Source organism: Segatella copri (assembly GCF_009494835.1).
In the GTDB taxonomy this organism is placed as follows: domain Bacteria; phylum Bacteroidota; class Bacteroidia; order Bacteroidales; family Bacteroidaceae; genus Prevotella; species Prevotella copri_F.
Genome location: NZ_VZBE01000089.1, coordinates 57,672 through 115,342, shown reverse-complemented (window position 1 = coordinate 115,342; position 57,671 = coordinate 57,672). Strand labels below are relative to the sequence as shown.

Below are 57,671 nucleotides of genomic sequence, written 5' to 3'. Positions count from 1 at the left end.
TTCCAGGGCAGCACGGATATTGGCAAGCCATTCGTCAATACCGCCTTCTCCCTGCTTGATACCCTTGTAGCGCCAGTGAGCAGCAAGTCCGTGCTCTGCAATATCGTCCATGCGTTCGGTTCTGATCTGTACCTCTACCCATTTGTTTTCAGGACCCAGTACGGTGGTATGCAGACTTTCATAACCGTTGCTCTTAGGCACGCTGAGCCAGTCGCGCATACGCTTTGGGTTTGGCTGATACATGTCGGTGATGAGGGCAAAGGTCTGCCAGCACTGCATATACTCTTTCTCTCTTGGTGCATCGAGGATAATACGGATGGCAAAGAGATCGTATACACCCTCGAAGGCGCACTTCTGCTTCTTCATCTTCTGCCAGATGGAGTGGATACTCTTGGTGCGGCCTTTCATGTGATATTTCAGACCGGCAGCATCGAGCTTTTCCTGGATTGGCTGGATGAAGCGGGCAATATAGGCATCGCGCGAAGCCTTGGTGGCGTTCAGTTTGTCCTTTATCATATAGTAGGCATCGTGCTCGAGATACTTCAGACTGAGGTCTTCCAGTTCGCTCTTCAGTTTGTAGAGTCCCAGTTTGTGGGCGAGTGGAGCATAGAGGTAGCTTGCCTCTTCGCTTACTTCATGCTTTGCCTCTTTTTGTTCGGTATCGCGTATCTGTCTCATCACATTCACGCGGTCGGCTATCATGATGAGGATGACGCGCATATCCTCAGAGAATGAGATAAGCAGATTTCTGAAGTTCTCGCTCTCGATGATAGGGTTGCGCTTATATAAATCGTGGATGCGAAGCAGACCACTGATAATGTGGGCTACGCTATCTCCGTATTTCTTCTGTATCTCTTCGATGGTCTGATAGCCATCGATGACGCTGGTCTGCATCAGGATGGCGATGATGCCATCTCGTTTCAGACCTATCTCGTTTACTGCGATTTCTGCGGTTTGCAGGGCAGCGAGTATTGGGTTCATACCGAAGACATTGCGCTTGATCTGATGGTTGATGAAGGCATGCTGTATGTCTTCACGCAGATGCTGCTCATCGCCTGGCTTGAATGTATCGCCCACGGCGGTTCTCAGGCGCTCTAGTATCTGGAGTGTCTGTTCCTTTTCTTCGGATGTGAATTTAAAAGGTGTTTCGTTCATTGTCGTTCCCTCCTGCTGATGATATATTTATTGAGTCATTATAACTCGTCTATCCATTTCTGTCCAGATTTGGTGTAGCTCCAAATGGCTAAGCTCATACCAATAACAGCTCCTATACACATTACTAAAGCAAATCCTTCCATAATACTTATACTATATGTTATAAACTGTCTATCCACTTCTGACCTGATTTTGTGTTGAGCCAGATGGCGAAGCTGGCGCTAATTACGGCACTCAGCCCCATAAATATTGTTATTAACTCCATAATTATTATTTTTTATCGTTATACTTCATCACTCTGTTAGCACTATAGGCAAGGAAGAGTGCTGAGGCAATGCCCAGTACTAAGAAGAGGATATTGTAAATGCCAATAGTTTCGCCGGTAACCAAGGGGGAAAACCCTCCAATTCCGGTTCCACTAATGAATAAGTTTGATACTCCGTACAGATACGTTGATAGCAACGTTCTTCTGTCGTGCTCTTTTGCTAATTTACTAACCATGTTGCAATATTCTATTTTAAATTTGACAAACAATGGCGATTCGGCGTTAAAAAACGCCTACTTCGTTAAATTTTCAATGCAAAGGTACAAAAAAAAGCGGAAATATTTCTGATTATCAGAAAAAACTATTATCTTTGTAGCACATATAGTGTAAATTTAACATAAATATGGTATTATGAATCAGCAAGATCTAAACCAAATCTCTGCGCGCGGTATCTCCGAGCAGCAGATTGAACACCAGTTGGAACAAATCAAGAATGGCTTCCCATTCCTCAAACTCGAGGGTGCGGCTGCCATCGGTAAGGGTATCATGGCTCCTACAGCTCAGGAAGTAGAGAACTACGAGAAGGCGTGGAACGACTACAAGGCTGAGGGTCACAAGATTGTGAAGTTCGTACCTGCTTCAGGTGCGGCTAGCCGCATGTTCAAGAACATGTTTGCATTCCTCGATGCTCCATACGATGTTCCTACTACTGACTTCGAAAAACAATTCTTCGAGAATATCAAGAAGTTTGCTTTCCGCAAGGCACTCTGTGATAAGTGCCATGTAAACAACGAGAAGGGTATCATGTGCCTTGTCAAGAAGGGCGATTACAAGGCTGTCGTGGCTAATCTCCTCAAGCCAGAGGGATTGAACTACGGACAGTTGCCTAAGGGGTTACTCCAGTTCCACGAGTATGAGGATGAGGTTCGCACTCCAATGGAGGAGCACCTGGTTGAGGCTGCGCTCTATGCAAGCAGCAACGGCGAGGCAAACGTTCATTTCACCGTTTCTCACGACCACCTGGAACTCTTCAAGCAGATGGTAGCTGAGAAGGCAGATAAGTATGCACAGCGCTACGGCATCAAGTTTAATATCTCATTCTCAGAGCAGAAGCCTAGCACCGATACCATCGCTGCCAATCCAGACAATACTCCATTCCGTAACGAGGATGGCTCATTGCTGTTCCGTCCGGGCGGTCATGGCGCACTCATCGAGAACCTCAATGAGATTGATGCTGATGTGATATTCATCAAGAATATTGACAATGTGGTTCCTGATCGCCTGAAGGCTGAGACTGTTACCTGGAAGCAGGTGATTGCAGGTGTATTGGTTACTCTGCAGAAGCAGGCTTTCAATTATCTGAAGGTTTTAGATTCTGGTCAGTACAACCATGAGAAGCTGGAGGAGATTATCCGCTTCGTTCAGCGCGACCTCTGCTGCCGCAAGGCTGATATCAAGGAGCTGGAGGATGCCGAACTGGTTATCTATCTGCGTAAGAAGTTGAACCGTCCTATGCGTGTCTGCGGTGTCGTTAAGAACGTAGGCGAGCCTGGTGGTGGTCCATTCCTTACTTATAACCAGGATGGTACCGTAAGCCTTCAGATTTTGGAGAGCTCTCAGATTGACAAGAATAACGAGGAGTATATGAAGATGTTCACCGAGGGTACTCACTTCAATCCGGTTGACCTCGTTTGTGCTACCAAGGATTATCAGGGCAATGCCTTCGATCTACCTAAGTTCGTTGACCCATCTACCGGTTTCATCTCCAGCAAGAGTAAGAATGGTAAGGATTTGAAGGCACTCGAGTTGCCAGGTCTCTGGAATGGTGCGATGAGTGACTGGAATACAGTATTCGTAGAGGTTCCTCTCGGTACATTCAACCCAGTGAAGACCGTGAACGATCTGCTCCGCGACCAGCATCAGGCTGTAGAGGGTGGCATCAAGCACGGGCATCATCACGGAGAGGGCGGTTGCTGTGGTAAGCACTAATTTCCGATTCCGTATATCTCGATGGTAAGATATAAACACAATAAAGGCTCAGTTCCCGATTTTATTCGAGGATTGAGCCTTTATCATTGAGCTATTAATGTGTCTGCTAAAAATTATAAGATGTTCTGAATCAAATAAAATAGCCTTTTGCTTCTGTTCTGCTAAAGGAAAACTATCTGATACAAAGGATAGGAATCCTTAGCAGGAAGTTCTTAGTTGTACCAAATTTCTCCGCCTAATACTGTTGGATACTCTTCAGCTGTTGTTCTTTCTACAGGAGCCGTAATTTCTACGAACTCACCATACTCCTTTACCTTGTTAATGTTCATAATTTGTAGGTTTTGTTGATTTATTAATTTATATTACGGATTGGTATCTAATAAGGATACTGATCTTTTACTTTTTTCTACGTTGCAAAGTTACACAAAAAATGATATGCAACAAGTTTTTTGGCTAAAAATCTGTTGATATTTAACCTTCTTTAAAAGTTTTCTGCATATTTCCTGCAATACTATTCTGTTTTAGTAGAATATTTTTGTTTGTTTTCGCTAAATACCTCATAATGAGCGGGTAAATGACAGCCTTCTAATCTATAGCTTAATCGTATACACTATTAGGAGGCTGTCATTTACTTCCATTGCTTCATTATATGGATGAAGATTTCACCTTATACTATATAGAGATTTCGCCCGCCAGAGATTCGGTCAGTTTTTCTCTTACCTTTTTGTTGTCTGCATATCTTCCCTGCAGATACATCATCTTGGTGACCATAGCCTCTACCGTAGAATCGTATCCGCTTATCACATGAGCAGCTTTCAACTGGAAGCCGGCTCCGTAGCGTTCCATCTCTACACTGCCCGTAAGACATTGGCTGATATTCACGATGTTTACTCCGCGATGGGCAGCCTGATCCAGAAGACGCATGATCCATGGCGTGTGAGGAGCATTGCCTGAACCGAAAGTACGCATCACAATACCACGGAGGTCTGGTGATTCCATCACGTGGCGCACAATGTTATCCTGGATACCCGGGAAGAGACTGAACACGATGACGTTCGGATCGAGCTTCAGATGTGGAACCATTGGCTTTCTGTAATCCGGCGTAAGAATGTGATGGTCGTGATATTGGAAATTGATTCCTACATCGCAGAGGTGAGGGTAGTTGAATGAATCGAAAGCATGAAATCCCTCGGCATTGATCTTGATGGCACGGTTACCGCGAATCAGCTTGCCGTTGAAAAAAATGCATACCTCGGGCACCATCGGGCGTCCTTCGGCATTCTTGGCAGAAGCAATCTCTATGGCTGTCATCAGATTCTCCTTGCCGTCGGTTCGCAATTCACCGATAGGCAGCTGGCTACCCGTCAATATTACAGGCTTGGTCAGATTCTCAAGCATGAAGGACAAGGCAGATGAAGTGTAAGCCATTGTATCGGTGCCATGAAGGATTACGAATCCGTCATAGTTGTTGTAGTTGTTGGATATCATGCTTACGATTTCTGCCCAGCGCATAGGATCCATGTCGCTGGAATCGATAGGTGGGTCGAATTTTCGCACATCGATTTCTGCCTGAATGAGCTTGAATTCGGGCATGGAAGAAACGAGGTGATTGAAATCAAGAGGTTCCAGTACACCTGTCATCGGGTCCTTTCCCATACCGATGGTACCACCGGTATAGATGATGAGAATCTTTGGTTTTGCCATTTTCTATGTTTCTTTACATTTTGTCACGTTATCGGATGCAAAGATAATGAAAATATTTGTTTCTCCAAAACTTATTGGCTAAAAATGTATCTGAATTTTACAAAGTGTTACGAAATGTTGGTAGAAAAGCAGATGAAAACTTCAATATCTCAGCATTTTCGGTCTTAAAAGCCCTTAATATAAAGAGGTATTAGCAAAGTTTAGCAAAATAAATGCATTTTTATTCGCTTGTTACAAAAAGAAATCGTACTTTTGCAGGCGATTTAATAAAAATACTAAGTTGTTATGGTAAAAATCACATTCCCAGACGGATCTGTTCGTGAGTATGAACAGGGCGTAACTGGCTTACAAATCGCCGAGAGCATCTCACCGGCTCTCGCTCGCAACGTTGTATCTTGCGGTGTTAATGGTGAGACAGTAGAGTTGAACCGTCCTATCAATGAGGATGCAAATGTAGAACTCTACAAGTTTGAGGATGAGCAGGGTAAGCACACATTCTGGCATACATCTGCCCACTTGTTGGCTGAGGCTCTTCAGGAGCTTTACCCAGGCATCCAGTTCGGTTTCGGTCCTGCCGTAGAGAGTGGTTTCTTCTACGACGTGATGCCAGCCGAGGGTCAGGTGATTTCAGAGAATGACTTCGCCAAGATTGAGGCTAAGATGATGGAACTTGCCAAGAAGAACGAACCTGTGGTTCGCAAGGAGGTGGCTAAGGCTGATGCTCTCGCTGAGTTCAAGGCTGACGGTCAGACTTACAAGTGCGAGCATATTGAGCAGGACTTGGAGGATGGTACCATCACCACATATACCCAGGGCAATTTCACCGACCTTTGCCGTGGTCCTCATTTGATGAACACTGGCCTTATCAAGGCAGTGAAGATTACTAGTGTGGCTGGTGCTTTCTGGCGCGGTGATTCCAAGCGCGAGCAGATGACCCGTATCTACGGTATCAGCTTCCCTAAGAAGAAGATGCTCGACGAGTACTTGGTAATTCTCGAAGAGGCTAAGAAGCGTGACCACCGTAAGATTGGTAAGGAGATGGAACTCTTCATGTTCTCTGAGCGTGTAGGAAAGGGTCTTCCTATCTGGTTGCCAAAGGGCACTCAGCTCCGTCTCCGCTTGCAGGAGTTGCTCCGTTCTCTCCTGAAGCCTTACAACTATCAGGAGGTTATCTGCCCAGGTATCGGTGGCAAGAGTCTCTATGTAACATCTGGTCACTATGCTCACTATGGCAAGGATGCATTCCAGCCTATCCAGACTCCTGAGGAGGATGAGGAGTATATGCTCAAGCCAATGAACTGTCCTCACCACTGCGAGGTCTACGCTCGTAAGCCTCGTTCTTACAAGGATCTTCCTTTGCGTATCGCTGAGTTCGGTACCGTATTCCGCTATGAGAAGAGCGGTGAGCTCCATGGTTTGACTCGTGTTCGTACATTTACTCAGGATGATGCTCACATCTTCGTTCGTTCAGATCAGGTGAAGTCTGAGTTCGAGAATGTAATCGACGTAATCCTGAAGGTATTCAAGATCTTCGGTTTCGAGAACTACGAGGCACAGATTTCTCTTCACGATCCTAAGGATACAGAGAAATATATCGGTTCTGATGAGATTTGGGAAGAGAGCGAGAATGCTATCCGCGAGGCTTGCAAGGAGAAGGGCCTTGAGACACGCGAGGAGGTTGGCGAGGCTGCCTTCTATGGTCCTAAGCTCGACTTCATGGTAAAGGATGCCATCGGTCGTCGTTGGCAGTTGGGTACCATCCAGGTGGATTACAACTTGCCTGAGCGTTTCAAGTTGGAGTATACAGCCGAGGATAACTCTAAGAAGACTCCTGTGATGATCCACCGTGCACCATTCGGTTCACTGGAGCGATTCACAGCCGTTCTCATCGAGCATACCGCCGGTCACTTCCCATTGTGGTTGACTCCAGACCAGGTTGCTATTCTTCCTATCTCAGAGAAGTTCAACGATTATGCTCAGAAGGTACGTCAGTATCTTGACAAGCAGGGCGTTCGTGCTTTGGTTGATGACCGTAACGAGAAGATTGGCCGCAAGATTCGCGACAACGAGTTGAAGCGTGTTCCTTACATGGTCATCGTTGGTGAGAAGGAGAGTGCCGAGGGCTTGGTATCTATGCGTAAGCAGGGTGGTGGCGAACAGGCTACCATGAGCATGGAAGAGTTCGCTCAGCGCATCAATGCCGAGGTTGCAGAGCAATTGAAGGCAGCTGAGGAGTAATCCCGCAGATTGATATTTTCTAATCTCCCGCAGATTTCACAGATTTACACAGATTTTTTCTGTTGAGGGCTCTGTCCCACAGATTTTTTGTGTTGAGGGTTTAGTCCCACAGATTTCACAGATTTACACAGATTTTTGTGTGTTCTGTTGAATATCTGTAACAACTGTGACGTCTGTGGGAGATTTTTTTTGTTAAGGAGGATTTTAAAATCGTTTGGTTATGACAGAAAATGAGATATCTTATAAGATCATTGGAGCTATTTATAAGGTTTATAATGAATTGGGACCAGGTTTACTTGAGTCGGTTTATGAAGCAGCTCTGTGCTATCAGTTGCGCAAAGATGGACTTAGGGTAGAGAATCAGGTAAAGTTGGATGTCATGTATGATGGTAAGGTTTTGCCTGTAGATTTCCGTCTGGATATTCTTGTAGAAGATAAAGTCATAGTCGAACTGAAGTCTGTGGCAGAAATGAAAGATGTCTTTCATAAGCAATTGCTTACGTATTTGCGTGTGGCGAAGAAGCATCTTGGAATATTGGTCAATTTTTCCACCACAGATATACGAAAATCAATCTTCCGTAAAGTCAATGGATATACTCCCATGGATTGAATGTTTTTCTTAATCCCGCAAATCGATGTCTTTACGTCCCACAGATTGATGTTTTTACGTCCCACAGAATTATAGTTTAAGTCCCACAGATTTCACAGATTTACACAGATTTTGTTCTTTATCATAAAGATCTGTGTAAATCTGTGAAATCTGTGGGACATAAAAACATCAATCTGTGGGACTTAAACAATAATTCTGTGGGAAAAACAAAGAATCTGTGGGGAAAATTAAAAATAACCCACTGAAAATTTGGCGGTTTCACAAAATAATCGTAACTTTGCAGCCGTTTAATCAAAAAGACAAAAAAGAATATATCGAATAGTTAATGAAAAATGACAAAATGAAAAATCAGTACCGCGTAAACGAACAGATTCGTGCACGCGACGTGAGAGTAGTGAGTGATGGTGGAGCAGAAGTGATGCCAGCACGTAAGGCGTTGGAGTTGGCACGTCAGCAAGAGCTTGACTTAGTCGAGATATCTCCTAATGCGCAACCACCAGTTTGCCGTATAGTTGACTATTCTAAATTCCTTTACCAGCAGAAGAAGCATGCAAAGGAAATGAAGCAGAAGCAGGTAAAGGTGGAGACCAAGGAAATCCGTTTCGGACCTCAGACAGATGAGCACGACTATCAGTTCAAGCTCAAGCACGCTATGGAGTTCCTCAACGAGGGTAACAAGGTTCGTGCATACGTTTTCTTCCGTGGTCGCTCTATTCTCTTCAAGGAGCAGGGTGAGGTTCTTCTTCTCCGTTTCGCCAATGATTTGGAAGAGTACGGAAAGGTGGAGCAGATGCCAAAGCTTGAAGGTAAGAAGATGTTCCTCTACATGAGTCCTAAGAAGGCTGGTACTGCAAAGAAGAGCCAGCAGAAGATGGACCGTGAGAAGCGAGAGGCTGAAGCTAAGGCTGCTGCAGATGCAGAGCGCGCTGCTAATGCTGAGAAGAATGGCTTGCTCGCCAATGCTAAAGGCGGCGATGCCCTGAAGAAACTCGCAGAAGGAACAGAGGATTAAGAAAAAAAGATGCGTAACGCCCTGGTATATGCGTTGCCATCGCTATAATAAATAACAATTTAAAATTAAAAGTAAAAATGCCAAAAGTAAAGACTAATTCCGGCGCAAAGAAGAGATTCCGTTTCACCGGTACAGGTAAGATTAAGCGTCATCACGCTTTTCACAGTCACATCTTGACTAAGAAGACAAAGAAGCAGAAGAGAAATCTCCTTGGTGAGACTCTCGTAGACCGTTCAAACTTGAAGCAGGTTCGCGACTTGCTCTGCCTCCGTTAATTATTAACTTTTTAGTCGAACTTTTAAAGAAAAAAAATTATGCCAAGATCAGTAAATCACGTTGCATCAAAAGCAAAAAGAACAAGAATCTTGAAGCTCACTAAGGGTTACTATGGAGCTCGCAAGAATGTATGGACAGTAGCTAAGAACACTTGGGAGAAGGGTCTTACCTACGCTTATCGCGATCGTCGTAACAAGAAGCGCACATTCCGCGCATTGTGGATTCAGCGTATCAACGCTGCTGCTCGCCTCGATGGTATGAGCTACAGCCAGTTGATGGGTGCTCTTCACAAGGCTGGTATCGAGATTAACCGTAAGGTTCTTGCTGACCTCGCTGTAAACAACCCTGAGGCTTTCAAGGCTATCGTTGCAAAGGTGAAGTAAATCCAGCGCTAAATTTTTTATAGTGTTAGTGAGAACACATAGGGAGTTTAGCCTCTAGATTTTGAAAAGATTGAATCCCCAGCTATCATTCATTTGATGGCTGGGGATTTTTGTTTTCTCCACTTCCTGTATTTTGTTTTCTCCAACTTTCATTCTTGCATATCCCATTCTTGCATATTTCATCTCGCATATATAAAAAAACATGCGTCCTGGGGGGCGCATGTCTTTTTATTGCTGTTTTAAAAAACTATTACTTCTTAATCATCTTCTTGGTTTCACCATTGGTATACTTTACGATGTAAACTTGGCCACTTTGCATGTCTGTAACCTGCTGACCAGCCATGTTGTAGATAGCTTTCACACCGTTTGGCAGGGTGAGGGTCTCAACGTTCTTGATGCCAGTGGTGTAATCCTTGAGGGTGATGGTACGGGTTACGCAATTCTTCAGGTCGTTAGAAGTAACGGTGAAGGTTACGTAGGTATCAAAACTATCGGTTGTAATCTTCTTGGTAACGTAGGCACCAGCACCGATAGCCTCCAACTGGAAGTTGTTGATATCCAAATTCTTATTGTAGCCTTCAATCTCCAATTCTCCGGCTTCATCAAACTCGTTTGTGATGTCCTTACCATCCATGGTAACCTTCTTCACATCAGCATTGTAAACCATCTCTACATCGTCTACATACAAAACGTCTGGATTGGTCTCGCTCTTGCTGCCGCCGCTAGGCACAGCGCAGGTTGACATGGTAACCAGGGCTGCCTTAGGCATTTCCTCAGCATTGTCGTATGTAAATGGGATGGTAATCTCCTGCCACTCGTCCTTGCTCTCGATAGAAGAGTTGTTGGCACGGGCGATGATGTTGGCTGCATACTTGTCGTCCTCCGGGTCCTGAACCATGTTGCCGTTGGTCAAGAGGGCACTGATGGTAGCCTTAGGATTCTTGTTGCCGTCGCCAGCCTTGAACTTCACCCAAACCTTCATGGCATCAGGCTTATTGTTGAGCACAGCATAGAATGGATCGCCGTTGGCATCCACATCTGCAGAGCTGAAATCCAGGAATGAGCAGTTGTCCTTGCTTGATGCAGTCATGCTGCCAGCCTTCAGACGACCGGTGGTGATGGTACCGTTGGCAGAAGCTGCAACAATTGAACCCACCTTCACTGGAGTAGAAACAATCTTTACACACTGCTTGTTGTCTTCTGCTGCGTTCTCGCGCACCTCAGAAGATGCATAGGTATGTATAGCTGCTGAAACCATGCTTGCCATGCTGCCCGTAGAGCTCATGAAAGAGTGCCATCCGTTAGGCTCCTGGCTCTTGGCGCTGCTATAGGATGCTTCGTGGAAATTCTCGAAACCGGCGTTTGGCAACTGGCCCATCTCGTTGGTATTCTTGCCCAGCTTTACGCCTACAATCATGTTGCCAGCCAATGGAATATTGAGGCAGGCATTGAAATTGTCGCCCTTCAGTTCACCCTTCAGGAGGATGTTCACGTTGCCGAGACCTGGTCCCATCCATTCTACGTTCTCATCGTCACCCTTGGTAATCTGGATATCCTTTGCTGCATTGAGCATGATGACGTTGCCACACTTGGTAGCCTCTACATCCTTGATAACGATGTTACCAATCTGCATGAAATCGTTCATCTTGAAGTTGAGCAGGCTCATGGTGTATTTGCCGTCTTTCTGCTCATCCACGTTCACCTTGATGTCGCCCACAGGCATGTCCGTTCCCATCATGTTTACCACGAGAGGGCAGGTGTAATCCTTTGCCATCATCTGCATAGAGCAGAGTGCTGCTGCTACTAAAGTAAAAATATTCTTCATAAGTTTTCCTTTCTTTTATTATGATATAATTGATTTTTCTCTCCTATACATTATTATATATAAGATATTCTGGAGCAGATTTCCTATTTCAGCTGATAGCTCAGTCCGATGGTGCCGTAGATGGGATACATCGACTGCTCTATCACGTGGAAGTCTTTCTTGAACACTTCTGATAAGCCCCAGGTTAAGCCCACGTAGACGCCCCAGCGCTTCGAGAAATTCCAGTCGGCACCTACGTCGATGCCAAACTGCCAGTTGCGCATATCGTCCGAGAAGTCGTATTCGCCACGCTCTCCGTCCTCATGTCCCAGTTCTACCTTGGGCCCCGTAGGGTCGCCCTGGCGCAGATAACCGTCGTAGGCGCTGCCCTCAAACTTATGCGAGGTGACGTAGGAGAAGTAAGGACCCAGCTTCAGGCGAAGCTTCTCCGTAACGTCGTAAGTGGCTTGCACTGGGATCGTTGCGAGGTTCTGGTCAACCGTTGTTATAACGTTGCCCGTGAACACGCCATCCAGCTGCTCACCACCTTTCACCATGGTCATGTGGTAGTTCTTTACGCCCGCATCAATCTTCATGCCCTTGCCTTCGAAGTGCAGACCGAACATCAATCCCCACTTGTTGTCCAGGGGATAGTGGGCGTCGATGCCGAGCAGCAGGTTAGGCTGCAGCGTGTAGCTGTGGAGGGTTCGGATGGTGGCAGGCATGCCGATAGGGGCAGTGCCACCCAGGTTGTAGCCGATGCGTGCCTGGTAGGTGAATTTGTGGAGCAGTTCTCCCAGATTCTGTCCCCATGCCTCAGCAGAGCAGAGGCATAGGATTGCGGCTGATATGATGAATGACTTTTTCATTGTCTTGTCTTCTTTTTTCTAAATCTTCTCAATCTCTTCTTAATGAATCTTCTTTGTAAGGATCTTCTCATTGAATCTTCTTTGGCAGAATCATTTATTCCTTTTCGCAGGCGATGCGGAACTGATCCACCCACAATGTACTTCCGATGGCTCCCATGAACGAGGCGCCTTCTACGCTCGATGAGCAGACGATGGCCATGCTGTAGCCCATGTTTCTGAGTTTCTGGGCATCCACCTCCTTCTTATAAACGAAGTCGAGGTCGAAATGGGTCCACTCGGGCGTGTCGTCGATGTCTGGCACCTTGGCGATTGCCACCACCTGAGGGCTGGTCTGCACGTTGTCGCCATAGAGCACGATGCTGTTGCCCTCGGCGTCGTGGTTGTCGTAGAACACGGCATAGATGGTGCCGTAGTCTTTCTTGCCTTCCACCACCTTCTTCTGGCGGTTGGTGAACACATCGCCACGCTTGTATCGGTAGTAGCCGCTGAATTTGGTAGGCTTGAAACTTACGGGCACGCCAAACTGGGTGGCCTTCATAGCATCCTTCAGTGCCTGACTGACGTCGAACTTTCCGATGAAGAGGTTGCCCGCAGCGATAGGCATCTTGGCCATTGCGCCAAACTGGTCGGTATCGCTGGTGGTGAGCTTCACGCAGGCGCCGTCGTAGCCTTCCTCCACAGGCACCGATGGATATTGGTCTGGCTTGGCAGACTTTCGGCTCATGTAGAAGCCCGGATTTCCCGTAGCCCAGTTGTTGGCAAGCGTACCGTCGTCGTTCTTGTCGCTCCAGACATAATATTTATGAACGGGCTTGTTTTCGTTGAGGAAATAGTTTTCGAAGTCGTACTTCATCACTTCGTAAACCACGGGCGGGAAGGTGAATCCCACTCTGTACTGCCGTTTCCAGTTGCCATCCTCGGAAGTAACGGTGTAGGTTACTTGCCCGTTGGTGAAATCCTGCACCGAACCGTTGGCAGGCGATAGGGTAGCGCCTGGTGTAATCTGGAATTTCGGTGCGAAGTGCGATAGGTCGGTTCCCTTTTTTACGAGGAAGCTGATTTCATTTTCCGTAGACATCACGTTCTGCAGGGTATCTGTGGCTTTGAGGAAGCATTCTTCCCAGTTGCCGTTGTTGGGGATGAAGGCCTGCTCAATGTCGCATTCGGCATTGAGGGGTTCGTCCTTGAAGCACGAGGAGAGGGTAGTGATGCAACTCATTGATAGAGCGGCTACTATAAATCTTGACTGTTTCATATCTTGAACTTTCTTTTCCTTTTGTAATCTGGAGAATCGTTTCTCTTTCTTTTCAGATAATTCTTGAGAGAATGATTTCTCTAGCTCATATAAATTATTGCTTTATCGGTTGCAAAGATAAACAGAAAACTTGAAACTACCAAAGGTTTTTGAGTTTTTCGACATGTTTTGATAGAAAAATACCATGAATCAGTGGTTTTAGGATATGAATTAGTCGAGATGAGTTTACAGAAGTAGGCAGATAGTGCCCGATAGTTTATTTTTTTAAATACACATAATAAAAAAGGGAACTGAAATCTCATTACTGAAATTTCAGTCCCCTGAATGTTATTTAGCTAATGAATAGCAAATGCTTGATCTGTTTAAGATTAAGCCTTGCCCTCCATCTGAGCCTTCAACTTAGCGAGTGCATCGATATCACCGAGTGATGTGCTAGCAGCAACGTTGTTGATCATAGCTGTCTCGTTGTTGTTCTTGCGACCGCCGTTTGCACGCTTGTGAGCTGGCTTAGCAACTGGCTCGTTACCCTCCTCGAATGTACGAGAGTGAGAGAGGATGATGCGCTTTGTCTCCTTAACGAACTCGATAACCTTGAAGTCGAGAGTCTCGCCCTTCTTAGCCATTGTGCCGTCCTCCTTAGTGAGGTGCTTAGGAGTAGCGAAACCTTCACCACCCTCAGCGAGAGCTACAACAGCACCCTTGTCCATCAACTCAGTGATAGTACCCTGGTGAACAGAACCTGGAGTGTAGATTGCCTCATACTCATCCCATGGGTTCTTCTCCAACTGCTTGTGGCCGAGGCTCAAGCGACGGTTCTCCTTATCGATTTCGAGAACTACTACGTCGATAGAAGCGCCTACAGAAGTGAACTCAGATGGGTGCTTAACCTTCTTGGTCCAAGAGAGGTCAGAGATGTGGATCAAACCATCAACACCTTCCTCGAGCTCTACGAAGATACCGAAGTTAGTGAAGTTACGAACCTTAGCTGTGTGCTTGCTGCCAACAGGATACTTAGTCTCGATAGCCTCCCATGGATCTTCCTTGAGCTGCTTGATACCAAGGCTCATCTTGCGCTCAGCGCGGTCGAGAGTCAGGATAACTGCCTCTACCTCGTCACCTACCTTCATGAAGTCCTGAGCAGAACGCAAGTGCTGGCTCCAAGACATCTCAGATACGTGGATCAAGCCCTCTACACCTGGAGCAATCTCAACGAATGCACCATAGTCAGCCATAACCACTACCTTACCCTTAACGTGATCACCTACCTTGAGGTTCTCGTCGAGAGCATCCCATGGATGTGGAGTGAGCTGCTTCAAACCGAGAGCGATACGCTTCTTCTCCTCATCGAAGTCGAGGATAACAACGTTGATCTTCTGGTCGAGAGATACAACCTCGTGTGGATCGCTTACGCGGCCCCAAGAGAGGTCTGTGATGTGGATCAAACCGTCAACACCGCCGAGGTCAACGAATACACCGTAAGTAGTGATGTTCTTAACGGTACCCTCGAGGATCTGACCCTTCTCGAGCTTGCCGATAATCTCCTTACGCTGCTGCTCGAGCTCCTGCTCGATGAGAGCCTTGTGAGATACAACGACATTGCGGAACTCCTGGTTGATCTTTACAACCTTGAACTCCATTGTCTTGCCTACGAATACGTCGTAGTCGCGTATAGGGTGAACGTCGATCTGGCTTCCTGGCAAGAAAGCTTCGATACCGAAAACGTCAACGATCATACCGCCCTTAGTGCGGCACTTGATGTAACCCTGGATAACTTCCTCGTTCTCGAGAGCTGCATTAACACGCTCCCAAGACTTGCTGAGGCGAGCCTTCTTGTGAGAGAGTACCAACTGACCCTTTACGTCCTCCTGGTTCTCTACATAAACCTCAACCTTGTCGCCTACCTTGAGGTCTGGGTTGTAACGGAATTCAGAAGCAGGGATAATACCATCGCTCTTGTAACCGATGTTTACGATAACCTCTTTCTTGTCTACAGAGATTACTGTACCCTCTACAACCTGGTGTTCTGTTACCTTGTTAAGAGTTTCGTCATAGGCCTTCTCGAGGTCTGTTTTGCTGACGTTTGCGCTTGTGCCATTCTCAAACTCATCCCAATTGAAGTCGTCCAATGGCTTTACGTTCTTTAAATCTGACATAAAAAATAATTAAAAAATTAAAATTAATAAAGTTTGACTTTATGTGAATTGTATAAATCGGGCGCAAAATTACTCATTTTCTTTGAGTTACAGGCATTTACTCTTGAATTTCTTCTTTTTGTTAGTAATATTTAACTAAAAACACTATTTTTGGTGGGTTCCTTCAGGGAAATACATAATATATATATGCATAACCTTTAAAATGTTCTGGTAACTTCTTCCTCGATATTTCTTCCTGTGATGTTCTTCTCTGTTATCCGTGTTTTCATCTGATTCTATGATGAAAATGAAGAGGGAAGAAAAATAATGGCGAAAGAAAAAAACGGGCGAAATTCTCATTTGTATGAAAATGAGTTAAATTCATTAAAAAAAGACACCGAAATGTTGGCGATAACAAAATAATTGTTACCTTTGCGTTCAAAATGTAATGAATATAATAAAATAAATGATATGACACTAGTCATCCTTGCCATACTGATACTGGCATATATTCTCATTGCAACCGAGAATATTACCAAGGTGAACCGTGCTGCCGTAGCCATCTTTGCTGGAACGGTAGGATGGGTTCTCTATATCTGTTTCGGTATGGACTTTGTGACCAGTGAACACTCTTCTGATTATTCACGCTATCTGAATCTCGGAATGTGGAACGAGATAGAATCCACCAGTACAACGGTGAAGTATTTTATTGCCCGTAACATCTTCCTTCCTTATGTGGGTAGAGCAGCAGAAATCGTACTTTTCCTGCTAGCCACTATGACGATAGTTGAAATTCTCAATAACAACGGATGCTTCGATTTCATACGCCAGTTGTTACGTACCCGAAGCGCTAAGAAAATGCTATGGATTCTCGCTGCCGTGACCTTTGTTATTTCGGCAAATCTCGATAATCTTACTACAACAGTGATGATGCTTACGATGATGCATGGAGTGATTCCAAACCGTCGTCAGCGCATGGTGTATGGAGGTGCCATTCTTCTTTCTGCCAACTGTGGCGGAGCTCTTACCGTTATCGGAAATCCGGAAGGACTGGTGATGTGGAATATGGGTGCTGTAACGGCTACTCATTATTTCCTGTCGCTTCTGCTGCCATGTCTTGCAGCCTGGCTCATTCCGTTGTTGATGATGCAGCGCATGCTGCCTGAAAGAGTAGAGACAGAATGGATTGCTATGCCATACCGCGGGGATGATACCCGTCTCAATGTATGGCAGCGCTTGCTGATGCTCTTTGTGGGCATCGGTGGATTGTGGTTTATCCCTACCTTCCATAATATTACGAAATTAAGTCCTTTCCTCGGTGCGCTCTGCGTATTGGGCGTACTTTGGATTGTGAACGAGATATTCAACCGTAAACTCATGAATATGGATGCGATGGCTGACCGTCGCACTCCTAGAGTGTTCCAATACGGAGTCGTCCAGATGATTCTCTTCGTGATGGGTATCATGCTTGCCATCGGAGTGGTGAAGGAGACTGGCGCTTTTGACGATTTTGCTACTCTTCTCAACTCTGTCGGTATGGATGATAAGCGTCCTGGCGTGCTGTTGCATGGCGTCTTGGCTGGTATCATCAGTACTGTACTTGACAACTTTGCTACAGCCATGAACTTTTTCTCCCTTCATGATCTGGCAAATGTGAATGATCCATCATTCAGCATGCTTACTGATTATCAAACCAATGGTATCTACTGGCAGATGATTGCATATTGCGTAATGGCTGGTGGTAACGTTCTTGGTATCGGTACAATCAGCGGTCTTGCCCTGATGAAGATGGAGCGTATGCACATGGGGTGGTATTTCCGCAATATTGGCTGGAAAGCTTTGATGGGTGGCGTCATCGGACTTGCTATCCTTTGGCTCTCTCATATCCTGGTGGCTGGTGCCGCAAACCTAATTATTTAAATCGATAAACCCAAACAAAGCAAGGGGTATACCCTTGGATACCTACTGTATATGTAGGGGTAATGGATGAAAAACATCATCCTGAGAGGATAATAAACTAACATTAAAAAATATATATAATATAATAAGGTATAGTTATGGCAAAGATTAAGACTATTGGAATTTTAACATCTGGAGGAGATGCTCCAGGTATGAATGCTGCTATCCGTGCGGTTACCCGTTCGGCTATCTACAACGGTTTCACTGTGAAAGGTATCTATCGTGGTTACGATGGTCTCATCAATGATGAAATTAAAACCTTTTCTACAGAGAATGTAAGCGGTATCATCGGTACTGGTGGTACGATGCTGAAGACAGCCCGTTCTAAGGAATTCATGACCGAGGAAGGTCGTCAGAAGGCATTTGAAACGATTCAGAAAGAGGAAATAGATGCGCTTGTCGTGATTGGCGGTAACGGTTCGCTGACAGGTGCGATGAATTTCGCACGTGAGTTTGATATATGCTGCATCGGATTGCCAGGAACAATTGATAATGACCTTTATGGTACAGACAATACGATTGGTTATGATACTACGATGAATACCATCGTAGAATGTGTTGACCGCATCCGTGATACTGCGCAGAGCCACGAGCGTATCTTCTTTATCGAGGTGATGGGCCGTGATGCCGGTTTCCTGGCGCAGAATTCAGCTATCGCCAGTGGAGCAGAGGCAGCTATCATTCCAGAGGATTCTACCGACGTAGACCAGTTGGCTCAATTCATGGAGCGTGGTATCCGTAAGTCTAAGAAGAGTTGTATCGTCATCGTGTCAGAGAGTCCTAAGTGCGGTGCTCTTTATTATGCCGACCGTGTGCGCAAGGAGTTCCCTGAGTTTGATGTACGTGTATCTATCCTGGGTCACTTGCAGCGTGGCGGCCGTCCATCAGCCCGTGACCGTATTCTTGCGAGCCGTACCGGTTGTGGCGCCATCGAGGCTATCATGCAGGGACAGCGCAATGTGATGATTGGTGTACGCAACAACGAGGTGGTATACGTTCCGCTTTCTGAAGCCATCCGCTCTGATAAGCCATTCGACCGTAAACTGATCAAGGTTTTGGACGAGTTGAGTATCTGATTTATAGAGATTGGAGTAAGAAGAAGGGAGTTTGGACTCCTGACTTCTTGCTTTTGCATAGGAAAATGGTTTAAAGGGAACTAAAAATGGTTTAATAAGGTATAAAAGCCGAATAAAACTTTAAATTAATTTGTGGTTTCCATAAATTGTTGTTACTTTTGCAGTCAAGAATAATATAAATATATATAACTTTTAAACTAATAAGCTTATGTCACAAATTAACGGACGTATCTCTCAGATTATCGGTCCTGTTATCGACGTTTACTTCGATACAAAGGGCGAGAATCCAGAGAAGGTGCTTCCTAAAATTTATGAAGCTCTGAAGGTAAAACGTCCAGACGGACGCGAACTTGTCATCGAGGTGCAGCAGCACATCGGTGAGGATACAGTTCGCTGTGTCGCTATGGATAACACCGACGGTTTGCAGCGCGGCTTGGAGGTTATCCCTACAGGTAACCCAATCCAGATGCCAGCCGGAGAGCAGATCAAGGGCCGTATGATGAATGTCATCGGACAGCCTATTGATGGTATGAATGAATTGGACATGAAGGGTGCTTATCCTATCCACCGTGAGGCTCCGAAGTTTGACGAACTTTCTACTCACAAGGAGATGCTTGCTACCGGTATTAAGGTGATTGACCTGCTCGAGCCTTACATGAAGGGTGGTAAGATTGGTCTTTTCGGTGGTGCCGGTGTAGGTAAGACAGTGCTTATCATGGAGTTGATCAACAACATTGCCAAGGGACACAACGGCTACTCTGTATTTGCCGGAGTAGGTGAGCGTACCCGTGAGGGTAACGACTTGATTCGAGACATGCTCGAGTCTGGCGTTATCAAGTATGGCGAGAAGTTCCGTAAAGCGATGGAAGAAGGTAAGTGGGATCTCTCACTTGTCGATCCTGAGGAACTTGCCAAGAGTCAGGCTACCCTGGTATATGGTCAGATGAATGAGCCACCTGGGGCACGTGCTTCTGTAGCTCTCTCTGGTTTGACCGTAGCTGAGGAGTTCCGTGATCACGGAGGTAAGAATGGTGAGGCAGCGGATATCATGTTCTTCATCGATAACATCTTCCGTTTCACCCAGGCTGGTTCTGAGGTATCTGCGCTGTTGGGTCGTATGCCATCAGCCGTAGGTTATCAGCCAACGCTGGCTTCTGAGATGGGTGCCATGCAGGAGCGAATCACTTCTACCAAGAATGGTTCCATCACCTCTGTACAGGCTGTTTATGTGCCTGCCGATGACTTGACCGACCCTGCTCCAGCTACCACCTTTACTCACCTGGATGCTACCACAGAGCTTTCCCGTAAGATTGCATCTCTCGGTATCTATCCTGCCGTAGACCCGCTGGGTTCTACCTCTCGTATCCTCGACCCGCTGATTGTGGGCAAGGCACACTACGATTGTGCACAGCGAGTAAAGCAGTTGTTGCAGCGTTATAACGAGTTGCAGGATATCATCGCCATCCTCGGTATGGATGAGCTCTCTGATGAGGATAAGTTGACCGTGAACCGTGCACGCCGTGTACAGCGTTTCCTGAGTCAGCCATTCACCGTAGCAGAGCAGTTTACCGGTTTGAAGGGTGTGATGGTTCCTATCGAAGAGACTATCAAGGGCTTCAACGCCATCCTCGACGGTGAGGTAGATGACCTGCCAGAGCAGGCATTCCTCAACGTAGGTACTATCGAGGATGCCAAGGAGAAGGCTAAGCAGTTGCTCGCAGCAGCACAGGCGTAATCTTTAAATCCACGGCTTATGTTACAGCTAAAGATAGTATCTCCTGAGAAAGTAGTCTTCCAGGGTGAGGTAGAGAGCGTACTGGTTCCGGGAACCCTCGGCTCGTTCGAGATTCTCAAGGATCACGCGCCTATCATCTCTTCGCTCGAAGTGGGCAAGGTGGAATACACTACCAGGGAAGGCAAGCAGGTAATGAACATCAAGGGCGGATTCGTGGAATGTAAGAAAAACGAAGTAAGCCTTTGCGTAGAAGTTTAGATAAGTGATTAATTTTTAGTGATTAATTATTAGATAATGGAAAAAGACGAAAAGTTGCGCTTGCAGACTATCAGACAGGCGAGTATCAGGTATAAGCAGATTTCTTTGTGGCTTACAGCAGCAGTGGCTCTTGCCGTGCTCTTTGCCTGCAGATTATCTGCTCAATGCGATGATATGATAGCCCAGGTTGTTAACCCGCTGGTAGTGAGTGCGATATTCTCACTCGTTGCAAGTACTGCTTATGGTGAAGCATGGAAGGCTGTTGCAAAGTCATCGCCAGCCAATCTCGCCAAGTTCTATCTGGCGGCACTGGTCTTGAAGCTGATGGCTGGTACATTGGTGTTCCTCATCTATGTGCTGGTATGCGACAAGCAGAACATTCTGGGCTTTACCGCCATCTTCGCCCTTTTCTATGTCGTACTTCTCGTGTTCGACTGCATCTACTTCGCTCGGGTAGAGAAAAAGAACCGTCTTTCATAAGCGGTTCTGAAACAAATAATTAATAAACAAAAGTAAGAATTAAAGAATATGAAACATCTCAAGCAATTCCTCTTGATGGCGATGCTGCTCTTTACGCTGGCACCTCTGCAGGTATCGGCCAAGGAGAACATCAATGTGAAAGAGATATTGTGGGGTCATATCAAGGATTCTTATGAATGGCATATCACCAAGGTGGGAGATCATCCCGTAGTGATTCATCTGCCAATCATCGTTAACACCACTTCGGGCTGGCACGTGTTCTGCAGCAGCGAATTCTCGGAAGAGAAGGATGCCAATGGAGACCGTCCAGGACCTTTCAACCTGGTGATCAAGAACGCTGATGCGCAGGCGAATCCCAACAAGATAGTAGAGAAGGTGGGAGGCCAGGAGGTTCGTCCGCTTGACATCTCCATCACGAAGACCGTTTGCGTGCTCTTCATCGATGCTATCATCCTGTTGCTCTGTGTCCTGATACCAGCCCGCTGGTGCAGGAAGCACAAGGTGGATGACCCTGCACCAAAGGGATTTGTGGGACTGATGCACATGTTCATCATGTCGGTATATACTGATGTAATTGAGGCCACCCTGGGTAAGGAGGCGCCAAAGTACGCACCATGGTTGCTTACTTGCTTCTTCTTTATCTTCGTGGCGAACATCATGGGTATCGTACCATTCCCTCCAGGTGGTGGTAACCTGACGGGTAATATCGCCTGCACCGTATTCTTCGGTGTAACGACATTCCTGATCACCAACTTCACCGGTACCAAGGAATACTGGAAGGATATCTTCTGGCCGGAGGTACCAACCTGGTTGAAGGTCCCTGTGCCACTGATGCCATTCATCGAGCTCTTCGGAATCTTTACGAAACCGCTGGCTCTGATTATCCGACTCTTCGCCAACATGATGGCGGGTCACGCCATCGCACTTTCGTTTGCGGCTATCATTTTCATTATGTTCAACATCAGTGAGAATGCTATCGCCAACTATGTGGCAGGTACGGGTATGACAATAGTAAGTGTTGCGATGAGCGCCTTTATGATGCTCCTCGAAGTATTGGTAAGCTACATTCAGGCATTGGTATTCACCATGCTGAGTGCAGTATTCATCTCGCTGGCTCATGTAAAGTCTCATGAGGCTGAGCCAGAGGTAGTGAAGTAGTTTATAGATTACGGATCTAATTTCATTCAGATAATAAACAAAGAAAATATAAACAACTTAAATTATTAAGATTATGTTATCACTTTTATTAGCAGCAGAGATTGCAAAGTTGGGTGCCGCAGTAGGTGCAGGTTTGGCCGCTATTGGCGCAGGTATTGGTATCGGTCGCATTGGTGGCCAGGCTATGGACGCTATGGCTCGTCAGCCAGAGAAGATGGGCGACCTCCGTTCTTCTATGATTATTGCAGCTGCGTTGGTTGAGGGTGTTGCGTTCTTCGCTGTCATCATCGCCATCCTGGCAATCGTTATGTAATCATCTCATCTGTCACTATCATCTGCCCCGATAAAAGAAAGTCTCAGGCATCAGCCTGATGTCTTTCCGGGACATGATAGAGATGATTCCTAGAGTTAGTTAAAATAAAACGTTTAAGTAAAACTTTAACCAGTATATATGGATTTATTGATTCCTGATAGCGGTTTGCTTTTCTGGATGACGCTGGTCTTCATCATCGTCTTCATCATTCTTTGGAAGGCTGGATTCCCAGCCATCATTAAGATGGTGAACGAGCGTAAGACTTACATCGATGAAAGTCTGAAGAAGGCTCACGAAGCCAACGAGAAGCTTGCCAATATCCAAAAAGAAGGTGAATCCATCTTGCAGGAAGCTCGCGAGAAGCAGGCTGCCCTCCTCAAGGAGGCTGCCGAAACCCGCGATGCCATTGTAGAGAAAGCACAGGATAAAGCACGCGAAGAAGGCGCACGTCTCCTCTCTGATGCCAAGAAGCAGATTGAGACTGAGAAGCAGAATGCCATTCGTGAAATCCGAGGCCAGGTAGCCGAACTCTCTGTTCAGATTGCAGAGAAGGTGCTCAAGGCTAAACTCTCTGACGACAAGGCACAGATGGATATGATAAATCGACTGCTGGACGAGGTTTCTTCTGACAACAAATAGTAAAGCTTATGGATATAGGTGTAATATCGGTGCGTTATGCCCGTGCCCTCATCAAGGCTGCACTCGGCATGAAGCTCGAAGATCAGGTCTACCAGGAGATGCAGACGCTCTTTAAGAGCTACATCGACGTGCCTGAACTGAGATTTACGATAGACAACCCTATGCTTTCCAAAGACAAGAAAGAGGCACTTCTCATCACAGCCCTGGGCAAGGAGCCTACGGAACTGAGCAAGAAGTTTGTCGCTCTCGTCTTGAAAGAGGATAGGGAGAGCACCCTGCAATTCATGGCTGCTTCGTATATCACTCTTTACAGGAAACAGAAGAACATCATCCGCGGTAAACTGATCACCGCCACTGCCGTTGACGCCTCTACTGAGGACAAGATGCGCAAGATGGTGGAGCAGAGAACGAAAGGTACTGTGGAGTTCAAGACCGAGGTGAACCCTGAACTGATTGGTGGTTTCATCCTTGAGTATGATACTTACAGAATGGATGCGAGCGTAAAGACTAAGCTCAACAACATTCTGACACAGCTCAAAAAGTAGGAGATAAGTGAAGAGTGAAGAACGATGAGTGAATAATTCAAGTGCTTTACTCTTTATGAATTTCTAATTTTAAAATTTTAAAGTAAATAAACAATGTCAGATAAAATTAAACCAAGTGAGGTGTCTGAGGTTCTTCAGCAGCAGCTCCAGGAGGTTAATGGCTCTCAGCAGTTTGACGAGGTGGGTACTGTGCTTACCGTCAGCGATGGCGTGGCTCGTATCTATGGTCTGCGCAATGCCGAGGCTAATGAACTTCTTGAGTTTGAGAACGGAACCATGGCTATCGTCATGAACTTGGAGGAAGACAATGTAGGTTGTGTCCTCTTAGGTCCTACAGCTGGCATCAAGGAGGGACAGAGCGTGAAGCGTACACACCGTATCGCTTCTATCCGCGTAAACGACAACTTCCTCGGACGTGTCGTAAACCCTCTGGGTCAGGCTATTGATGGTCTGGGTGATATCGACCTCACCGATTCTTTCGAGATGCCTTTGGATCGTAAGGCACCTGGTGTAATCTATCGTCAGCCAGTAAAGGAACCTCTTCAGACTGGTTTGAAGGCGGTAGACTCTATGATTCCTATCGGTCGTGGACAGCGTGAGTTGATCATCGGTGACCGTCAGACCGGTAAGACTGCCATCGCAGTGGATACCATCATCAACCAGAAGAGTTTCTATGAGGCTGGCAAGCCAGTATATTGTATCTATGTAGCTATCGGTCAGAAAGCATCTACCGTTGCAGCATTGGTACAGAACCTCAAGGAGCATGGCGCCCTGCCATATACCATCATCGTAAGTGCTACCGCTGCCGATCCTGCAGCCATGCAGTATTACGCACCATTTGCCGGTGCTGCTATCGGTGAGTACTTCCGCGACCGTGGTTACTCAGCTCTCGTAGTATACGATGACTTGAGTAAGCAGGCTGTGGCTTACCGTGAGGTATCTCTGATCCTCCGCCGTCCATCCGGACGTGAGGCTTATCCTGGTGATGTCTTCTATCTCCATTCTCGTCTGTTGGAGCGTGCCGCTCGTATCAACGACCAGCAGGAGGTAGCCGAGCAGATGAACGACCTTCCAGAGTGCATGAAGGGTCACGTAAAGGGTGGTGGTTCTTTGACAGCCCTTCCTATCATCGAAACACAGGCTGGTGACGTATCAGCATACATCCCAACCAACGTGATTTCCATCACCGACGGTCAGATCTTCCTTGAGACCGACCTCTTCAACCAGGGCTTCCGTCCAGCTATCAACGTAGGTATCTCCGTATCTCGTGTAGGTGGTTCTGCCCAGATCAAGAGTATGAAGAAGGTGGCTGGTACACTGAAGATTGATATGGCTCAGTATCGTGAGCTGGAGGCCTTCTCTAAGTTCTCTAGCGATATGGATGCCGTAACAGCGATGACTCTGGACCGTGGCCGTAAGAACGACCAGTTGCTGGTTCAGCCTCAGTACCGCCCAATGCCGGTAGGCGAGCAGGTAGCTATTCTCTACTGTGGTGTTCACGGTTTGATGCACGACGTGCCAATGGATAAGGTTCGCGACTGTCAGGATCTGTTCCTCGATGCAATGCGCAGCCAGCACGCTGATGTGATTGAGACTTTGGGCGATGGTAAACTCACCGACGATGCCATTAAGGCAGTAGAGGAGACCATGGCTAATGTTGCAGGACAATATAAAGCGTAATAGCCTATGCCGTCATTAAAAGAGATTAAAACTCGCCTAGCCAGCGTTAACAGTACCCGTAAGATTACGAGTGCGATGAAGATGGTGGCTTCCAGTAAGTTGCATCATGCTCAGGTAGCTATCCAGAATATGCTGCCTTATGGAAATATGCTGGAACATATCCTCAAGAGTTTCCTGGTAAGTACTCCGAATGTCGACCATCCGTTGCAGTTGGAGCACAAGGAGACCAAGCGTGTAGCTCTTGTGGTTTACAGTTCTAACAGCAGCTTGTGTGGTGGATTCAATTCCAACGTTATCAAGATGATGATGCATGCGGTGGACGAGTATAAGGCTCAAGGCATTGACGACATCACGGTATATCCTATCGGACGAAAAGTGGCTGAGAAGGCACAGAAACTGGGTTTGAAGATTGGCGGTAACTTTAACGATCTTGCCGATCATCCTCATGCCAGTACCTGTGCAGATATCGCCCATTCACTTGCCAAGCAGTATGCTGCTGGTGAGCTCGATAAGGTGGAGATGATTTATCATCACTTTAAGAGTGCCGGTTCACAGATTCTGACCCGCAAGACTTTCTTGCCTATTGACCTCAGCACTGAGTCGATAGGAGTGGACAACGATCGTGACCTTACCTCTAATGTGGCTACGGCAAAGGCTCAGGAATATCTGCGCCAAAAGCAGGCTGAAGCTGACGGACGCCAGAGTTCTGAGGCAAAACCTCTGAATGATGACTTCATTGTAGAGCCAGACTTGGAGACTGTTTTGGGAGTCTTGATTCCTAAGCAGCTTCGTCTGATGATTTATACAGCGTTGCTGGATAGCCAGGCGAGTGAGCATGCTGCCAGAATGGTGGCCATGCAGACCGCTACGGATAATGCCGATGAACTCTTGCGCGAACTCAACTTGCAGTACAACAAGAGTCGTCAACAGGCCATTACCAATGAATTGCTTGATATTGTGGGAGGTAGCGTAAACAACTAAGTTGCGCATCTCTTCAATCTATAAAATTAAATCTGGATGTTTGCAGTTCTGAACTTGCAGACATCCCGATTTTTTTATCTCCCTTAGTTACGAATGCTATCTCCCTTAGTTACGAATGCTATCTCCCTTAGTTACGGGTATTATCTCCCTTAGTTATGAAATTATCTCCGAAGGTTATGAAAATATCTCCGAAGGTTATGAAAATATCTTTCGGAGATATTCTCCTGTTATAGTCCTGTATATTTCCTGATAGCCTTGATGAAGGTATCGCCATATTTATTGAGTTTGAATTCTCCGATACCACTGATCAGGCTCATGGCATTCTTGGTGGTAGGTTTCATTCTTGCGAGTTCATGAAGGCTCTTGTCGCTGAGTACGATATATGGAGGATAACCCTGTTCGTCGGCAAGGTTCTTGCGTATCTTTCTGAGGTGTTCAAAGAGCCCTTTGTCTTCCACGCCTTTCGAGTCTTCCTGGAAGATGACACGTTCGGCATGCACCTCAGGAATGAGATTTCCCGGCTGGGCGATGGCGCCCTTCCTGTTGCGTACCGTTTTCTGTGGGCGGGTGGCTTTATCATCTTCTTCGATATAAGCCAACGAAACATGATGTTCTCCCTTCAGTACCTTCCAGCCTAAATCGGTAACCTTCATGTAGTTGTGGTTGTTGTAGGCAATCTCGAAGAATCCCATCTGCAGCATCTGCAGCAGATAAGCATTCCAGTCCTTAGATGTTGTATCCCTGCCCACACCGAAGGTTTTCATCTCGTTGTATTTGTTTTTCACAACGGCAGAAGAATGCATGCCTCTCAGAATCTCGATGCAGGTACCTACTGCAATATGCTCACCCGAACGGACCACGGCACTCAGGGCTTTCTGGGCTCTGATGGTGCCGTCGAAGGTGCGTGGAGGATTCTTGCAAACATCACAGTTGCCGCAGTTGCAGGATGATGTCTCGCCAAAATAATTCAGCAGAATGCGTCGTCGGCATACTCTCGATTCGGCATATTCCTCCATGCGGCGCAGTTTTTCCATATTCACATCACGCTGTCCGCTTTCTTCACAGAAAGAACGGAGGGTGATGATGTCGGCCATCGAATAGAACAGCACGGTATCTGATGGTGCTCCATCTCTTCCGGCTCTACCTATTTCCTGATAGAAACTCTCTATGCTTTTTGGCATATTATAGTGGATTACCCAGCGCACATTACTCTTGTCGATGCCCATTCCGAAAGCGATGGTAGCACATACCACCTGAATCTGGTCCATCTTGAACCGCTCCTGTACTGATGCTCTGGTCTGGGCAGTCATTCCGGCGTGATAGGCTGCGGCATTGATACCCAGATCGATAAGTTCCTGTGCTACCATTTCGGTGTTCTTGCGGGAGAGACAGTAGATGATGCCTGCTTCTTCCGGATGATTACTGATGAAGCGGGTGATGTATTGGAGCTTTGCCTTTTTGGTGCTCTCCTGTCTTACGGTGAGGGAGAGGTTGGGGCGGTCGAAACTGCTTACGAACGTCTGCCCATTGAGATGAAGCTGGCGTATGATATCTTCGCGCGTTATCTTGTCGGCTGTGGCTGTAAGCGCCATCACCGGGACATTGCGGAAATTCTCGTGCAGCATACCGAGTTGCGAATATTCCGGACGGAAATCGTGTCCCCACTGGCTGATGCAGTGGGCCTCGTCAACGGCAAAGAGCGAAATCTTGATGTTGCTGAATAAATAAGGTATCTCGCTGATGAGTTTTTCGGGCGAAACATAAAGAAGTTTCAGTTCTCCCTTCTCGCATCGGCGGCGGATGATGAGTTCATCGGTCGTGTCGTTTCCGCTGTTCAGTGCTTCTGCCGGGATACCGTTTGCCTTGAGCGCCTCCACCTGGTCGTGCATCAGACTGATGAGCGGTGAAATGACCACAGCGGTACCTTCCATTGCTAATGCGGGAACCTGGTAGCACAGACTCTTTCCACCACCTGTCGGCATGAGAACCAGACAGTCGTGTCCCTGCATTACCTCTCTGATAATCGCTTCCTGGTTGGGGCGGAAGGAATCGTATCCAAAATAGCTTTTTAATATCTCGTTTATCTGCATGATTGCCGTTTTATGATTTCTGCCTTTACCGGCATGTTTTTATTTTGATTTTCATGCAAAGGTAATGAATAATCTGCATAAATAAAAGTTTTCTCCAAGAAAAAGTGCATATTTCAAGTAAAAAACTTTGCAAAGAGCGAAAAACAGGAGGAAAAGTTTGGTATGTGGAAAAAATGTATTACTTTTGCATGGTAAATACAGATAAAAATGGCAAAATGTAATGTAAACACTCAAGAGCGATTTGCCGATATCCAGATGCTCCGTTATGAGCTGAAGGGTTTCGAAAACCTGTCGCTCACACAGAAAATTTATATTTATTGCTTGTCGAAGGCAACCCTCTTGGGACGAGATATCACCTTCGACCAGCAGGGCAAATACAACCTGCGCATCCGTAAAACCCTGGAGGCTGTATACCTTCATTATGAGGGTAATCGCGAAAGCGAAGATTTCAAGGCTTTCGAAGTTTATCTGAAGCGTGTCTGGTTTGCCAGCGGCATCCATCATCACTATGGATGTGAAAAGTTTGTGCCAGGATTTTCAGAGGAATCTTTCTATGAGATGGTTGGGGCTGTAGCCGATGAATATCTGCCTCTTTCCAAGGGACAGAGCAAGGAAGATCTGTTGGGCATTCTGGTGCCTGTCATCTTCAACCCGGAAGTCATGCCTAAGCGCGTGAATCAGACGGATGGCGAGGATCTGGTGCAGACTTCAGCCTGCAATTTCTATGAGAATGTTTCTCAGGCAGAAGTAGAACGTTTCTATGCCAGGATGAAGGAAGACGGCAACGAACAGGCTCCTTCTTATGGTCTGAACTCTAAACTGACCAAGCGTAATGGTGAACTGGTGGAGCTGAAATGGACAGAAGACGGCCTCTATGGTGCAGCTATCAAGGAGATTGTTTCCTGGTTGCTCCGTGCTCAGAAATATGCAGAAAATGAGGAACAGAAACATCTCATCGATCTCCTGGTGAAGTATTACCGTACAGGCGATCTGAAGGATTTCGACCGTTACAGCATTGCCTGGGTGCAGCAGCACGAGGGAATGGTTGATTTCATCAACGGATTTATCGAAGTGTATGGCGATCCGCTCGGACTGAAAGGTACTTGGGAAGGCATTGTAGAATATAAAGATCTTGAAGCTACGAAGCGCACCCAGACCATCAGTCAGAATGCCCAGTGGTTTGAGGACCATTCACCTGTAGATCCACGTTTCCGCAAGCCGGAGGTGAAGGGTGTTACAGCCAATGTCATCTGTGCGGCGATGTTGGGTGGCGAAGAGTATCCAGCTTCTGCCATCGGCATCAATCTTCCGAATGCCAACTGGATCCGTCAGGAATATGGTTCTAAGAGTGTGACCATCGGTAACCTGACCGAGGCATATAACAAGGCAGCTCAAGGCAATGGTTTCCGCGATGAATTCGTTATCGACGAGGATACCATCAGTCTGATGAATCAGTACGAGGATATTACAGATGATCTGCATACCGACCTGCATGAGTGTCTGGGACATGGTAGCGGACAGCTTTTGCCTGGTACCGACCCTGATGCACTGAAGGCGTATGGCAGTACGATAGAAGAGGCGAGAGCCGATCTTTTCGGACTCTATTATGTAGCTGACCATAAATTGGTAGAACTGGGTCTGACTCCGAATGATGAGGCATACAAGGCTCAGTATTACGGTTATCTGATGAACGGTCTGCTCACCCAGACTATCCGCATCAAGGAAGGCGACAAGATAGAGGAAGCCCACATGCGCAACCGTGCGCTGATAGCCTGGTGGGTGATGGAGCATGCCGAGGGTGCTGTGGAACTGGTGAAGATGGATATGAACTATGCTTCTGCCGAGGATGCTTTGAAGGACAGTGAGGGCAATATCATTACGACGAAGACTTATGTGAAGATTAATGATTATGCCAAGCTCCGCCATCTCTTCGGCGAGTTGCTTGCTGAAATTCAGCGCATCAAGAGCGAGGGTGATTTCGAGGCAGCCCGCCTGTTGGTAGAGAAGTATGCCGTGAATATTGATCCGGAATTGCATCGCGAGATACTGGCAAGATACAAGAAACTGAATCTCGCTCCATACAAGGGATTCATCAATCCGAAGATGACGCTGGAGATGGATGAAGAAGGCGAAATTACAGACGTGGTATTGGATTACGAGGAGAGCTATGTTGACCAGATGTTGCGCTACTCTGATGAATACGGAACGCTTTAGAAAGTTAATAGTTAAGAGTTGATAGTTTATAGGGCAATCTTGCTATACGGCGAAGCCGCTATAAACTGTTAACTATAAACTTTTAAAATGATGATAGATAATAAGAACGAGGAATTTCCGATAGTAGATGAAATGGGCAACATTCTGGGCGCTGTTACCCGCGGTCATGCCCATGACGGAAGCAAGATCTTGCATCCGGTAGTTCATCTGCATGTATTCAACAGCCGGGGTGATCTGTATCTGCAGCATCGTCCAGCCTGGAAGGATATCCAGCCAGATAAATGGGATACAGCCTGCGGCGGTCATGTTGATTTAGGCGAAAGTGTGAGTCAGGCTTTGCATCGCGAGGTAAGGGAAGAATTGGGTATCACCGATTTTGAACCGGAATCTCTTGGGCATTATGTCTTTGAGAGCCAGCGGGAAAAGGAACTGGTTTATGTACATCGCTGTGTATATGATGGTGAGGTGAAACCGAGCCAGGAAGAATTGGCCGGTGGCAGATTCTGGACAAAGGATGAAATCAGCGAAAACATCGGCAAGGGTGTTTTCACTCCGAACTTCGAAAACGAATACCAGAAGTATTTCATGTAACGCTGAAATTAGTCATAAAAATACGTCCCGACGTAGCATTTGCTGCATCGGGACGTATTTTTTTGTATGTCGGGACGCAGCAAATGCTACGTCGGGACGTATTTTTAGCAGGGTTGTGGCCTGTTTCTGACTGCGTCTGCAGAACCGTTAAATCTCGTAGATACCCTTGAGTGCTCCTCTTGCGATTTGTTCGAAATCTTCACCGAAGTCGCAGAAACGGAGAACCGCATTAGAGGCAGCATGTTTTATTCCCATGTTGTCACCCTGCAATGCTGCGGCAGCCTGATCCAGGAATTCGTTGATGCCACGCTCGTTAGGCTCTTTTCCATTGGCAAAAAGACGGGCAAGGAGCTGGAAACCGGCAATCTCATAGAGCGGCTTATCACTTGCTATCCATTGGTAGGCGATAACAGGCGCATAATCTACATGCTGCAAAAGGTTGAAGGCAAGCATCTCTGCCATCTCCTGACTCTGTACCTGTTCCATCCATAAATCTGTGATTTCCGGAAGCATCTTATCGGCAGGCATGATGAGTGTAGCCAGAATCTTGCATTCCCGGATATCTTCCTTCCACAGTTCGATGGCGAGGTCATAGTCTTTACCATATTCCTCAGCCATCTTTTTCAGTTCATAGAATGGTACGCCCCAATTCAGTTTATATCCCAGTCCCTTATCGCGCATAGATTGCGATCCCGGACCATTCATCAGCAAGCGGAAGCTTCGCTTGATAGTCATCAGTTTCTGATGTGTTTCTTCGTTCATTATATTTTGAGTAAACTATTAACTAAATTAAAGTTTCATTATTTTACAGAACATTCCTTCGAACTGTTCCTCTATATTTGCAGGTTTATGCTTGAAGATACCGAAGATGGCACTTCCGCTACCACTCATCGCTGCATATACGGCACCCAGGTTGTACAGCTTCTGTTTGATTTCTGCCAGTTCCGGGTGCATCTTGAAGATAGGTGCCTCAAAATCGTTGACAAGTTCCTCTTTCCAAGTTTCGATAGGCTGGCGTACAATGTCGCGGCAACATTTTGCTGGTGCCTGTGGGGTGATGGCTGCATAAGCCTCTTTGGTGCTGACGGCAATGTCATCGCGCTTCACCACAACCAGATGATAGCCCCTCAGATTATCGCCAGGACCACTTACCGGCATCAGTTCTTCTCCGATACCTTCTGCATAGCATGCAGTGTCACCATCTTCGGGGTCAGCAGAAATGAAGTAGGCGCAGTCTGCGCCCAACTTGGCAGCATATCTTTCCATCTCCGGATTACCGATGTTGAGACGGAAACGCTCGTCCAACAAACGAATCATGAAGGCTGCATCGGCAGAACCGCCACCCAAACCTGCCTGCGAAGGAATACGCTTCACCAGGTGAGCATGGATGCGTGGAATTCTGAAGTCGGCAGCCAGGAGATTATAAGCCTTTACAACGAGATTGTTCTGTTCGTCGCAATCCACTGCGTTACCTGTAATCTTCAGATCACAAGGAACATCGCTAGGGAATTCATCGCCCATGAGCTTGATTTCAAGTGCATCGGTCAGCGGAATAGGGTAGAACACCGTTTCAAGATTGTGGTATCCATCTTTCCGCTTGCTAACTATATTTAAACCAAGATTGATCTTGGCGCAAGGAAATGTAATCATAACTTTTCAGTTTAAAGGGTTCGTTACTATTTCTTTTTCTTTGCAAAGATACAGAAAAATATCTAACATGGTGCATCTTTTACAGGATTATTTTTATCAGTAGCATTAAAAATATTAAAATAAGCCCTGTTTTGCAATATCTTTTGTATCTTTGCAATTACAAATTATTAATAGATTATGAAAAAAGGAGATAAAGTCAGATTCTTGAGCGAAGTGGGTGGCGGAAAGGTTGCCGGCTTCCAAGGTAAAAATATTGTGCTCGTTGAGGATGAGGATGGTTTTGAGATTCCGATGCCTATCAACGAGGTGGTTGTGGTGGAGCAGGATGAATACTCCATGGGCAAGATGATTTCGGCTAAGATGGATGCGCAGCAGAAGGCTGAGGAGCATGCCAATACCGAACTGCATCAGGACAGCCGGAGTATCAAGGCCATCTTGAATGATCACGATGACGTGGATATGGATGTAGAGGAATATGATGCTGCCGACCGTGAGATAACCTTTGTGAAACCGGTTCAGGAACATACGGGTGGCAACAAACTCAGTGCTTATCTCGCCTTTGTACCTATCAACATCAAGGACGTAACCAATACCCGTTTCGAGACCTATATGGTGAATGACAGCAACTACTATCTCCACTATACCTATCTCGTGGCTGAGGGAAATGCATGGACTCTGAAAGCAGAGGGAGAAATAGAACCGAACACCAAACTCTTCATCGAGGAATTCGGTCGTGAGGCTCTGAACGAGATGGAGCATATCGCCATTCAGATGATAGCCTACAAGAAGGACAAGCCTTTCCTTCTGAAGCCGGCAACAGATGTTCAGTTCCGTCTCGATCCCGTGAAATTCTACAAACTTCATCTTTTCGAGGAGAACGATTTCTTCGAGACTCCAGCCTATCTCTTTACGATTGTAGAGAACGATGAAATAGCCCGTCCGCTGGTTATCGATTCCAAGCGTCTGAAAGAGCAGATGTATAAGGATGAGAAGGTTGTTGCCAACACCAGCAAGAAGAAGAGCAAGAAGGATGATGGTACCCTTGTGATAGATCTTCATGCGGATGAAGTGCTTGAAACAACTGCTGGAATGAATTCTGCAGATATTCTTCATTATCAGATGGATATCTTCAAGAAGACCATGGAGGAATATAAGAAAAAGAAGGGACAGAAAATTATCTTTATTCATGGAAAGGGCGAAGGTGTGTTGCGCCAGACTCTCATTCATGAGTTGAACTATCGCTATAAGAGTTGCACCTATCAGGATGCTTCTTTCCAGGAGTATGGCTATGGTGCTACACAGGTAACAATAAAGTAATTTATTATGAAGTACGGATTTATTAAGGTAGCTAGTGCCATCCCTGCCGTAAAGGTGGGTGATGTCATTTTCAATACCCAGCAGATAGAGGAACAGATAGCGCTGGCTGAGGGAAAGGGTGTAGAGATCATTACATTTCCGGAACTCTCTGTTACGGGCTATTCCTGTCAGGATCTCTTCCGCCAGCAGATGCTTCTCGAATCATCTGAGCAGGCGGTGATGATGTTGCTCGATTTCACACGCAAACTCGATATCATCTCTATCGTAGGTGCGCCGGTGATAGCGGGCGACTTGTTGCTCAATTGTGGTATCGTTATCCAGCATGGACAGATTCTCGGTATTGTACCGAAGACATATCTTCCAAACTACAGCGAGTTTTATGAGAAACGCTGGTTTGCCTCGGCTCAGGACCTGAGAGATTGCGAAGTCCGTTATGCCGGACATAAGGTGAAACTGACACCTGATGTTCAGATTTTTCAAACTTTCGATGGCGTACAGTTTGGTGTGGAAATCTGCGAAGATGTATGGGCTCCGGCTCCTCCTAGCAACAAACTGGCGCTAGCAGGAGCAGACCTGATTTTCAATCTTTCTGCAAGCGACGAACTCATCGGAAAACATCATTATCTGAAGAGTCTGCTCAGCCAGCAGAGTGCCCGTACCATGACCGGATATATCTACAGTTCCTGCGGATTCGGTGAGAGTACGCAGGATGTGGTTTATGGTGGAAATGCCCTGATTTATGAGAATGGAGTTTTACTTTCACAGAGTGAACGTTTCTCTATTGAACCGCAGATGGTTATCTCACAGATAGATGTAGAAAAACTCCGCTCTGAGCGTCGTACGAATTCTACTTATGTAAATGCCCAGCGCAATATTAAGTATTCTGTTCTCGGCGGTCAGTTCAATATCCGTAATATCGAAGCCGATCCTACCGAAAATGAACGCGATTTTGTGTTGGAACGTGAGGTGAATCCTCATCCGTTTATTCCTACCAGCAGCGATATGAATGCCTCTTGCGAGGAAATTTTCAATATCCAACTCATGGGACTAGCCAAGCGTATCGTTCATACCCATGCCAAGACCGTAGTAATCGGTATTAGCGGTGGTTTGGATTCTACGCTGGCCTTACTCGTTTGTGTAAAAGCTTTTGATAAACTCAAGATGAACCGTAAGGGTATCGTAGGTGTCACTATGCCGGGATTCGGAACCACAGACAGAACCTACAATAATGCTATCTCGCTGATGCAGAGCCTTGGTATTACCATTAAGGAAATCAGCATCGCCAAGGCTGTAACCCAGCACTTTGAGGACATCGGTCAGGATGCCAGTGTGCATGATGTGACTTACGAGAATTCCCAGGCTCGTGAACGTACCCAGATTCTGATGGATTTAGCCAATAAGATGGGTGGTATGGTTATCGGTACCGGCGACCTTTCAGAGTTGGCATTAGGATGGGCTACCTATAATGGTGACCACATGAGCATGTATGGCGTGAATGCCAGCATTCCTAAGACCCTGATCCGTCATCTCGTAAATCATGTAGCAGAGAGTGGGGTAGACGAACAGAGCCGCATCACTCTTCGGGATATCATCGATACTCCTATCAGTCCAGAGTTGATTCCGGCAGATGAGAATGGAAATATCAAGCAGAAGACGGAAGATTTGGTGGGACCATACGAACTGCATGATTTCTTCCTCTACTATTTCCTGCGTTTCGGTTTCCGTCCTTCCAAGATTTACATGTTGGCAAAGAAGGCATTTATTGATTCCGAACTGGAGCGTGTAAAGATCAGTGATAATGATCCTGACAGCTATGATGAGGAGACTATCAAAAAGTGGCTGAAGACCTTCGTGCGCCGTTTCTTCAATCAGCAGTTCAAGCGCAGCTGTCTGCCAGACGGTCCGAAAGTAGGTAGCGTAAGCCTCAGTCCTCGTGGCGACTGGCGTATGCCTAGTGATGCTGCATCTGCCATCTGGCTGCAAGAGGCTGAAAATTTATAATACATGGCAGCGAAGTTTTAATAAATCGGGAAATAAAAAGTTAGGAGTCGGGGCGCTGTTCCAACTCCTAACTTTTTCGTTTATAATAAAATAATTATATAAAAAGTCTTTCTATTTTTGGGTAAAACCTTTTTTTTTTGTAACTTTGCGCCCAAAAGTAAAAACAATATAAAAATAAAATAGATAATATGGCTAAGAAATTTGCCGAGCACAACGGTCTGAATTTGACTCAGACAAACAATGACGTACTAGCAGCGTGGGAGAAAAATGATATCTTCCACAAGTCTATCGACGAGCGTGAAGGCTGCCCTCAGTTTATCTTCTTCGAGGGACCTCCATCAGCTAATGGCCACCCGGGTATTCACCACGTGTTGGCACGTAGTATCAAGGATACATTCAACAGATACAAGACCATGAAGGGTTTCCAGGTTCACCGCAAGGCGGGATGGGATACCCACGGACTCCCTGTTGAACTCGGTGTCGAGAAGGAACTCGGCATCACCAAGAAGGATATCGACAACAAGGCTTCAGAGAAGTATATCTCTACTGAGGATTACAACCACAAGTGCCGCGAGAACGTGATGAAGTTCACCGCTGAGTGGCGCGAGTTGACCGAGAAGATGGGTTACTTCGTAGATCTCGATCATCCTTATATCACTTACGATAACAAGTATATCGAGACTCTCTGGTGGCTCCTCAAGCAGCTCTACAACAAGGGGTTGCTCTACAAGGGTTACACCATTCAGCCATACTCTCCAGGCGCAGGTACAGGCTTGAGCTCTCACGAGTTGAATCAGCCTGGATGCTATCGCGATGTTAAGGACCTCACCACCACAGCCCAGTTCCTCATCAAGGATCCTAAGGCTGAGTGGACCAAGTGGGGCAAGCCATACTTCATCGCATGGACCACTACACCTTGGACTCTGCCATCAAACGTGGCTCTCTGTGTGGGTCCTAAGATTGACTATGTAGCCATCGAGACCTACAACCTCTACAATGGCGAGCCTATGACACTCGTGATGGCTGAGGCTTTGGTAGGTTCATATCTGAAGGCAGACCAGGAGTGCAAGGAAGGCGATCTCCTGCCATTCGACAAGGAGAAGAAGCAGTGCCCTTGGCGCATTGTCGACCACATGAAGGGTACCGACCTCGAAGGCATGCACTACGAGCAGCTCCTGCCATGGGTAAAGCCATGCGAGAAGGTAGATCTCTTTGCACCGGCTTTCGTAACAGAATATGCTGCTGCTCATCCTGAGAAGGTATTCGCTTCTGAGGATGGTCGCGATCAGTTCGTCGAGATGGATAGCGAGGCTTTCCGCGTAATCCTCGGTGACTACGTTACTACCGATGATGGTACAGGTATCGTTCACATCGCTCCTACATTCGGTGCCGATGATGCCAAGGTGGCTAAGGATGCCAACATCCCAGCTCTCTACCTTATTAATAAGAAGGGTGAGACCCGCCCAATGGTTGACCTGCAGGGTAAGTTCTATCTCATCGAAGACCTCGATGCCAACTTTGTGAACGCTTGCGTCAACAAGGAGGCATACGCTCATCACGCAGGCGACTACGTGAAGAATGCCTACGACCCACAGTTTAATGTGGATGGCGTTTGGGACAAGAAGGCTTCTGAGAAGGCTGAAGACCTGAACATCGTACTCTGCTACGAGTTGAAACAGGAGGGCAAGGCTTTCAAGAGCGAGAAGCACGTGCACAACTATCCTCACTGCTGGCGTACCGACAAGCCTATCCTCTATTATCCATTGGATAGCTGGTTTATCAAGGATACAGCCCGCAAGGAGCGTATGGTAGAACTCAACAAGACCATCAACTGGCAGCCTGAGAGCACCGGTACTGGCCGTTTCGGCAACTGGCTCGAGAACCTGAACGACTGGAACCTTTCACGTTCCCGCTTCTGGGGTACTCCATTGCCAATCTGGCGTGATGAGAACCGTGGCGAGAAGTGCATCGGCAGTCTTGAGGAACTCTATGCTGAAATCGAGAAGTCAGTGGCTGCCGGTATCATGCAGAGCAACCCATTGAAGGAGAATGGTTTCGTTCCTGGCGACTATAGTCAGGAGAACTATGATAAGATTGACCTCCACCGTCCATACGTTGACAAGATTGTATTGGTTAACGAGGAGGGCAAGCCAATGTATCGTGAGAGCGACCTCATCGACGTTTGGTTCGATTCAGGTTCAATGCCTTACGCCCAGCTCCACTACCCATTCGAGGGTGAGATGGCTCGTGGCACAGAGGCAGACCGCGATGCACTCATCCACAGCACCTACGAGGGATATGCTATTCCTCCTAAGTTCTATCCAGCCGACTTCATCAACGAGGGCGTGGATCAGACCCGTGGATGGTTCTTCACTCTGCACGCCATCGCTACCATGGTATTCGATAGCGTAGCCTTCAAGAACGTAATCTCTTCTGGTCTCGTTCTCGATGCCAAGGGTAACAAGATGAGTAAGCACGTGGGTAACGTGACTAACCCATTCGAAATGATTGACAAGTATGGTGCCGATCCTGTTCGTTTCTATATGATGACCAACAGCGAGCCTTGGGACAACCTCAAGTTCGACCCTAATGGTGTGGACGAGACCCGTCGTAAGTTCTTCGGTACCTTATATAATACCTACAGCTTCTTCGCCCTCTATGCTAATGTAGATGGTTTCGATGCTGAGGCTGCTCAGGTGCCATTCGAAAAGCGCCCAGAGATTGACCGCTGGATTCTCTCTTCACTCAATACCCTCATTAAGGGCGTTGACAGAGAGTTGGCTAGCTACGACCCAACCCGTGCTGGTCGTCTCATCGATGCTTTCGTCAACGATGACCTCTCTAACTGGTACGTTCGTCTGAACCGTAAACGTTTCTGGGGTAAGGAGATGAGCGAGGATAAGCTGAGTGCTTACCAGACTCTCTATACCTGCCTGATGACAGTGGCTAAGCTGCTGGCACCATTCGCTCCATTCTATGCAGACGAGTTGTATCACGACTTGGGCGGCGAGTTGGAGAGCGTACATCTCGATAAGTTCCCTGTAGCTGATGAGGCTGCCATCGATGCCGACCTGGAGGAGCGTATGGCCATCGCCCAGAAGATTACTTCTATGGTATTGGCATTGCGCCGCAAAGTGAACATCAAGGTGCGTCAGCCACTCCAGCAGATCATGATTCCTGCAGTAGATGATGTACAGAAGGCACACATCGAGGCAGTAGCAGGACTGTTGAAGAACGAGGTGAACGTGAAGGAGGTTAACTTCATTGAGGGTCAGGGCATTCTCGTAAAGAAGGTGAAGTGTAACTTTAGAGTGATGGGTAAGAAGTTCGGCAAGCTGATGAAGGGTGTTGCTGCCCAGATGTCAGCGCTCGATCAGGACCAGATTGCAGCCTTCGAGAAGGCAGGCAACATCACATTGAATATCGACGGACAGGAAGCCGTGGTAGAGGTAGCCGACGTGGAGATTATCTCTGAGGATATTCCAGGATGGCTCGTATCTAACGAGGGCAATCTGACCGTAGCGCTTGAAGTAGAGTTGACCCCAGAATTGAAGAAGGAGGGTATGGCTCGTGAGTTGATCAACCGTATCCAGAACCTCCGCAAGGAGACAGGTCTGGAGATTACCGACCGCATCAACGTAACTGTGGCTCCTAATGAGGAGACTGACGCAGCCATCGAGGCATTCGCCGACTACATCAAGGGTCAGGTATTGGCAGACAGCATCGAAATCGGCGACAACGCAGGTGTTGAGACCGAGTTTGATGACTTTAAGTTGAACATTCTCGTAGAGAAGAATTAAATAGTTAGGAGTTAGGAGTTAGAAGTTAGGAGCATTTCCAAACTACTTGCTTCTAACTTTCTAGCCCTTATTTCCTAAAAACATTAACAAATAACATAATAGATAACATCTATGGCTAACGAAAAACTACGTTATAGCGATCAGGAACTCGAGGAGTTCCGCGCTATCATTGATGAGAAATTGAAGGTGGCAAAGCAGACTTATCATGATTGTATGGCTCAGCTGAACCACTCAGACAGTAATGATGTGGTAGATACATCACCAACCTACAAGGCTCTTGAAGAGGGTAGTGAAGCACAAAGCAAGGAAGAAATCATCCAGATGGCCCAGCGTCAGCAGAAGTTCATCAAGGGATTGGAAGCAGCTTTGGTTCGTATCCAGAACAAGACCTATGGTATTGACCGCGAAACAGGTGAGTTGATTCCTAAGGAGCGTTTGCGTGCTGTACCTCATGCCACTTTGAGTGTAGCTTCTAAGGAGGCTAGAAAGAAGTAATAAATGGAGAAAACAAGTAAAATTAAATACGGATGGCTCGTCACGGCAATGGTGGTTGTGCTTCTTGTTATCGATCAGATTATCAAGGTGTACATCAAGACCCATTTTTGCCTTGGCGAGTCTGTTCGTGTTACTGATTGGTTTTATATCGAATTTGTTGAGAACAACGGAATGGCATGGGGTATGTCGTTTATCGGCAAGTTCTGGCTAAGTCTGTTGCGCCTGGTAGCCATCTGTGCGTTGAGCATTTATCTGCATCGCATCATTAAGCGTGGTACCTATCGCTTGTTATACATTATTTTGGTGGCGCTGGTTCTGACGGGTGCAATCGGCAATATGATTGATTCCATCTTCTACGGACTTATCTTCACCGGTGCCTCACCTTATTATGTATCTTATCTTGTGCCTTTCGGCGAGGGGTATGCACCCGTGCTCATGGGCAAGGTGGTAGATATGTTCCGCTTTCCGTTCTTCACCTATACATGGCCTGAATGGTTCCCTTTCTGGGGTGGACAGCATGGTACATTCTTCGATCCTGTATTCAATTTTGCAGATTCCTGTGTATCAGTCGGCATCATTTCTCTCTTGCTTTTCTGTAGAAAAGAACTGGAAGCTCTCGGAGGTGGTGATAAGAAGAAGGAGGTTAAAGATTCTTCTTTTATTGAAACTGCTGAAGAAAAGATAAAGTCTCAATCTCAAGAAAATAAGGAGGACAAGTAATCATGAAGAAAGCTTTTCTTTATCTCTGTTGGATAGTAACCTTTTGTGCAGCCTTCGCTTCTTGCAAGCCTTCGCTGCCAAAAGATGTGCTCTCTAAAGGAAAGATGACGGATATTCTCTTCGATTATCACATCGCTCTTGCTATGGCGCAGAGCGAAGACGGTGGTAGTGAGAAGAATAGTCTGGCTTATCGCGAGGCTGTACTGAAGAAACATGATGTCACCTCGGCAGACTTCGACAGTTCGATGGTTTATTATATGCGCCATACTGAATTGCTGCATGATGTGTATAAGGATTTGGCTGAAAGATTGGATAAAGAGGTGGTTGCATTGGGTGGAAACAGTGCAGGAAATAGTGATTTTGACAATCTTACTGCTGTTGGCGATACTGCCAATATCTGGAAGGATGCTACTTCGATGGTATTCTCGCCTGATGAGGGCTTCAACAGTCGCAGTTTTAAAATTGTAGCTGATACTGCTTTCCATAAGGGTGACCGGTTCCGTCTTGATTTCGAATCGCAGTTTATCTTCCAGGATGGTATGCGTGATGGTATCGCTTTGCTGGCTGTTCAGTTCAAGAACGATAGTGTGGCACAGACTGTAATTCATATTCAGAGTGCTCAGCACTATAGTGTAGAACTCGCTGATAATGATAGCCTTGGAATTAAATGCATAAAGGGGTACTTTATGTTGAATGAGGGTGGCTTCAGTTCTGATGCCGGTTCTTTGACGACTCTTAAACTGATGTTTGTCAATAAGATTCGTCTCATCCGTATGCATCCTAAAAAGGTGGTACCGGTTTCTTCTGCAGCATCTTCAGATTCGGCAAAAGTAGATACTGCTCGTAAGACCCGTATACCAGGTCCGAGTGTTCCAGCACGTCCGGATGGAGCTTTGGCGCCTCCGACCAGTGCACCGGTTCCTATGCCTGATAAACCTATTCAGATGACGAGTAATTAGTCTGGATGTTTAAGATATGGCTGAAATGAGGAGATGCGGAGCCCATCAGGTGATATTGCCGGATGGCTCGATATTGCAGCAGGCTGTGGTAGAAATACAAGAGGGCAGGGTGGTGAACTACTTCGAGTTTCGCGAGGAGTTGCCGATGACCGAATGGTTAGGCGGCGAAATCCGGGTGGAACGCGATGAGGAAGGCATCCTCCGTGCCCTGTGGAACGGAAAAGTAATCAATAAACATTAAACATTAAACATAAACATTAATAATATGTTAAGCGTAGATCAATTAGAAGACAAGTTGATAGACTTGGCATTTGCTGAGGATATCGGTGATGGCGACCACACAACTTTGTGTTGTATCCCAGAAGACGCCATGGGTAAGAGCCACTTGCTTATCAAGGAAGATGGCGTGTTGGCAGGTGTTGAAATGGCAAAGAAGGTATTTGCCCGTTTCGATCCTACCATGAAGGTAGAAGTGTTGCTTCAGGATGGAACCCATGTTAAGAAGGGTGACATTGCAATGATTGTAGAGGGTAAGACCCGTTCTTTGCTCCAGACAGAGCGTTTGATGCTCAATATCATGCAGCGTATGAGCGGTATCGCTACCATGACCGCTAAGTATGTAAAGCGTCTTGAGGGTACAAAGACTCATATCCTTGATACCCGTAAGACAACTCCAGGTCTTCGCATGTTGGAGAAGCAGGCTGTGAAGATTGGTGGTGGTATGAACCATCGCATTGGTCTTTTTGATATGATTCTCTTGAAAGATAACCATATCGATTTTGCTGGCGGTATCGATAACGCTATCGACCGTTGCCATGCTTATCTCAAGGAGAAGGGTCTCGATCTGAAGATTGAAATCGAGGTTCGCAGTTTCGATGAACTTGACCAGGTATTGAAGCATGGTGGTGTAAATCGTATCATGCTCGATAACTTCTCTGTGCCTGATACTAAGAAGGCAGTAGACATCATCGCAGGTAAGTATGAGACTGAGTCTTCTGGCGGTATCACTTACGATACCATCCGCGATTATGCAGAGCAGGGAGTTGATTTCATCTCAGTTGGTGCCTTGACACATAGTGTGAAGGGCTTGGATATGAGTTTCAAGGCTTGCGAATAAGTGAAGAATGAAGAGGGAAGAGTGAAGAATTCAAATGCTCTTCTCTTTTTGTATATATAAACTTTGTATATATAAATTAAGGTATATTTTATGAATAAGATTTTTGCTTCAGCCTTGATGGCTGTGGCTATGTTGGGCAATGTCTCAGAAGCTGAGGCATGTACCAACTTTATAGTAGGAAAAAAAGCATCGGTTGATGGATCTGTGATGTGTTCATATAGTGCCGATGACTATGGTATGTTCCAAAGTCTCTGTCATTTTCCTGCCGGTAAGCATGCTAAGGGCGAGATGCGTAAGATTTACGATTGGGATACCAATAAATATCATGGTGAGATTCCGGAGGCTGCCGAGACTTATAATGTGATTGGCAATATCAATGAATGGCAGGTCACCATCGGTGAAACTACTTATGGCGGTCGTGAGGAGATGGCTGATTCTACAGGTATCATGGACTATGGTTCACTCATCTATGTTGCCCTGCAGCGTAGTAAGACTGCCCGTGAGGCTATCAAAGTGATGACAACCATCGCCAATACTTACGGTTATAATTCAGAAGGCGAGACCTTTACCATCTGTGATCCGAACGAAGCTTGGATTATGGAGATGATGGGCAAGGGACCAGGCTCTAAGGGCGTGGTTTGGGTAGCTCTCCGTATTCCTGATAATGCTATTTGTGCACATGCTAACCAGAGTCGCATCGGCAAGTTCAATATGAAGGATAAGAAAAACGTGATGTATGCCAAGGATGTCGTTTCTTTTGCTCGCAGTAAGGGATGGTATCAGGGTAAGGATGCTGATTTCTCATGGAAAATGGCATATGCTAAGCCTGATTTCTCAGGACGTCGTTTCTGCGATGCTCGTGCTTGGGCTCTCTTGAATCATTTCTATGATATGAGTCCTTATCTTGATTGGGCTTTGGGCAAGGATCCTAATGCGAAGGATATGCCTCTCTGGGTGGTTCCAAACAAGAAGGTGAGTGTTGCTGATGTTGAGGCTTGCATGCGTGACCATTATGAGGGTACACCTCTTTCTGTTGCTGATGGCACTGATATCGGAGGTGGTATCTGGCAGATGCCTTACAGACCAACTCCATTGATGTTTAAGGTGGATGGAAAGCAGTGCTTCAACGAACGTCCGGTCAGCACCCAGCAGACTGGTTTTGTTTTTGTTAGCCAGATGCGTTCATGGATGCCTAGAGAGATTGGCGGTGTTCTTTGGTTTGGTAATGATGATGCCAATATGGTAGCGTTCACACCAATCTACTGTTCTTCTACAGTTCGTCCTGAGTGTTATAACACACCGGGAGCAGATGCTGTGAATTTCAGTTTCAAGAATGCTTACTGGGTGTGCAATATGACCAGCAATATGGTTTATCCTCGTTACAGCCAGATGTTCCCAACTTTGAAGGAGGTTCGTGATAGTCTGGATAACAGCTATTTTGCTGCACAGCCAGGTGTTGAGGCTAAGGCTCAGGAACTGTATGCACAGAATCCACAGGCTGCTGTCAAGTATCTCAATGATTATGGTATTGAGAAGGCACAGCAGATGTTGGCGCGTTGGCAACAGCTCTTCCAGTTTATGGTAGTGAAGTATAATGACATGATTATCAAGCCAACCAAAAAAGATGGCAGTTTCGAGAAGACTCCTTATGGATTAGGTGCAACTCCAGTTCGTCCTGGGTATCCTGAGAAATATGCCAAGGAACTTATTAAGCAAACAGGAGACAAGTTCCTGGTTCCTGAAACAAAGTAACAATATTTATCATCACATAAAGAAAGCCGATTCAAGTATATTACTATACAAGAATCGGCTTTCCTGTTTTCTAGACTAACAATACTAAATAATCGTATTATAATTTTTAAAGTTACGTCTTTTAAAATCTATTACTTGAAGTATCTCTTGTAGAGACCTGCAAAACCTGCACAGTGGCGGGCTTCATCCTTAGCCATCTCATGAACGGTATCGTGGATAGCATCTGAACCCTGCTCCTTAGCAAGCTTGGCAATGCGGAACTTATCCTCACAAGCACCCTTCTCTGCTGCAATACGAGCCTCGAGATTGCTCTTGGTATCACCCAAAACCTCACCGAGAAGTTCTGCAAAACGAGAAGCGTGATCAGCCTCCTCATAGGCATAACGTTTGTAAGCCTCTGCAATTTCAGGATAGCCTTCACGATCTGCCTGGCGTGCCATAGCAAGATACATACCTACCTCGCCACACTCACCATTGAAATGGTCCTTCAAACCCTTGATAACGTCTTCATTAACGCCATCCTTATATGCCTGACCGAGAACGTGAACGGTAGCAAATGTCATATCGTCATCTACTGCATCTTCCATCTCTTTGAACTTGCTGGCTGGAGCCTTGCAGATAGGGCACTTCTCTGGTGCTTCTGTACCTTCGTAAATGTAACCGCAAACGGTGCAAATAAACTTTTTCTTCATAATGTTTTTGTTTTAAATGTTGTTGTATAATTATTGTTTTTTTTATTAGTGAACAGTCTCTGTGAGAGGTGACTTTACGCCTTTTTTAGCGCATTCTGCACAGATTCCTCTGTAGTAGAGCTGTTCTTCCAATACGATGTTTCCTTCAATTTCCTTTCCTGGTTCCACTTTTGGAGCTGGTTCGCCGAAAAAGTCAATTACCTTGCCACAATTTCTGCAATAGAAATGAACGTGGCTTTTAATATTTCCATCATAACATACGCGATGTTCATCGATTGTGATCATCTGAGCCGCATTGTGTTCACTCAACATTCTGAGTGTGTTGTAAACGGTTGTCTTGCTCAATGTTGGGATACTCTCGGCTAATCCTTTGTACACATCCTCGATAGTTGGATGAGTGGGATGCTTGATGAGCCAATCCATAATGGCAATACGCTGGAGTGATGGTCGGATACCTTTCTCCACGAGTCTTTGATAGGCTTCTGTCTGCTTCATAATTACTTGTTTTTATAATTTGTTGATGCAAAGATAAGCAATTCTTTTGTATCTGCCAAATATTTTTGCAAATATTCCAAAGTATTTTTGAATATTTTACAATTGCATAGTTGTTTTAAGATTTGTTGTGCAAAAAGGGAGAGTCTATGATTCACTTTTGGAAATTATTGATACTAAAACCCTTTTGGAAAAAGTAATTCCCCGTCACGCTACCGGAGTGTTGTGGCGGGGAATCTTATTTGAAAATAAACTTTATACGATATTTCAGGCGATTATCTCAGGTCGATGACTTCTGCTCCTGGACATTCCTTGCTGTTGAAATTGAATGTGCTGTTAGAAACGCTCTTGGCTCTGAAGTTACTTACCGTGATGGTACTCCAGGTATTGCCCTGTCGCATCTTGACAACTGATGGAACATGTGTCTTTTTGTTGATGGTGATATACATTTCGGCTACAGAACGTTTCTGGTTATTGGCAACGAGATGTACTACATAGTTACTGCCTGCTGTCTTGAGCGTTGACTTATAACCAGTCTTATATATATTAATAAAGGTATAAGGGTTCATGGACATCTGCTGAGCCTGTGTAGGGTTGCTGACATTCACCTCGTTGGTTTTCTTTAGATAAGTCCACTGGGTCTTGCCGTTGAACCAGACGATGGCTTGCGGGGTTCGGGCGTTAAACTTGTTGCCTTTGATGGCAATACTTCCGCTTGCTGATCCATACTTAGAACTGCTCATCTTGAAGTTGGCGCTAGCTCCACCTTTGTTGCCAATAACGGCAGCGGTCTTATCAAGTACCTGTTGCGCAGTCTGCGCCATGGCTCCGATGCTCATCATTGCAACGAAAGCCAATGCTAAAATCTTTTTCATTTTTATCTTTTCCTTTCTTTTAAAAATCTATGTTATATCTTCTAAAATTTCATACTCTATCACAAAGCCGTAAAAACGTCTTTTCTCTCTTAGACGTTTTCACGGCTTCAGGGTTTAATAATTTAACCTTTTCCAATATTATCTTCTTTCATACCCTTAGTTCTTTACTAAAATTAAGAGTTTCGAAGTGCCATTAACAGATTATTAAGCTGGTTTTCATCCTGTATCAGTACCTCACGAGGCTTGCTGCCCTGTGCTGCACCTACGATGCCTGCAGCTTCCATCTGGTCCATCAGTCGTCCTGCACGGTTATAGCCGATACTGAACCGGCGCTGGATCATGCTGGTAGAACCCTGCTGCGAAAGAACAATCGCATGGGCTGCCTCTTCGAAGAACGGATCCAGTTCGCGGGCACTGATGCTGCCGCTTCCACCTGCGCTTCCTTCATCATTAGCTGGTTCTGGCAACTCCATAGGTTCGATAGGGCCAGGCTGTTCGCAGATATACTCGTTGATGCGCTCGATTTCAGGTGTATCAACAAAGGCGCACTGTACACGGACAGGTTCGTTGCCGCAGAGATAGAGCATATCACCACGACCAATCAGCTGGTTGGCTCCTGTACGGTCAAGAATGGTCTTTGAGTCGATGGCAGATGTAACCTTAAAGGCGATACGGCCAGGGAAGTTAGCCTTGATATTACCCGTGATGATGCTGGTTGTAGGACGCTGGGTGGCAATAATCATGTGGATACCCACGGCACGTGCCAGCTGGGCGATACGGGCAATAGGAAGTTCTACTTCCTTGCCGGCTGTCATGATCAGATCACCGAACTCATCTATAATCACCACGATGTATGGCATATACTCATGTCCATCAGTCAACTTCAACTTGTGGTTGATATACTTCTGGTTGTATTCTTTGATGTTACGGGCTCCTGCCTTTTTGAGCAAGTCGTAACGGCTATCCATCAGTACACACAGACTGTTCAGGGTTCTAACCACCTTGGTTACATCGGTTATGATAGGTTCTTCCTCATCAGGAACCGCAGCCATAAACTTATTGGCAATACGGGAGTAGACGCTAAACTCCACCTTCTTAGGGTCGATGAGAACCAGTTTGAGCTCGTTTGGATGTTTCTTGTATAATAACGAGGTGATGATGGCATTCAAACCTACAGATTTACCCTGTCCGGTAGCACCCGCAACAAGCAGGTGAGGAATCTTTGCCAAATCAACCATAAACACTTCGTTGGTAATGGTCTTACCCAAAGCGATAGGTAACTCCATCTTGGTTTCTTGGAATTTCTTTGAGTTTAAAGTACTTTCCATACTAACGATGTTCGCCTTTGCGTTAGGTACCTCAATACCGATGGTTCCCTTACCTGGGATAGGAGCGATGATACGGATGCCGAGAGCTGCCAGGCTCAAGGCGATGTCATCTTCCAGATTCTTGATCTTAGAGATACGTACGCCTTCTGCAGGCTGGATTTCGTAGAGTGTGATGGTAGGACCAACCGTAGCACGGATGGTTTTGATCTGTACGCCAAAGTTGCCCAGCACCTCGATGATGCGGTTTTTGTTGGCGCGCTGCTCTTCCTCATCGATGGATACGCCGTCATCCTCATACTTCTTCAGAAGGTTGAGTACCGGATATTTATATCTGGTGAACGGCTCCTTCGGATTGATCGGAGTATTCAGTACTTCTGCATTGCTCAAGGTGTTGCCTGTAGCCTTCTCGTCGGCTGTGGCTACAGAGATGTCCATACCTATATGCTCAGAAGCTGCAGCAGCCTCGGCAGCTTGCTTTTCCAATGCTTCCTTTTCAGCCCGTTTTGTACGGAGTTCGCGCTGACGTGCAATGAGTGACATATTCTCGTTCTGCGTGCCGTTGGCTATAGCGATGGTTTCATCTTTATCTGTATCACCTTCTGTTCCTGTAGCTTCCTGTCCGTCTGCCTCTGATTCAACAGGCGTAGAAGGTGTGTCTGGGGTTGCGAAAGTCTGGTCCGGATCCAGATTCAGGTCGATGACTTTGGCAGGTTCTTCTTCCTTATATTCTTCTTTCTCATCCTCTGTGCCAGGACCATATGCTGCGTTGGCGTATACCTCGTCGATAGCTTCCGTATCTTTCCTGTTCTTTCCATGGTTAGTAATCTCGAATTTCACCTTATTTGATATATAACCGATAGGGTTGAGTGCTTTTCTGATTACCGTAATGGTTTCTGTGGTGAGATAGGTGAGGAATGCTACCGCCACGAAGAAAAGAATGGCAGTAAGTCCTGGAGGACCCATGATGTTCTCCAGATTCTGCACGACAAAGAGTCCGTGCTTTCCGCCCGGATTGAATGTGAGGCTTGGCATGATAGGTGCGATGAACTTGGCAAAGGTTACCGACATCCATAGCATGACCACAATCATGCAGAAGAACCATTTCCACAGGTTCAGCTTGTAGGCATGCATCATCTGCAATCCCACCATAATGACAAAGAATGGGAGCATGAAGGCTGGAAATCCGAAATTGATGGCAATGAGCCAATAGGATACAATGGCTCCCCAGGATCCGCAGTAGTTCTGAAACAGTTTTTCCGTGTTGGTCCATTCGCCCGGCTTCAGATTTTCGAGCAAACTCTGGTCATTGGCTCCTGTGTTGAGAAAGGAGATCATAGCGATGATGATAACCACAGCAATGACTACCAAGGCTAATCCTATGAAAAAGTCGGTGATAGTATTGTTGAAAATATACTGTAAACCAATAGCTTCGCTAAAGGTTTTGGTCTTTTTTTCAGTTCTTTTTTTAGCCATTTTATATATTTTTGAATAATTTATCTGCAAAATTAGCGAAAATAATTGAGAAAACAATTCTTTTTCTCATCTTTTTTTTCTAATTTTGCAACTTGTAAAGAATAAAAAGCATAATGAAGATTATTTTCACTAGTTTCGACAAGGCGGCAATCACGAATTTGCCAAGAGCTTTGTTTCCTGGCAAAATCGTAGTCGTTGACAAGCCTGAAGATACAGAAGCGGCTGTTAATGACCTACTTAGCCATTATATACTGGGCGTGGATACAGAAACGCGCCCATCATTCAAGCGTGGTCAGGCTTACCATGTTTCGTTGTTGCAGGTGAGTACACATGATACTTGTTATCTTTTCCGCCTGCATCATACGGGCATGACTCCTGCCATCATTCGCTTGCTCGAAGATACCACCGTGCCAAAAGTAGGACTTTCCTGGCACGATGACTTGCTGCAGCTCCATAAGCGAGCTGCTTTTAAGGCTGGTTACTTTATCGAGTTGCAGGATGTTGCAAAGAACTTTGGTATCGCAGACATGAGTCTGCAGAAACTGTATGCTAACCTGTTTCACCAGAAAATCAGCAAGGCGCAACGGTTGAGCAATTGGGAGGCCAGCGATTTGAAGGAATCGCAGGCTCTCTATGCAGCTACAGATGCCTGGTGCTGCATTAATCTGTATGAGGAATTCAAGCGTTTGTCTGCTACAGGCGATTACGAGCTCGATGAACTCAGGGTATAATATAAGGTGGTAAGGAATAGAAATTGATAATCGTAAGAAACTTCATATATAAATATGTATAAAAGCGTATATTTAAAGAAAGGTAAGGAAGAATCGCTCAAGCGTTTTCATCCATGGATCTTCTCGGGTGCTATCCAGGCAATGGATGAGGGCATAGAGGAGGGCGACATTGTGAGAGTGTTTACCCGTAGTGGTGAATTCATTGCTATAGGTCATTATCAGATCGGTTCTATCGCTGTACGTGTTCTTTCTTTTAGAGATATAGAGATTGATGAGGAGTACTGGTGTGCCAGATTGGATTCGGCATATAAGATGAGACTCGCTTTGGGTATTGCCGGTAATTCATCCAATACTACTTATCGCTTGGTTCATGGTGAGGGTGATAACTTGCCGGGACTTGTTATCGACTGCTATGGACCTACTGCTGTCATGCAGGCCCACAGTGTGGGTATGCATGTTTGCCGCATGGAGATAGCCAAAGCCTTGAAGAAGGTGATGGGCGAAGCACTGGAGAATATCTACTATAAGAGTGAGACGACCTTACCGTATAAGGCTGACCTCAGACAGGAAAATGGCTTTATACTGGGAGGTGATGCTGATGATGTTGCTGTAGAGAATGGACTGAAATTCCATATCGACTGGTTGCGTGGTCAGAAAACGGGTTTCTTCGTAGATCAGCGTGAGAACCGTTCGCTGCTCGAGCATTATGCCAAGGGTAAGAGCGTGCTCAACATGTTCTGCTATACCGGCGGTTTTTCTGTTTATGCGATGAGAGGCGAGGCTAAGGCTGTTCACTCCGTAGACAGCAGTGCCAAGGCGATAGAATTGACCAATGAGAATATTGCGCTCAATTTCCCTGGAGATGCACGCCATGAGGCTATCTGCGAAGATGCCTTCAAGTATCTTGATGAACATGACCAGCAGTATGATCTGATTGTTCTTGATCCTCCAGCTTTTGCCAAGCACCGTGCGGCTTTGCGCAATGCGTTGAAGGGCTATACCCGCCTGAACGTAAAGGGCTTGCAGCGTATTAAGAAGGGCGGCATCCTTTTTACCTTCAGTTGCTCTCAGGTGGTTACGAAGGATCAGTTCCGCAATGCTGTGTTTACTGCAGCAGCGCAGGCTGGAAGAAAGGTTCGCATCTTGCACCAGTTGCACCAGCCTGCCGACCATCCTATCAATATTTATCATCCGGAAGGTGAATATTTGAAGGGATTGGTTCTCTATGTAGAATAACAAATGATTAAAGGATAGATAATGAATAAGTTCAAAACGTTTACAGCCTTGATGCTCTTGCTGGTTATAGGATTTGCAGGATGTGGCAAGTCGGAAGCAGAACGTCATCGCTTGAGCAAGAAGGAAAAGGCTAGATTGGATAGCCTAGACCGTGCTGCGCTGAAGATAGCGGTGATGCCAACAATGGACTGCCTGCCAATCTTTCTGGCATGTGATGACAGTATCTTCCAGCAGCAAGGTGTAGACGTACATTTGCGTAGATATACTGCACAAATGGATTGTGATACTGCTATCGAGCGCAAGCGCGTAGAGGGAGCCGTGACCGATCTGATTCGTGCTCATCATATAGAGAAACGGGGTACTGCCTTGACGTACCCTATTTCTACCAATCTTTATTGGCAGTTTATCACCAATAAGCGTTCGCGTATATCCGAACTGAAACAACTGTCAGATAAGATGGTGGCAATGACCCGCTACTCTGCAACTGATTATCTGGCTACTTTAGCAATCGATAGCGGTAAGCCTAAATATGATGCTTATAAGGTTCAAATCAACGATTTGAACATCCGTCTGCGTATGTTGCTTAACAACGAGATGGATGCCATGTTGCTGCCAGAACCTCAAGCTACCAAAGCACGACTTGAACAGCATGTAAAACTCTTTGACAGCAGAGATAAGAACTTGCAGTTAGGTGTTGTTGCTTTCCGCAAGAAAATACTTTCAGAACCGCGCCGTAAAGACCAAGTTGCCAAGTTTATCAAGGCGTATAATATTGCTGTTGATAGCATAAACAGTCGTGGAGTACAGCATTATGCAAGAATCATCACAAAATATACGGGTGCCGATGCTAAAACCATCAGTAATCTTCCAAAACTTAAATATGAACACGCTATGGAACCAAGACGTCGTGACCTGGCTGTAGCACAAAAATAAGCGGCTTATGAAAAGAGAAGATTTTAGCTGGACAAAGTTTTCGCATGAAAATGTCACTATGATATCCAGAATAGAGGCAATTCGCAAGATAATTGATCAGGAAGTGGGCTTGGAGCCATGTCTGCCAGGAATAGCGGAAATTGAACAAAGATATGATGCTTTATATCATGATTATATAGATGGCAAACTTAAACATCGGGAACTTTATGATCTTGCTTCAGATTTGGATATGGATATAGACACGCTCTATAGTAAAATGCGCCACGAATGGATTTTGGCTAATGAGTCTACATTTGTTGCACTTCGCAAAAGAGCTCAGAATCTGACAAGTTTTGATGAGGTACAGGAAACCTTTGAGAAATTTGCTACAGATGAAGCTATGCTAAATTTGAGGGTAGACTTGTCTGAAGAACAGATAGACGAGGAAAGGCAAAAGATACAGGAGCAGCTGAATGCCTATCGCAATATGGTGTTTTCTTATATTTTGACAACTGAAGACTGGAATGATGATTTTGTCAAGAATATTCTTGATATCATCGCTTCCGATTTGGTAGATCCATACACCATCAATATGCTCGTTTCGGCTGTTTCATTGTCATGCTCTGTATTCTTTGATGCCCCTAGACTTGCAGTCTTGATGCGCTTAATCAAGTCTGACGACAGTACTTGCAGTGTTCGCCAGCGAGCTTTGGTGGGTTTCGTTTTCTGTGCAATAACCAATTCGGGTGAAAAACAGAAATATTGGGATTCTGCTGCTGGCTTGATCATGGATGATGAATTTTTGGCAGCCTGTGTTGATCTCCAACGCCAGATGCGTCTATGTCTTACAAGTAAAAAGGATAGCAAGGAGATGATGCATTCCGTGGTGAAGACCATGTTCACTTCTTTTACTCAGGATTTGGCAGAAAAGATAGACCAAACGGGTGAATTGGGACTTAATTGCTTCTCAGCAGATGGGGAGAATCCTGATGATGCCCTTAAGGGAGCCTTCGACTATATGTTAAATTCAGAAGATATAGGAGTTGATGTCTATTATCATCAGTTTGCCAACCAGAAGAGCTTCGGTCATTTCCATTCACTCTATAATTGGTTTGTTCCTTTCTATGTCCGTAATTCTACGCTCAAGAATGTTCGGGCTACGATGAAACAGCATCGCAATTTCATCAACAATCTCTTGAGAGGCGCCTCTATGTGTGATACCGATCTGTATAGCATCATTCTTTCATTGAATAATACATCTAAGGAATTTATTGAATCATTGGATGTTACCCCGGAAAATATGGTGTCTGGTCCTGTTTTTTATGACGAAGAAGATGAGGAGGAAAAAGAGCAGAATACCGAAGACCCAGTAGAGGATGAGACTGATTCTACAGAAGCAAAGGATTCTGAAAATGTCACACTGCTTGATTCGGTAATGGAACATGAAGAGAATCTCTCTGAAGAGGAAAAGAAGAAACGTGCAATCAGGGTTCGTCATCGCTATGTGCAGGACCTCTACCGATTCTATACTCTCTCTCCAATGAGGAAGGCATTTGATAATCCTTTCGAAGTGCAGAAGGAAATTCCTTTCTTTACTACGGGACTGTTTGCTAAACCGGAATATGACAAGTATCGCCTGTCGCTGGCCCGTTTCTCTGCTAAAAGAGGTGACTATGCCTTTGTTAGCAAGATTTTGCGTAATCTGGAAAAATATACCGACGAAGAGCATATGATGCTTGCATTGGCATACAAATCGGAGGAAAAATATGATGAAGCGCTTGAACATCTCTATGTGATTAAGAATACAAGCCCAACTTATAAGGCTGCCACGGAGTTGAAATTAGAAATAGAAGAGGAGATAAAAGACCCGGCGGCTTTAATAACATTGAATTGCTTGATTAAAGAAGAATCAGATGAGAATAAGCAGTTTAAGCTCAAGCTGAAAAAGACCGATCTCTTATTGAAACTCCATCATTATAAAGAGGCTTTGGAATGGGCTTTCCAGATGGATGAACAGTATCCTAAGGAAGAACAGGTAGAATGCAGACTGGCTTTCTCTTTGCTCTTTTCAGAATCGGAAGGCGATAAAAACATTGACCATGCAATGGCTTTAATAGAACCTTATCTGCAAAATAGTGATGATAATGAAATCAGGGATATATTGAATTCTGACATGACAGATATGGATAAGGATGAAAAGGAACGCATATTCATGAAAATGTTATCTGCGATGGTGAGCAAAGTTTCCAAGCCACAAGACCACAGATGGGAGTCTATGAAATTTTTCTATTATGGACTCTGCGTTCTCGTGAAAAAGGGAGGAACTGCAGCTATCAGATTTTTGAATGAAGCATCTGGTCATGCAGCTTTTTCCCCTAAGGAAGATATAGATGCATTCGGCCTGCTCGATATGGGAAATTGGCTTGATGATCGTGGTATTGCGCCTATAGAATTGGAATTTATAACAAAAAAAGTTTTCGAGGAAAGGAAAAACAATAAAGATGGCGGAGAATAATAAAAATAAGAATAAGGTACAGATAGATCCAACCTACGCCCATTTGCAGCCGCAGGCTGTGAATGTGGAGCAGGCGGTACTGGGTGCCTTGATGATAGATTCTGATGCCTTTTCGGTGGTGTCGGAGTTGCTCAAGCCGGATACTTTTTATGACCCGCGTCATAAGAGAATATATCAGGCTATCCAGGTGATGAACATGGAGGAACGGCCTGTGGATATCATGACTCTTGCCGATCAGTTGGCCAAGACTGGCGAACTGGATAAGGTGGGAGGAGCACAATATCTCATGGATATTTCTGCAGGCATGGCTTCGGCTGCCCATGTAGAGTCGCATGCCCGTATCCTGGCCCAGAAATATATGCAGCGCCAGTTGATTCATTATGCCGGCGACATCGAGACGATGGCGTATGAAGAAGGTGTGGATGTGGATGAACTGATGCAGAAAGCTGAAGGTGAACTCTTCCAGCTTTCGCAGAACAATATGAAGCAGGATTATACACAGATTGATCCGGTTGTAAAGGAGGCCGTTGCCATCTTGCAGCGCGCTGCTCAGAACTCGGGTGGTCTTACTGGTATTCCTACGGGTTATCGTGGGTTGGATGATATGACATCAGGTTGGCAACCGTCCGACCTTGTGATTATCGCCGGTCGTCCTGCCATGGGTAAGACTTCCTTTGCATTGAGTATTGCCAAGAATGTGGCGGTAGATTATGATGTGCCTATCGGATTCTTCTCTCTGGAAATGAATAACGTTCAGTTGGTGAACCGACTCATCTCGAATGTTTGCGAGATTTCGGGTAAGAAAATACTGAACGGACAATTGGAACAGCCAGAATGGGAACGGTTGGATAAAAAACTGAGAAAACTGACAGGTGCACCTATTTATATTGATGATACGCCTGGTCTTTCTGTTTTCGAACTCCGTACCAAGGCGCGCCGACTGGTAAGGGAAAAGGGTGTTAAACTGTTGATGATTGACTATCTCCAGCTGATGAATGCCAATGGTATGAAGTTTGGTAGCCGTCAGGAGGAGGTATCTACCATCTCCCGTTCGCTCAAAGGTATTGCCAAAGAGCTGAATATTCCTGTGCTTGCTCTTTCGCAGCTCTCCCGTAATGTAGAGAACCGTGAGGGTTTGGAAGGAAAGCGACCTCAGTTGAGTGACCTCCGTGAATCCGGTGCCATCGAGCAGGATGCCGATATGGTGCTTTTCGTTCACCGCCCGGAATATTATCACATCTATCAGGATGAAAAGGGTAATGACCTTCATGGTATGGCACAGATTATCATTGCCAAGCACCGTAAGGGCTCTGTTGGAGATGTTCTTCTGAACTTCCGTGGAGAATTTACCCGATTCCAGGATCCGCAGGATGCTGCAGCAGCACCTGTCGAAGAAGGTGGTGAGATTGTAGGCTCTAGGATGAATGGCGGAGGGCAGGATGGTAGTCCGCTACCACCGCCGCCTGCTGAGAATCTGCCTTTCTAAGGTTAGAGTTTGTCAATTTTTTCACTCAAGAACTGGCTTTTTCGCCAAATTCTTGCACAGGATTAACGTTTTTGGGTAAAAAATCCATAAGATTATAGGAATTTGTTATCATTTCTATTAAAAAAGTTATAAATTGTTTGCTAGTATCAAATAAAAGTGTTACCTTTGCATGCGAATTTAAGAATATAACATAATAAGATAGATATGAGAACAACATTGTTGAACATTACAAGCATTATTATTCGACTTCGACTGCAGTTTGTGGGCGGAAGTGATAAGGTGTGCGTATAGTTCATCGCTTAAGATATTAAAAGCCTTTCTACACTTCCGTCTATGGAGTGGGGGAAGGCTTTTTACTTTATCTGATGCTTCTGCACGGATTGCTATATAAATGTAGTGCGTTCTGAATGTGTAGCTCTTATATATATAATAAGGTGTAAATTTAAAATTTTAAAGATATGAGTGACAGATTATACATTTTCGACACGACCCTCCGCGATGGCGAACAGGTTCCGGGATGTCAGTTGAACACAGTTGAGAAGATTCAGGTGGCAAAGCAACTGGAGCAGTTGGGCGTGGATGTAATTGAGGCTGGATTTCCTATATCAAGTCCGGGCGACTTCAATTCAGTGGTAGAAATCTCTAAGGCTGTAACCTGGCCTACTATTTGTGCACTTACCCGTGCCGTAGAAAAAGATATTGATTGTGC

General features: G+C 45.8%; 47 protein-coding genes (2 of these 47 cut by a window edge). 34 read left to right on the top strand and 13 right to left on the bottom strand.

Going from position 1 to position 57,671, the window contains the following annotated elements; all coding sequences use genetic code 11:
- On the bottom strand, positions 1–1,155 hold the 5' portion of the coding sequence (locus tag F7D47_RS14385; protein ID WP_118189910.1) for a RelA/SpoT family protein. The gene continues 1,065 nt to the left of window position 1, outside the view; only the first 1,155 of its 2,220 coding nucleotides appear in the window; its start codon is at positions 1,153–1,155; its stop codon lies off the left edge, out of view.
- A 676-nt stretch (positions 1,156–1,831) separates the two neighbouring features.
- Here F7D47_RS14385 and F7D47_RS14380 point away from each other — a divergent pair.
- Entirely contained in the window at positions 1,832–3,409 is a 1,578-nt protein-coding gene (locus F7D47_RS14380) for a DUF4301 family protein (RefSeq protein ID WP_153085469.1), read from the top strand.
- A 672-nt stretch (positions 3,410–4,081) separates the two neighbouring features.
- On the opposite strand, the gene F7D47_RS14375 is transcribed toward F7D47_RS14380, so the two are convergent.
- Positions 4,082–5,113: an asparaginase gene (locus F7D47_RS14375; RefSeq protein ID WP_153082043.1), complete on the bottom strand. Its 1,032-nt coding sequence runs from the start codon at positions 5,111–5,113 to the stop codon at positions 4,082–4,084.
- 285 nt (positions 5,114–5,398) lie between these two features.
- Between F7D47_RS14375 and thrS the strand changes: the two genes are divergently transcribed.
- From thrS to rplT, 5 genes are all read left to right on the top strand, one after another.
- Positions 5,399–7,351, top strand: a complete 1,953-nt coding sequence (gene thrS / locus F7D47_RS14370; protein WP_153085470.1) for a threonine--tRNA ligase — start codon at positions 5,399–5,401, stop codon at positions 7,349–7,351.
- Between the two features lie 220 nt (positions 7,352–7,571).
- A complete protein-coding gene (locus F7D47_RS14365; RefSeq protein WP_117586280.1) occupies positions 7,572–7,961 on the top strand; it encodes a GxxExxY protein in 390 nt (129 codons plus the stop codon).
- Between the two features lie 325 nt (positions 7,962–8,286).
- Positions 8,287–8,973 (top strand): translation initiation factor IF-3, encoded by a 687-nt coding sequence (infC, locus tag F7D47_RS14360; protein WP_117692814.1) that lies wholly within the window; start codon positions 8,287–8,289, stop codon positions 8,971–8,973.
- Between the two features lie 77 nt (positions 8,974–9,050).
- Complete coding sequence (rpmI, locus tag F7D47_RS14355; RefSeq protein WP_006846865.1) at positions 9,051–9,248, top strand: 50S ribosomal protein L35; 198 nt, start codon at positions 9,051–9,053, stop codon at positions 9,246–9,248.
- A 39-nt stretch (positions 9,249–9,287) separates the two neighbouring features.
- Complete coding sequence (gene rplT, locus F7D47_RS14350) at positions 9,288–9,632, top strand: 50S ribosomal protein L20 (RefSeq protein WP_006846863.1); 345 nt, start codon at positions 9,288–9,290, stop codon at positions 9,630–9,632.
- 250 nt (positions 9,633–9,882) lie between these two features.
- Here rplT and F7D47_RS14345 read toward each other — a convergent pair whose 3' ends face one another.
- From F7D47_RS14345 to rpsA, 4 genes are all read right to left on the bottom strand, one after another.
- Positions 9,883–11,457: a calycin-like domain-containing protein gene (locus F7D47_RS14345; protein WP_153085471.1), complete on the bottom strand. Its 1,575-nt coding sequence runs from the start codon at positions 11,455–11,457 to the stop codon at positions 9,883–9,885.
- Between the two features lie 83 nt (positions 11,458–11,540).
- A complete protein-coding gene (locus tag F7D47_RS14340) occupies positions 11,541–12,305 on the bottom strand; it encodes a porin family protein (RefSeq protein ID WP_153085472.1) in 765 nt (254 codons plus the stop codon).
- Between the two features lie 94 nt (positions 12,306–12,399).
- Positions 12,400–13,560: a PCMD domain-containing protein gene (locus F7D47_RS14335; protein WP_194252611.1), complete on the bottom strand. Its 1,161-nt coding sequence runs from the start codon at positions 13,558–13,560 to the stop codon at positions 12,400–12,402.
- A 368-nt stretch (positions 13,561–13,928) separates the two neighbouring features.
- Positions 13,929–15,713 carry a 30S ribosomal protein S1 gene (gene rpsA, locus F7D47_RS14330; protein ID WP_022121938.1) on the bottom strand — a complete coding sequence of 595 codons (1,785 nt, stop codon included), beginning with the start codon at positions 15,711–15,713 and terminating at the stop codon, positions 13,929–13,931.
- A 450-nt stretch (positions 15,714–16,163) separates the two neighbouring features.
- Between rpsA and F7D47_RS14325 the strand changes: the two genes are divergently transcribed.
- The 11 genes from F7D47_RS14325 (at position 16,164) to F7D47_RS14275 (ending at position 26,516) form a co-directional block, all read left to right on the top strand.
- Positions 16,164–17,612, top strand: a complete 1,449-nt coding sequence (locus F7D47_RS14325) for an SLC13 family permease (protein WP_153085473.1) — start codon at positions 16,164–16,166, stop codon at positions 17,610–17,612.
- 137 nt (positions 17,613–17,749) lie between these two features.
- Complete coding sequence (gene pfkA / locus F7D47_RS14320; RefSeq protein WP_006846856.1) at positions 17,750–18,727, top strand: 6-phosphofructokinase; 978 nt, start codon at positions 17,750–17,752, stop codon at positions 18,725–18,727.
- A gap of 208 nt (positions 18,728–18,935) precedes the next feature.
- Complete coding sequence (atpD, locus tag F7D47_RS14315; RefSeq protein WP_006846855.1) at positions 18,936–20,462, top strand: F0F1 ATP synthase subunit beta; 1,527 nt, start codon at positions 18,936–18,938, stop codon at positions 20,460–20,462.
- 18 nt (positions 20,463–20,480) lie between these two features.
- Positions 20,481–20,720 carry an ATP synthase F1 subunit epsilon gene (gene atpC, locus F7D47_RS14310; RefSeq protein WP_153085474.1) on the top strand — a complete coding sequence of 80 codons (240 nt, stop codon included), beginning with the start codon at positions 20,481–20,483 and terminating at the stop codon, positions 20,718–20,720.
- 36 nt (positions 20,721–20,756) lie between these two features.
- Complete coding sequence (locus F7D47_RS14305; RefSeq protein WP_022121942.1) at positions 20,757–21,200, top strand: hypothetical protein; 444 nt, start codon at positions 20,757–20,759, stop codon at positions 21,198–21,200.
- Positions 21,201–21,248: 48 nt separating this feature from the next.
- The gene (locus tag F7D47_RS14300; protein ID WP_153085475.1) at positions 21,249–22,358 is read left to right on the top strand and encodes a F0F1 ATP synthase subunit A; all 1,110 of its coding nucleotides are present in this window, start codon (positions 21,249–21,251) and stop codon (positions 22,356–22,358) included.
- 73 nt (positions 22,359–22,431) lie between these two features.
- Positions 22,432–22,671, top strand: coding sequence for an ATP synthase F0 subunit C (atpE, locus tag F7D47_RS14295; protein ID WP_006846851.1), 240 nt, complete (start codon positions 22,432–22,434; stop codon positions 22,669–22,671).
- Positions 22,672–22,809: 138 nt separating this feature from the next.
- A complete protein-coding gene (atpF, locus tag F7D47_RS14290) occupies positions 22,810–23,310 on the top strand; it encodes a F0F1 ATP synthase subunit B (RefSeq protein WP_153085476.1) in 501 nt (166 codons plus the stop codon).
- Between the two features lie 8 nt (positions 23,311–23,318).
- Positions 23,319–23,855 (top strand): F0F1 ATP synthase subunit delta, encoded by a 537-nt coding sequence (locus F7D47_RS14285; protein WP_153085477.1) that lies wholly within the window; start codon positions 23,319–23,321, stop codon positions 23,853–23,855.
- 93 nt (positions 23,856–23,948) lie between these two features.
- Positions 23,949–25,535: a F0F1 ATP synthase subunit alpha gene (gene atpA / locus F7D47_RS14280; RefSeq protein WP_118079073.1), complete on the top strand. Its 1,587-nt coding sequence runs from the start codon at positions 23,949–23,951 to the stop codon at positions 25,533–25,535.
- 6 nt (positions 25,536–25,541) lie between these two features.
- On the top strand, positions 25,542–26,516 hold the full coding sequence (locus F7D47_RS14275; protein ID WP_153085478.1) for a F0F1 ATP synthase subunit gamma: 975 nt from the start codon (positions 25,542–25,544) through the stop codon (positions 26,514–26,516).
- 227 nt (positions 26,517–26,743) lie between these two features.
- Here the strand turns inward: F7D47_RS14275 and recQ are convergent, their stop codons facing one another.
- Positions 26,744–28,606 (bottom strand): DNA helicase RecQ, encoded by a 1,863-nt coding sequence (gene recQ, locus F7D47_RS14270; RefSeq protein ID WP_118066554.1) that lies wholly within the window; start codon positions 28,604–28,606, stop codon positions 26,744–26,746.
- 207 nt (positions 28,607–28,813) lie between these two features.
- Between recQ and F7D47_RS14265 the strand changes: the two genes are divergently transcribed.
- On the top strand, positions 28,814–30,820 hold the full coding sequence (locus F7D47_RS14265) for a dipeptidyl-peptidase 3 family protein (protein ID WP_153085479.1): 2,007 nt from the start codon (positions 28,814–28,816) through the stop codon (positions 30,818–30,820).
- Positions 30,821–30,907: 87 nt separating this feature from the next.
- Positions 30,908–31,411: an NUDIX hydrolase gene (locus F7D47_RS14260; RefSeq protein WP_118081131.1), complete on the top strand. Its 504-nt coding sequence runs from the start codon at positions 30,908–30,910 to the stop codon at positions 31,409–31,411.
- Between the two features lie 147 nt (positions 31,412–31,558).
- Here F7D47_RS14260 and F7D47_RS14255 read toward each other — a convergent pair whose 3' ends face one another.
- Together F7D47_RS14255 and ispE are read right to left on the bottom strand one after the other, a co-directional pair.
- Entirely contained in the window at positions 31,559–32,173 is a 615-nt protein-coding gene (locus tag F7D47_RS14255; protein WP_117726956.1) for a DNA alkylation repair protein, read from the bottom strand.
- A 27-nt stretch (positions 32,174–32,200) separates the two neighbouring features.
- Positions 32,201–33,061 (bottom strand): 4-(cytidine 5'-diphospho)-2-C-methyl-D-erythritol kinase, encoded by an 861-nt coding sequence (gene ispE / locus F7D47_RS14250; RefSeq protein ID WP_117692879.1) that lies wholly within the window; start codon positions 33,059–33,061, stop codon positions 32,201–32,203.
- A gap of 177 nt (positions 33,062–33,238) precedes the next feature.
- Between ispE and F7D47_RS14245 the strand changes: the two genes are divergently transcribed.
- From F7D47_RS14245 to F7D47_RS14205, 9 genes are all read left to right on the top strand, one after another.
- Positions 33,239–34,378: a DUF2027 domain-containing protein gene (locus F7D47_RS14245; protein WP_022121950.1), complete on the top strand. Its 1,140-nt coding sequence runs from the start codon at positions 33,239–33,241 to the stop codon at positions 34,376–34,378.
- Between the two features lie 6 nt (positions 34,379–34,384).
- A complete protein-coding gene (locus tag F7D47_RS14240; protein ID WP_022121951.1) occupies positions 34,385–36,379 on the top strand; it encodes an NAD(+) synthase in 1,995 nt (664 codons plus the stop codon).
- 188 nt (positions 36,380–36,567) lie between these two features.
- Positions 36,568–40,179, top strand: coding sequence for an isoleucine--tRNA ligase (ileS, locus tag F7D47_RS14235; RefSeq protein ID WP_153085480.1), 3,612 nt, complete (start codon positions 36,568–36,570; stop codon positions 40,177–40,179).
- Between the two features lie 111 nt (positions 40,180–40,290).
- Entirely contained in the window at positions 40,291–40,674 is a 384-nt protein-coding gene (locus F7D47_RS14230) for a TraR/DksA family transcriptional regulator (protein WP_022120972.1), read from the top strand.
- 3 nt (positions 40,675–40,677) lie between these two features.
- Complete coding sequence (locus F7D47_RS14225; RefSeq protein ID WP_153085481.1) at positions 40,678–41,394, top strand: lipoprotein signal peptidase; 717 nt, start codon at positions 40,678–40,680, stop codon at positions 41,392–41,394.
- Positions 41,395–41,396: 2 nt separating this feature from the next.
- Positions 41,397–42,353, top strand: a complete 957-nt coding sequence (locus F7D47_RS14220; protein WP_153085482.1) for a DUF4296 domain-containing protein — start codon at positions 41,397–41,399, stop codon at positions 42,351–42,353.
- Positions 42,354–42,369: 16 nt separating this feature from the next.
- Positions 42,370–42,594, top strand: coding sequence for a hypothetical protein (locus F7D47_RS14215; RefSeq protein ID WP_117586629.1), 225 nt, complete (start codon positions 42,370–42,372; stop codon positions 42,592–42,594).
- 24 nt (positions 42,595–42,618) lie between these two features.
- Positions 42,619–43,470 (top strand): carboxylating nicotinate-nucleotide diphosphorylase, encoded by an 852-nt coding sequence (gene nadC, locus F7D47_RS14210; RefSeq protein WP_006846832.1) that lies wholly within the window; start codon positions 42,619–42,621, stop codon positions 43,468–43,470.
- A gap of 117 nt (positions 43,471–43,587) precedes the next feature.
- Positions 43,588–45,222 carry a dipeptidase gene (locus F7D47_RS14205; RefSeq protein ID WP_437181628.1) on the top strand — a complete coding sequence of 545 codons (1,635 nt, stop codon included), beginning with the start codon at positions 43,588–43,590 and terminating at the stop codon, positions 45,220–45,222.
- 131 nt (positions 45,223–45,353) lie between these two features.
- On the opposite strand, the gene F7D47_RS14200 is transcribed toward F7D47_RS14205, so the two are convergent.
- The 4 genes from F7D47_RS14200 to F7D47_RS14185 all read right to left on the bottom strand — a co-directional run bounded on the left by F7D47_RS14200 (position 45,354) and on the right by F7D47_RS14185 (position 50,082).
- On the bottom strand, positions 45,354–45,914 hold the full coding sequence (locus tag F7D47_RS14200) for an NADH peroxidase (RefSeq protein WP_022120967.1): 561 nt from the start codon (positions 45,912–45,914) through the stop codon (positions 45,354–45,356).
- A gap of 45 nt (positions 45,915–45,959) precedes the next feature.
- Positions 45,960–46,409: a Fur family transcriptional regulator gene (locus F7D47_RS14195; protein ID WP_117693059.1), complete on the bottom strand. Its 450-nt coding sequence runs from the start codon at positions 46,407–46,409 to the stop codon at positions 45,960–45,962.
- A gap of 272 nt (positions 46,410–46,681) precedes the next feature.
- Positions 46,682–47,281 (bottom strand): LolA-like putative outer membrane lipoprotein chaperone, encoded by a 600-nt coding sequence (locus F7D47_RS14190; protein WP_117693060.1) that lies wholly within the window; start codon positions 47,279–47,281, stop codon positions 46,682–46,684.
- 173 nt (positions 47,282–47,454) lie between these two features.
- A complete protein-coding gene (locus tag F7D47_RS14185) occupies positions 47,455–50,082 on the bottom strand; it encodes an FtsK/SpoIIIE family DNA translocase (RefSeq protein WP_153085484.1) in 2,628 nt (875 codons plus the stop codon).
- A gap of 110 nt (positions 50,083–50,192) precedes the next feature.
- Between F7D47_RS14185 and F7D47_RS14180 the strand changes: the two genes are divergently transcribed.
- From F7D47_RS14180 to F7D47_RS14155, 6 genes are all read left to right on the top strand, one after another.
- Positions 50,193–50,813 carry a 3'-5' exonuclease gene (locus F7D47_RS14180; RefSeq protein WP_117586623.1) on the top strand — a complete coding sequence of 207 codons (621 nt, stop codon included), beginning with the start codon at positions 50,193–50,195 and terminating at the stop codon, positions 50,811–50,813.
- A 54-nt stretch (positions 50,814–50,867) separates the two neighbouring features.
- The gene (locus F7D47_RS14175) at positions 50,868–52,049 is read left to right on the top strand and encodes a class I SAM-dependent rRNA methyltransferase (RefSeq protein WP_022120962.1); all 1,182 of its coding nucleotides are present in this window, start codon (positions 50,868–50,870) and stop codon (positions 52,047–52,049) included.
- Between the two features lie 21 nt (positions 52,050–52,070).
- Positions 52,071–52,982, top strand: a complete 912-nt coding sequence (locus F7D47_RS14170; RefSeq protein ID WP_153085485.1) for an ABC transporter substrate-binding protein — start codon at positions 52,071–52,073, stop codon at positions 52,980–52,982.
- A gap of 58 nt (positions 52,983–53,040) precedes the next feature.
- Positions 53,041–55,476, top strand: coding sequence for a hypothetical protein (locus tag F7D47_RS14165; protein ID WP_153085486.1), 2,436 nt, complete (start codon positions 53,041–53,043; stop codon positions 55,474–55,476).
- Complete coding sequence (dnaB, locus tag F7D47_RS14160) at positions 55,463–56,962, top strand: replicative DNA helicase (protein WP_022120959.1); 1,500 nt, start codon at positions 55,463–55,465, stop codon at positions 56,960–56,962. The genes F7D47_RS14165 and dnaB overlap by 14 nt, the downstream gene beginning before the upstream one ends.
- A 458-nt stretch (positions 56,963–57,420) precedes the next feature.
- On the top strand, positions 57,421–57,671 hold the start of the coding sequence (locus F7D47_RS14155) for a 2-isopropylmalate synthase (protein ID WP_022120958.1). 1,252 nt of this gene lie beyond the right edge of the window; 251 of the gene's 1,503 nt are visible here — the first part of the coding sequence; its start codon is at positions 57,421–57,423; the stop codon falls past the right edge of the window.

Excerpts from the sequence above, each read along its gene's own strand:
- rpmI (WP_006846865.1), top strand. The coding sequence starts at position 9,051 with ATGCCAAAAGTAAAGACTAATTCCGGCGCAAAGAAGAGATTCCGTTTC.
- F7D47_RS14325 (WP_153085473.1), top strand. The coding sequence starts at position 16,164 with ATGACACTAGTCATCCTTGCCATACTGATACTGGCATATATTCTCATT.
- nadC (WP_006846832.1), top strand. The coding sequence starts at position 42,619 with ATGTTAAGCGTAGATCAATTAGAAGACAAGTTGATAGACTTGGCATTT.
- F7D47_RS14200 (WP_022120967.1), bottom strand. The coding sequence starts at position 45,914 with ATGAAGAAAAAGTTTATTTGCACCGTTTGCGGTTACATTTACGAAGGT.
- F7D47_RS14300 (WP_153085475.1), top strand. The coding sequence starts at position 21,249 with ATGAAACATCTCAAGCAATTCCTCTTGATGGCGATGCTGCTCTTTACG.
- F7D47_RS14335 (WP_194252611.1), bottom strand. The coding sequence starts at position 13,560 with ATGAAACAGTCAAGATTTATAGTAGCCGCTCTATCAATGAGTTGCATC.
- F7D47_RS14190 (WP_117693060.1), bottom strand. The coding sequence starts at position 47,281 with ATGAAAAAGATTTTAGCATTGGCTTTCGTTGCAATGATGAGCATCGGA.
- F7D47_RS14225 (WP_153085481.1), top strand. The coding sequence starts at position 40,678 with ATGGAGAAAACAAGTAAAATTAAATACGGATGGCTCGTCACGGCAATG.
- F7D47_RS14375 (WP_153082043.1), bottom strand. The coding sequence starts at position 5,113 with ATGGCAAAACCAAAGATTCTCATCATCTATACCGGTGGTACCATCGGT.
- F7D47_RS14215 (WP_117586629.1), top strand. The coding sequence starts at position 42,370 with ATGGCTGAAATGAGGAGATGCGGAGCCCATCAGGTGATATTGCCGGAT.
- F7D47_RS14175 (WP_022120962.1), top strand. The coding sequence starts at position 50,868 with ATGTATAAAAGCGTATATTTAAAGAAAGGTAAGGAAGAATCGCTCAAG.
- F7D47_RS14380 (WP_153085469.1), top strand. The coding sequence starts at position 1,832 with ATGAATCAGCAAGATCTAAACCAAATCTCTGCGCGCGGTATCTCCGAG.
- atpA (WP_118079073.1), top strand. The coding sequence starts at position 23,949 with ATGTCAGATAAAATTAAACCAAGTGAGGTGTCTGAGGTTCTTCAGCAG.
- rplT (WP_006846863.1), top strand. The coding sequence starts at position 9,288 with ATGCCAAGATCAGTAAATCACGTTGCATCAAAAGCAAAAAGAACAAGA.
- atpF (WP_153085476.1), top strand. The coding sequence starts at position 22,810 with ATGGATTTATTGATTCCTGATAGCGGTTTGCTTTTCTGGATGACGCTG.
- F7D47_RS14265 (WP_153085479.1), top strand. The coding sequence starts at position 28,814 with ATGGCAAAATGTAATGTAAACACTCAAGAGCGATTTGCCGATATCCAG.
- F7D47_RS14365 (WP_117586280.1), top strand. The coding sequence starts at position 7,572 with ATGACAGAAAATGAGATATCTTATAAGATCATTGGAGCTATTTATAAG.
- F7D47_RS14340 (WP_153085472.1), bottom strand. The coding sequence starts at position 12,305 with ATGAAAAAGTCATTCATCATATCAGCCGCAATCCTATGCCTCTGCTCT.
- atpE (WP_006846851.1), top strand. The coding sequence starts at position 22,432 with ATGTTATCACTTTTATTAGCAGCAGAGATTGCAAAGTTGGGTGCCGCA.
- rpsA (WP_022121938.1), bottom strand. The coding sequence starts at position 15,713 with ATGTCAGATTTAAAGAACGTAAAGCCATTGGACGACTTCAATTGGGAT.
- ispE (WP_117692879.1), bottom strand. The coding sequence starts at position 33,061 with ATGATTACATTTCCTTGCGCCAAGATCAATCTTGGTTTAAATATAGTT.
- ileS (WP_153085480.1), top strand. The coding sequence starts at position 36,568 with ATGGCTAAGAAATTTGCCGAGCACAACGGTCTGAATTTGACTCAGACA.
- infC (WP_117692814.1), top strand. The coding sequence starts at position 8,287 with ATGAAAAATGACAAAATGAAAAATCAGTACCGCGTAAACGAACAGATT.
- thrS (WP_153085470.1), top strand. The coding sequence starts at position 5,399 with ATGGTAAAAATCACATTCCCAGACGGATCTGTTCGTGAGTATGAACAG.
- F7D47_RS14220 (WP_153085482.1), top strand. The coding sequence starts at position 41,397 with ATGAAGAAAGCTTTTCTTTATCTCTGTTGGATAGTAACCTTTTGTGCA.
- F7D47_RS14255 (WP_117726956.1), bottom strand. The coding sequence starts at position 32,173 with ATGAACGAAGAAACACATCAGAAACTGATGACTATCAAGCGAAGCTTC.
- dnaB (WP_022120959.1), top strand. The coding sequence starts at position 55,463 with ATGGCGGAGAATAATAAAAATAAGAATAAGGTACAGATAGATCCAACC.
- F7D47_RS14205 (WP_437181628.1), top strand. The coding sequence starts at position 43,588 with ATGGCTGTGGCTATGTTGGGCAATGTCTCAGAAGCTGAGGCATGTACC.
- atpC (WP_153085474.1), top strand. The coding sequence starts at position 20,481 with ATGTTACAGCTAAAGATAGTATCTCCTGAGAAAGTAGTCTTCCAGGGT.
- recQ (WP_118066554.1), bottom strand. The coding sequence starts at position 28,606 with ATGCAGATAAACGAGATATTAAAAAGCTATTTTGGATACGATTCCTTC.
- pfkA (WP_006846856.1), top strand. The coding sequence starts at position 17,750 with ATGGCAAAGATTAAGACTATTGGAATTTTAACATCTGGAGGAGATGCT.
- F7D47_RS14195 (WP_117693059.1), bottom strand. The coding sequence starts at position 46,409 with ATGAAGCAGACAGAAGCCTATCAAAGACTCGTGGAGAAAGGTATCCGA.
- F7D47_RS14165 (WP_153085486.1), top strand. The coding sequence starts at position 53,041 with ATGATATCCAGAATAGAGGCAATTCGCAAGATAATTGATCAGGAAGTG.
- F7D47_RS14230 (WP_022120972.1), top strand. The coding sequence starts at position 40,291 with ATGGCTAACGAAAAACTACGTTATAGCGATCAGGAACTCGAGGAGTTC.
- F7D47_RS14170 (WP_153085485.1), top strand. The coding sequence starts at position 52,071 with ATGAATAAGTTCAAAACGTTTACAGCCTTGATGCTCTTGCTGGTTATA.
- atpD (WP_006846855.1), top strand. The coding sequence starts at position 18,936 with ATGTCACAAATTAACGGACGTATCTCTCAGATTATCGGTCCTGTTATC.
- F7D47_RS14185 (WP_153085484.1), bottom strand. The coding sequence starts at position 50,082 with ATGGCTAAAAAAAGAACTGAAAAAAAGACCAAAACCTTTAGCGAAGCT.
- F7D47_RS14240 (WP_022121951.1), top strand. The coding sequence starts at position 34,385 with ATGAAGTACGGATTTATTAAGGTAGCTAGTGCCATCCCTGCCGTAAAG.
- F7D47_RS14275 (WP_153085478.1), top strand. The coding sequence starts at position 25,542 with ATGCCGTCATTAAAAGAGATTAAAACTCGCCTAGCCAGCGTTAACAGT.
- F7D47_RS14260 (WP_118081131.1), top strand. The coding sequence starts at position 30,908 with ATGATGATAGATAATAAGAACGAGGAATTTCCGATAGTAGATGAAATG.
- F7D47_RS14305 (WP_022121942.1), top strand. The coding sequence starts at position 20,757 with ATGGAAAAAGACGAAAAGTTGCGCTTGCAGACTATCAGACAGGCGAGT.
- F7D47_RS14345 (WP_153085471.1), bottom strand. The coding sequence starts at position 11,457 with ATGAAGAATATTTTTACTTTAGTAGCAGCAGCACTCTGCTCTATGCAG.
- F7D47_RS14245 (WP_022121950.1), top strand. The coding sequence starts at position 33,239 with ATGAAAAAAGGAGATAAAGTCAGATTCTTGAGCGAAGTGGGTGGCGGA.
- F7D47_RS14285 (WP_153085477.1), top strand. The coding sequence starts at position 23,319 with ATGGATATAGGTGTAATATCGGTGCGTTATGCCCGTGCCCTCATCAAG.